General features: G+C 75.3%; 54 protein-coding genes, 1 pseudogene and 1 riboswitch (1 of these 56 only partly in view). Of the genes and pseudogenes, 6 read left to right on the plus strand and 49 right to left on the minus strand.

Annotated elements, in window-relative coordinates; all coding sequences use genetic code 11:
- Positions 1-632: 632 nt before the first annotated feature.
- The 21 genes from tyrS to IEY75_RS08480 form a co-directional block, all read right to left on the minus strand.
- The gene (tyrS, locus tag IEY75_RS08380) at positions 633-1,892 is read right to left on the minus strand and encodes a tyrosine--tRNA ligase (protein WP_229789461.1); all 1,260 of its coding nucleotides are present in this window, start codon (positions 1,890-1,892) and stop codon (positions 633-635) included.
- 97 nt (positions 1,893-1,989) lie between these two features.
- Positions 1,990-2,619, minus strand: coding sequence for a DNA-3-methyladenine glycosylase (locus tag IEY75_RS08385; protein ID WP_189113913.1), 630 nt, complete (start codon positions 2,617-2,619; stop codon positions 1,990-1,992).
- Positions 2,589-4,037: an argininosuccinate lyase gene (gene argH / locus IEY75_RS08390; RefSeq protein WP_373290242.1), complete on the minus strand. Its 1,449-nt coding sequence runs from the start codon at positions 4,035-4,037 to the stop codon at positions 2,589-2,591. The genes IEY75_RS08385 and argH overlap by 31 nt, the downstream gene beginning before the upstream one ends.
- 5 nt (positions 4,038-4,042) lie before the next feature.
- The gene (locus tag IEY75_RS08395) at positions 4,043-5,308 is read right to left on the minus strand and encodes an argininosuccinate synthase (protein WP_189113680.1); all 1,266 of its coding nucleotides are present in this window, start codon (positions 5,306-5,308) and stop codon (positions 4,043-4,045) included.
- A gap of 92 nt (positions 5,309-5,400) precedes the next feature.
- Positions 5,401-5,877 (minus strand): arginine repressor, encoded by a 477-nt coding sequence (locus tag IEY75_RS08400; RefSeq protein WP_373290234.1) that lies wholly within the window; start codon positions 5,875-5,877, stop codon positions 5,401-5,403.
- A gap of 121 nt (positions 5,878-5,998) precedes the next feature.
- Positions 5,999-8,509 carry a phenylalanine--tRNA ligase subunit beta gene (pheT, locus tag IEY75_RS08405; RefSeq protein WP_189113682.1) on the minus strand — a complete coding sequence of 837 codons (2,511 nt, stop codon included), beginning with the start codon at positions 8,507-8,509 and terminating at the stop codon, positions 5,999-6,001.
- A gap of 1 nt (position 8,510) precedes the next feature.
- The gene (gene pheS, locus IEY75_RS08410) at positions 8,511-9,623 is read right to left on the minus strand and encodes a phenylalanine--tRNA ligase subunit alpha (protein WP_189113683.1); all 1,113 of its coding nucleotides are present in this window, start codon (positions 9,621-9,623) and stop codon (positions 8,511-8,513) included.
- An 83-nt stretch (positions 9,624-9,706) separates the two neighbouring features.
- Entirely contained in the window at positions 9,707-10,249 is a 543-nt protein-coding gene (locus IEY75_RS08415) for a hypothetical protein (RefSeq protein ID WP_189113684.1), read from the minus strand.
- Between the two features lie 119 nt (positions 10,250-10,368).
- A complete protein-coding gene (locus IEY75_RS08420; RefSeq protein ID WP_189113685.1) occupies positions 10,369-11,181 on the minus strand; it encodes a TrmH family RNA methyltransferase in 813 nt (270 codons plus the stop codon).
- Positions 11,182-11,390: 209 nt separating this feature from the next.
- Positions 11,391-11,780: a 50S ribosomal protein L20 gene (gene rplT / locus IEY75_RS08425; protein ID WP_189113686.1), complete on the minus strand. Its 390-nt coding sequence runs from the start codon at positions 11,778-11,780 to the stop codon at positions 11,391-11,393.
- A gap of 35 nt (positions 11,781-11,815) precedes the next feature.
- Positions 11,816-12,010, minus strand: coding sequence for a 50S ribosomal protein L35 (gene rpmI, locus IEY75_RS08430; protein ID WP_189113687.1), 195 nt, complete (start codon positions 12,008-12,010; stop codon positions 11,816-11,818).
- Positions 12,011-12,027: 17 nt separating this feature from the next.
- Entirely contained in the window at positions 12,028-12,642 is a 615-nt protein-coding gene (gene infC, locus IEY75_RS08435) for a translation initiation factor IF-3 (protein ID WP_189113914.1), read from the minus strand.
- 365 nt (positions 12,643-13,007) lie between these two features.
- Positions 13,008-13,463 carry a PH domain-containing protein gene (locus IEY75_RS08440; RefSeq protein WP_189113915.1) on the minus strand — a complete coding sequence of 152 codons (456 nt, stop codon included), beginning with the start codon at positions 13,461-13,463 and terminating at the stop codon, positions 13,008-13,010.
- Positions 13,460-14,317 carry an ATP phosphoribosyltransferase gene (gene hisG / locus IEY75_RS08445; RefSeq protein WP_189113688.1) on the minus strand — a complete coding sequence of 286 codons (858 nt, stop codon included), beginning with the start codon at positions 14,315-14,317 and terminating at the stop codon, positions 13,460-13,462. The genes IEY75_RS08440 and hisG overlap by 4 nt, the downstream gene beginning before the upstream one ends.
- Before the next feature lie 42 nt (positions 14,318-14,359).
- Positions 14,360-14,623: a phosphoribosyl-ATP diphosphatase gene (locus tag IEY75_RS08450; RefSeq protein ID WP_189113689.1), complete on the minus strand. Its 264-nt coding sequence runs from the start codon at positions 14,621-14,623 to the stop codon at positions 14,360-14,362.
- Between the two features lie 87 nt (positions 14,624-14,710).
- Positions 14,711-15,184 carry a 6,7-dimethyl-8-ribityllumazine synthase gene (gene ribH / locus IEY75_RS08455; protein ID WP_189113690.1) on the minus strand — a complete coding sequence of 158 codons (474 nt, stop codon included), beginning with the start codon at positions 15,182-15,184 and terminating at the stop codon, positions 14,711-14,713.
- The gene (locus tag IEY75_RS08460; RefSeq protein WP_189113691.1) at positions 15,184-16,425 is read right to left on the minus strand and encodes a bifunctional 3,4-dihydroxy-2-butanone-4-phosphate synthase/GTP cyclohydrolase II; all 1,242 of its coding nucleotides are present in this window, start codon (positions 16,423-16,425) and stop codon (positions 15,184-15,186) included. Before IEY75_RS08460 ends, ribH begins: the two co-directional genes overlap by 1 nt.
- Positions 16,422-17,015 carry a riboflavin synthase gene (locus IEY75_RS08465; RefSeq protein ID WP_189113692.1) on the minus strand — a complete coding sequence of 198 codons (594 nt, stop codon included), beginning with the start codon at positions 17,013-17,015 and terminating at the stop codon, positions 16,422-16,424. The genes IEY75_RS08460 and IEY75_RS08465 overlap by 4 nt, the downstream gene beginning before the upstream one ends.
- Before the next feature lie 125 nt (positions 17,016-17,140).
- Positions 17,141-17,306, minus strand: a riboswitch (FMN riboswitch).
- An 80-nt stretch (positions 17,307-17,386) separates the two neighbouring features.
- On the minus strand, positions 17,387-18,343 hold the full coding sequence (locus IEY75_RS08470; protein ID WP_189113693.1) for a GGDEF domain-containing response regulator: 957 nt from the start codon (positions 18,341-18,343) through the stop codon (positions 17,387-17,389).
- Between the two features lie 24 nt (positions 18,344-18,367).
- The gene (gene rpe / locus IEY75_RS08475; protein ID WP_373290235.1) at positions 18,368-19,060 is read right to left on the minus strand and encodes a ribulose-phosphate 3-epimerase; all 693 of its coding nucleotides are present in this window, start codon (positions 19,058-19,060) and stop codon (positions 18,368-18,370) included.
- A gap of 25 nt (positions 19,061-19,085) precedes the next feature.
- Positions 19,086-19,712 (minus strand): YgjV family protein, encoded by a 627-nt coding sequence (locus IEY75_RS08480; protein WP_189113694.1) that lies wholly within the window; start codon positions 19,710-19,712, stop codon positions 19,086-19,088.
- Positions 19,713-19,890: 178 nt separating this feature from the next.
- Between IEY75_RS08480 and IEY75_RS08485 the strand changes: the two genes are divergently transcribed.
- Positions 19,891-20,931 carry a hypothetical protein gene (locus IEY75_RS08485; protein WP_189113695.1) on the plus strand — a complete coding sequence of 347 codons (1,041 nt, stop codon included), beginning with the start codon at positions 19,891-19,893 and terminating at the stop codon, positions 20,929-20,931.
- Between the two features lie 78 nt (positions 20,932-21,009).
- Here the strand turns inward: IEY75_RS08485 and IEY75_RS08490 are convergent, their stop codons facing one another.
- The 17 genes and pseudogenes from IEY75_RS08490 to pyrR all read right to left on the minus strand — a co-directional run bounded on the left by IEY75_RS08490 (position 21,010) and on the right by pyrR (position 40,804).
- Positions 21,010-22,389 carry an RsmB/NOP family class I SAM-dependent RNA methyltransferase gene (locus IEY75_RS08490; protein WP_189113696.1) on the minus strand — a complete coding sequence of 460 codons (1,380 nt, stop codon included), beginning with the start codon at positions 22,387-22,389 and terminating at the stop codon, positions 21,010-21,012.
- Positions 22,386-23,312, minus strand: a complete 927-nt coding sequence (gene fmt / locus IEY75_RS08495) for a methionyl-tRNA formyltransferase (protein ID WP_189113917.1) — start codon at positions 23,310-23,312, stop codon at positions 22,386-22,388. The genes IEY75_RS08490 and fmt overlap by 4 nt, the downstream gene beginning before the upstream one ends.
- Before the next feature lie 5 nt (positions 23,313-23,317).
- Complete coding sequence (gene def, locus IEY75_RS08500; RefSeq protein WP_189113697.1) at positions 23,318-23,893, minus strand: peptide deformylase; 576 nt, start codon at positions 23,891-23,893, stop codon at positions 23,318-23,320.
- A 92-nt stretch (positions 23,894-23,985) separates the two neighbouring features.
- A complete protein-coding gene (locus IEY75_RS08505) occupies positions 23,986-25,989 on the minus strand; it encodes a primosomal protein N' (RefSeq protein ID WP_229789487.1) in 2,004 nt (667 codons plus the stop codon).
- A 45-nt stretch (positions 25,990-26,034) separates the two neighbouring features.
- The gene (metK, locus tag IEY75_RS08510) at positions 26,035-27,225 is read right to left on the minus strand and encodes a methionine adenosyltransferase (RefSeq protein WP_189113698.1); all 1,191 of its coding nucleotides are present in this window, start codon (positions 27,223-27,225) and stop codon (positions 26,035-26,037) included.
- 171 nt (positions 27,226-27,396) lie between these two features.
- Positions 27,397-28,632: a bifunctional phosphopantothenoylcysteine decarboxylase/phosphopantothenate--cysteine ligase CoaBC gene (coaBC, locus tag IEY75_RS08515; RefSeq protein WP_189113699.1), complete on the minus strand. Its 1,236-nt coding sequence runs from the start codon at positions 28,630-28,632 to the stop codon at positions 27,397-27,399.
- A 19-nt stretch (positions 28,633-28,651) separates the two neighbouring features.
- Positions 28,652-28,918, minus strand: a complete 267-nt coding sequence (gene rpoZ, locus IEY75_RS08520; protein WP_189113700.1) for a DNA-directed RNA polymerase subunit omega — start codon at positions 28,916-28,918, stop codon at positions 28,652-28,654.
- A 166-nt stretch (positions 28,919-29,084) separates the two neighbouring features.
- Positions 29,085-29,663, minus strand: a pseudogene (gmk, locus tag IEY75_RS08525) (guanylate kinase); the annotation flags it as partial.
- Between the two features lie 27 nt (positions 29,664-29,690).
- Complete coding sequence (gene mihF / locus IEY75_RS08530; RefSeq protein ID WP_189113702.1) at positions 29,691-30,008, minus strand: integration host factor, actinobacterial type; 318 nt, start codon at positions 30,006-30,008, stop codon at positions 29,691-29,693.
- A gap of 179 nt (positions 30,009-30,187) precedes the next feature.
- A complete protein-coding gene (gene pyrF / locus IEY75_RS08535; RefSeq protein ID WP_189113703.1) occupies positions 30,188-31,021 on the minus strand; it encodes an orotidine-5'-phosphate decarboxylase in 834 nt (277 codons plus the stop codon).
- Between the two features lie 11 nt (positions 31,022-31,032).
- Entirely contained in the window at positions 31,033-32,262 is a 1,230-nt protein-coding gene (locus tag IEY75_RS08540; protein WP_373290243.1) for an adenosylmethionine--8-amino-7-oxononanoate transaminase, read from the minus strand.
- A 56-nt stretch (positions 32,263-32,318) separates the two neighbouring features.
- Positions 32,319-33,362 carry a quinone-dependent dihydroorotate dehydrogenase gene (locus tag IEY75_RS08545; RefSeq protein WP_189113705.1) on the minus strand — a complete coding sequence of 348 codons (1,044 nt, stop codon included), beginning with the start codon at positions 33,360-33,362 and terminating at the stop codon, positions 32,319-32,321.
- Between the two features lie 85 nt (positions 33,363-33,447).
- Positions 33,448-36,837, minus strand: a complete 3,390-nt coding sequence (gene carB / locus IEY75_RS08550; protein WP_189113706.1) for a carbamoyl-phosphate synthase large subunit — start codon at positions 36,835-36,837, stop codon at positions 33,448-33,450.
- On the minus strand, positions 36,830-37,966 hold the full coding sequence (carA, locus tag IEY75_RS08555) for a glutamine-hydrolyzing carbamoyl-phosphate synthase small subunit (protein WP_189113707.1): 1,137 nt from the start codon (positions 37,964-37,966) through the stop codon (positions 36,830-36,832). The genes carB and carA overlap by 8 nt, the downstream gene beginning before the upstream one ends.
- On the minus strand, positions 37,957-39,273 hold the full coding sequence (locus IEY75_RS08560; RefSeq protein ID WP_189113708.1) for a dihydroorotase: 1,317 nt from the start codon (positions 39,271-39,273) through the stop codon (positions 37,957-37,959). Before IEY75_RS08560 ends, carA begins: the two co-directional genes overlap by 10 nt.
- Complete coding sequence (locus IEY75_RS08565) at positions 39,270-40,214, minus strand: aspartate carbamoyltransferase catalytic subunit (protein WP_189113709.1); 945 nt, start codon at positions 40,212-40,214, stop codon at positions 39,270-39,272. The genes IEY75_RS08560 and IEY75_RS08565 overlap by 4 nt, the downstream gene beginning before the upstream one ends.
- Positions 40,211-40,804 (minus strand): bifunctional pyr operon transcriptional regulator/uracil phosphoribosyltransferase PyrR, encoded by a 594-nt coding sequence (gene pyrR / locus IEY75_RS08570; protein ID WP_268244338.1) that lies wholly within the window; start codon positions 40,802-40,804, stop codon positions 40,211-40,213. The genes IEY75_RS08565 and pyrR overlap by 4 nt, the downstream gene beginning before the upstream one ends.
- A gap of 379 nt (positions 40,805-41,183) precedes the next feature.
- On the opposite strand from pyrR, the gene bldD reads away from it, so the two are divergent.
- The gene (gene bldD, locus IEY75_RS08575; protein ID WP_189113711.1) at positions 41,184-41,672 is read left to right on the plus strand and encodes a transcriptional regulator BldD; all 489 of its coding nucleotides are present in this window, start codon (positions 41,184-41,186) and stop codon (positions 41,670-41,672) included.
- 75 nt (positions 41,673-41,747) lie between these two features.
- Here bldD and nusB read toward each other — a convergent pair whose 3' ends face one another.
- From nusB to aroB, 4 genes are all read right to left on the minus strand, one after another.
- Positions 41,748-42,158, minus strand: coding sequence for a transcription antitermination factor NusB (nusB, locus tag IEY75_RS08580; RefSeq protein WP_189113919.1), 411 nt, complete (start codon positions 42,156-42,158; stop codon positions 41,748-41,750).
- A gap of 23 nt (positions 42,159-42,181) precedes the next feature.
- Positions 42,182-42,739, minus strand: a complete 558-nt coding sequence (efp, locus tag IEY75_RS08585) for an elongation factor P (protein ID WP_189113712.1) — start codon at positions 42,737-42,739, stop codon at positions 42,182-42,184.
- Positions 42,740-42,860: 121 nt separating this feature from the next.
- A complete protein-coding gene (aroQ, locus tag IEY75_RS08590) occupies positions 42,861-43,292 on the minus strand; it encodes a type II 3-dehydroquinate dehydratase (RefSeq protein ID WP_189113920.1) in 432 nt (143 codons plus the stop codon).
- A gap of 119 nt (positions 43,293-43,411) precedes the next feature.
- Positions 43,412-44,482 (minus strand): 3-dehydroquinate synthase, encoded by a 1,071-nt coding sequence (gene aroB / locus IEY75_RS08595; protein ID WP_189113713.1) that lies wholly within the window; start codon positions 44,480-44,482, stop codon positions 43,412-43,414.
- An 84-nt stretch (positions 44,483-44,566) separates the two neighbouring features.
- On the opposite strand from aroB, the gene IEY75_RS08600 reads away from it, so the two are divergent.
- Complete coding sequence (locus tag IEY75_RS08600) at positions 44,567-45,307, plus strand: LamG-like jellyroll fold domain-containing protein (protein ID WP_189113714.1); 741 nt, start codon at positions 44,567-44,569, stop codon at positions 45,305-45,307.
- A 20-nt stretch (positions 45,308-45,327) separates the two neighbouring features.
- Complete coding sequence (locus IEY75_RS08605) at positions 45,328-46,107, plus strand: LamG-like jellyroll fold domain-containing protein (RefSeq protein ID WP_189113715.1); 780 nt, start codon at positions 45,328-45,330, stop codon at positions 46,105-46,107.
- Positions 46,108-46,129: 22 nt separating this feature from the next.
- Here IEY75_RS08605 and IEY75_RS21265 read toward each other — a convergent pair whose 3' ends face one another.
- Positions 46,130-46,990, minus strand: coding sequence for a TetR/AcrR family transcriptional regulator (locus tag IEY75_RS21265; RefSeq protein WP_189113716.1), 861 nt, complete (start codon positions 46,988-46,990; stop codon positions 46,130-46,132).
- A gap of 170 nt (positions 46,991-47,160) precedes the next feature.
- Here IEY75_RS21265 and IEY75_RS08615 point away from each other — a divergent pair, with 170 nt between their 5' ends.
- Both IEY75_RS08615 and IEY75_RS08620 read left to right on the plus strand, forming a co-directional pair.
- Complete coding sequence (locus IEY75_RS08615; RefSeq protein WP_189113717.1) at positions 47,161-49,422, plus strand: ATP-binding cassette domain-containing protein; 2,262 nt, start codon at positions 47,161-47,163, stop codon at positions 49,420-49,422.
- The gene (locus IEY75_RS08620; protein WP_189113718.1) at positions 49,419-50,237 is read left to right on the plus strand and encodes an NAD(P)H-binding protein; all 819 of its coding nucleotides are present in this window, start codon (positions 49,419-49,421) and stop codon (positions 50,235-50,237) included. The genes IEY75_RS08615 and IEY75_RS08620 overlap by 4 nt, the downstream gene beginning before the upstream one ends.
- A gap of 83 nt (positions 50,238-50,320) precedes the next feature.
- Here IEY75_RS08620 and IEY75_RS08625 read toward each other — a convergent pair whose 3' ends face one another.
- The 6 genes from IEY75_RS08625 to alaS all read right to left on the minus strand — a co-directional run.
- Entirely contained in the window at positions 50,321-50,827 is a 507-nt protein-coding gene (locus tag IEY75_RS08625; RefSeq protein ID WP_189113719.1) for a shikimate kinase, read from the minus strand.
- The gene (gene aroC, locus IEY75_RS08630; RefSeq protein WP_189113720.1) at positions 50,824-51,999 is read right to left on the minus strand and encodes a chorismate synthase; all 1,176 of its coding nucleotides are present in this window, start codon (positions 51,997-51,999) and stop codon (positions 50,824-50,826) included. The genes IEY75_RS08625 and aroC overlap by 4 nt, the downstream gene beginning before the upstream one ends.
- A gap of 111 nt (positions 52,000-52,110) precedes the next feature.
- Positions 52,111-52,980: a shikimate dehydrogenase gene (locus IEY75_RS08635; protein ID WP_189113721.1), complete on the minus strand. Its 870-nt coding sequence runs from the start codon at positions 52,978-52,980 to the stop codon at positions 52,111-52,113.
- Positions 52,977-54,152: an endolytic transglycosylase MltG gene (gene mltG / locus IEY75_RS08640; protein WP_189113722.1), complete on the minus strand. Its 1,176-nt coding sequence runs from the start codon at positions 54,150-54,152 to the stop codon at positions 52,977-52,979. Before mltG ends, IEY75_RS08635 begins: the two co-directional genes overlap by 4 nt.
- Positions 54,149-54,610, minus strand: coding sequence for a Holliday junction resolvase RuvX (ruvX, locus tag IEY75_RS08645; RefSeq protein ID WP_189113723.1), 462 nt, complete (start codon positions 54,608-54,610; stop codon positions 54,149-54,151). The genes mltG and ruvX overlap by 4 nt, the downstream gene beginning before the upstream one ends.
- Positions 54,611-54,617: 7 nt before the next feature.
- A protein-coding gene (gene alaS / locus IEY75_RS08650; protein WP_189113724.1) for an alanine--tRNA ligase crosses the window boundary here: on the minus strand, positions 54,618-56,940 show its 3' portion. The gene runs 359 nt beyond the window's last position; the window shows 2,323 of its 2,682 coding nt (coding positions 360-2,682); its start codon lies off the right edge, out of view; its stop codon occupies positions 54,618-54,620.

Consider the following 56,940-nt stretch of genomic DNA (forward strand, 5'->3'; position numbering starts at 1 on the left):
AAACTCTCCAACAAAACTTGGAAAATCATCCCGACAACATGATGTTGCCAAAGGAATCACACCATCAAAACACCCACACACAGTGAATGCCGACGGGGTAAAAAATAACTTGGCACTGGCATTACTTAAAGCACCCTGTTGAGTTCTCAAAGAACAAGCAGTCTCCGTGCGCCGCACCGGTATCTCGGTGCTTTACTCGGGGCTGTCCCGTTTCTAGCTTATCTTACCGCTTCTCCGTTGTCAACCGGTGCGTCCCGGCTTGACAAGTTTGTTGCGGTTCGACCAGGCTTACGTTAGCGCATCCCCGGTCGGGCCTTACTCGCGGGGTCGCCCGGTTCCGGTCGACTTGGCCGCGTCGGCACGGTCTCGAGTGGGCTTCTTGGGCCTACCCGCTCTCGCGCCGGTCGCAAACCTTACTCGGTCGGTTTCGCTGCGCCAAATCGGCCTCCTGTGCAAGGTGGCCGGGCGGCTCCGCCCGATCCGCGATACTGCCAAAGACCTGATGGTTTCCGGTAGCTACCACTGTGGGTAGGTCGTACCGGTCACCACCGCTTTGTCTGGATCCTCGCGGGGCACGGAGAAAATTACGCGCCCGGTCCACCCAACGTCAAATCGGGGTCGAGGGTGACGGGCTAGGAGCGGACCTCCACGCCGGCCACCGTGCGCTTGCCGCGACGCAGCACCAGGTAGCGGCCGTGCAGCAGGTCCGCGGCCGCCGGGACCGCCTCGGGGTCGGTCAGCCGCGTGTTGTTGAGGTAGGCGCCGCCGTCGGCGATGGCGCGCCGCGCCTCGTTCATGCTCCCGACCACGCCCGCCTGCCTGAGCAGCGCCGCGACCGGCGGCGGCGGTCCGTCCACGCCGGTCAGGCCGGCCTCCCCCAGGGCCGCCCGGAGGGTGTCCTCGTCCAGGTCCGCCAGCGCGCCCCGACCGAACAGCGCCTGACTCGCCGCCACCGCCTGGGCGCAGTCGCGGGCCGAGTGCACCAGCGTCGTCAGCTCCTGCGCGAGCGCCCGCTGCGCCGCGCGGGCGGCCGGCTGCTCCCGCACCCCGCGGGCCAGTTCGTCGATGTCGGCGGCGCTGCGGAAGCTGAAGTACCGCAGGTAGTCGACCACGTCCCGGTCGTCCGCCTGGATCCAGAACTGGTAGAAGGCGTACGGGCTGGTCATGGTCCGGTCGAGCCAGACCGCGCCGCCTTCGGACTTGCCGAACTTCGTCCCGTCGGACCTGGTCACCAGCGGCGTCGTGAACGCGTGCACCGGGCCGCCGCCGCGGCGGCGCACGTAGTCCACCCCGGCGGTGATGTTGCCCCACTGGTCGGATCCGCCGAACTGGAGGGTGCAGCCGCGCGCCCGGTGCAGGGCGAAGTAGTCGTGGGCCTGCAGGAGCTGGTAGCTGAACTCGGTGAAGCTGATGCCGCTCTCCAGCCGGGCCTTGACGACCTCGCGGGCCAGCATCCGGTTGACCGGGAAGTGCTTGCCGACGTCGCGGAGGAAGTCGACCGCCGTGAGGCGGGCCATCCAGTCGAGGTTGTTGACGACCGTGGCGCCCGCGGGGCCGTCGTAGCTGACGAACGGGCTGAGCTGCTGGCGGATCCGGTCCACCCAGTCGGCGACGGTGTCCCGTGACTGCAGGGACCGCTCGCCGGCCTCCTTGGGGTCGCCGATCTGGCCGGTTGCCCCGCCGACGAGCAGCAGCGGCCGGTGACCCGCCAGTTGGAGGCGGCGGGCCATCAGTACCTGCATGAGGTTGCCCACGTGCAGGCTCGGGGCGGTCGGGTCGAAGCCGACGTAGAAGGTCACCGGGCCGGCCGCGAGGTGGGCGCGCAGCGCGTCGGGGTCGGTCGAGTCCTGGAGCAGGCCGCGCCAGGTGAGGTCATCGAGGAGATCGGTCACGGGTCGATTCTCCACCAGGTCGGGGAGCCGGCGGGCGGCGCGGCGGCGGCACCGCGCCGGGATCGCGGAGCCCGCACGCGGCGCAGCGCGCGCGGGCTCACCGGGTGCGGGGGCGGCCGCCGCGGCGGTACGCGCTGACGGTCGGGGCGTCCGCGACCCAGAACCGCCACGGCACGTCCGCGCCGCTGCTCACCCCCACCCGCGGCCCGGTACGCACCTCCCCCGCAGGCGCGGGCGCGGGCGCCAGCCGGATCGGCGCGGCGGGGTCCAGCAGGTCGACGCCGTTGCCGGTGCCGTCCACCCCCAGGGCCGCGCACAGCCGGGCAGGACCGCGGGCGAGATCCCGGTCGGCGCGGGCCGCCGGGCGGCGGGCGCGGGCCAGCTCGACCCCGCCGACCACCTCGCCGGCGCGCAGCAGGACGGCGGCCGCCGTGCCGGTCGGGCCGGTGACTACGTTGAGGCACCAGTGCACTCCGTAGGTGAAGTACACGTAGGCGCGCCCGGCCCGCCCGAACATCACCGCGTTGCGGGCGGTGGGGCCGCGGTGGGCGTGCGAGGGCGGGTCGGTGCCCTCGCCGCCGTACGCCTCCACCTCGGTCAGCGCGACGGTGACGCCGTGCGCGGCGAGGCGCGCGCCGAGCAGGCCGCGGGCCGCCACCTCGGGCGGCCCGGCCAGCAGCGCGGCCAGGGCGGCGCTCAGCGGGGCACCACCGGCAGCGCCGCCCAGTCCCGCCAGTCGGTGAGCTTGTCGGCGACATCGCCCCACTGGTCGGCGACCGCCTTCGGGCCGGTCGAGCCCGGGGTGGTGCGGGCGGCGAGCGCCGAGCGCACCGACAGCACCTCGCGGACCTCGGGCTCCAGGTGGGGGCTGATGGCGCGCAGGTCGTCGTCGGAGACCTCGGACAGCCGGCAGTCACGGCTGGCGCAGAGCGCGACGAGCTGGCCGGTGGCGTCGTGGGCCTCGCGGAAGGGGACGCCGCGGCGGACGAGCCAGTCGGCGACCTCGGTGGCGAGGGTGTAGCCGACCGGGGCGGCGGCGGCGAGCCGGTCCACCCGGACCGTCATGGTGGAGATCATGCCGGCGAGGGCGGGCAGCACGACGTCGAGGGTGTCGACGGCATCGAAGGCCGGCTCCTTGTCCTCCTGCATGTCCCGGTCGTAGGCCAGCGGGAGCCCCTTGAGCATCGTCAGGACGGTGACCAGCGCGCCGATCAGCCGGCCGCTCTTGCCGCGGGCCAGTTCGGCGATGTCGGCGTTCTTCTTCTGCGGCATGATCGAGGACCCGGTGGCGAAGGAGTCGTCCAGCTCCACCCAGCCGAACTCCTGCGAGGTCCACAGCACCACCTCCTCGCCGAGGCGGGACAGGTGCACGCCGGTCATCGCGGCCGCGAACAGGAACTCGGCCACGAAGTCCCGGTCGCTGACGGCGTCGATCGAGTTGGGGGCGGCGGAGGCGAAGCCCAGCTCCCTGGCGACCCGGACCGGGTCCAGCGGCAGGGACGAGCCGGCCAGCGCGCCGGAGCCCAGCGGGCAGACGGCGGCGCGGGCGTCCCAGTCGCGCAGCCGGTCGAGGTCGCGCAGCAGCGGGTGGACGTGGGCGAGGAGCTGGTGGCCGAAGGTGACCGGCTGGGCGTGCTGGAGGTGGGTCATGCCGGGGGCCGGGGTGTCGAGGTGGCGTTCGGCCTGCTCGACGAGGGCGTCGGCCAGCTCGACGAGGCGGGCGGCGATGCCGCGGGCCCGGTCGCGCAGGTACAGCCGCAGGTCGGTGGCGACCTGGTCGTTGCGGGACCGGCCGGCGCGCAGTTTGCCGCCGAGCGCGCCGAGCCGCTCCAGCAGGCCGCGCTCCAGCGCCGTGTGCACGTCCTCGTCCTCGACGGTGGGCCGGAACAGCCCGGCCGCGCAGGCCGCCTCCAGGTCGTCGAGCGCGGCCAGGGTGCGGCCGAGCTCGTCGTTGGTGAACAGGCCGGCGCGGGCCAGGACGCGCGCGTGGGCGCGGGAGGCGGCCAGGTCGTAGGGCGCGAGCCGCCAGTCGAACTGGACGCTGACGGAGAGCCGGGCGAGCGCCTCGGCGGGGCCGCCGGCGAACCGGCCGCCCCACAGTCGCGCGCCGCCGGCGGACAAGGATTGAGGATCCACGGAGTCCATTCTGCTCATGCGGGGGCGGCGGCGCAGGCTTGGCCGCCGGCGTGCCGCGGGTCGGTACCGGCGAGCCGGGCGTCGCGGGCGGCGGCGAGGCTGGCCGGCAGCCCCCAGAGGCTGACGAAGCCGCGGGCCAGGCTCTGGTCGAAGGTGTCGCCGGAGTCGTAGGTGGCGAGCCCGAAGTCGTACAGGCTGGCGGCGGAGCGGCGGCCGGTGACCACGGCGGCGCCCGCGTGCAGCCGCAGCCGGACCTCCCCGCTGACGCAGGTCTGGGTGTCGGCGAGGAACGCGTCCAGGGCGCGGCGCAGCGGGGAGTGCCAGAGGCCGTCGTAGACCAGCTCGGCCCAGCGCTGCTCGACGCCGCGCTTGTACCGGGCCAGGTCCCGTTCGAGGGTGACGCTCTCCAGCTCCTGGTGGGCGGCGATGAGGGCGAGCGCGGCGGGCGCCTCGTACACCTCGCGGCTCTTGATGCCGACGAGCCGGTCCTCGACCATGTCGAGGCGGCCGACGCCCTGCGCGCCGGCCCGGGCGTTGAGCTGCCGGATCGCCTCGTACGGGGTGACCGCGGCGCCGTCGATCGCGACGGGGACGCCGGCCTCGAAGGCGAGGACGAGCTCGTCGGCGGGCCGCGGCGCGGCCGGGTCGGCGGTGTAGGCGTAGATGTCCTCGACGGGGGCGTTCCAGATGTCCTCCAGGACGCCGGTCTCGACGGCGCGGCCCCACAGGTTCTGGTCGATCGAGTAGGGCGAGCGGCGGGTGACGTCGACCGGGAGTGCGTTGGCCTCGGCGTAGGCGATGGCGGCGTCCCGGGTCCAGGCGAAGTCCCGCGCCGGGGCGATGATCTTCAGGTCGGGCGCGAGGGCCGCGAGGCTCACCTCGAACCGGACCTGGTCGTTGCCCTTGCCGGTGCAGCCGTGCGCGACCGCGGTACCGCCGTGGCGGCGCGCCGCGGCGACCAGGTGCTCGGCGATCAGCGGCCGGGACAGGGCGGAGACGAGCGGGTACCGGTCCATGTACCGGGCGTTGGCGCGCAGCGCCGGCAGGCAGTAGTCGGCGGCGAACTCGGCGCGGGCATCGACGACCTCGGCGGCGACCGCGCCGCAGTCCAGCGCGCGCTGGCGGATGGCGCCCAGGTCCTCGCCGTCCTGCCCGACGTCGATCGCCACGGCGACGACGTCGGCGCCGAGCTTGTCGGCGAGGTACGGGATGGCGACGGAGGTGTCCAGGCCGCCGGAGTAGGCGAGCACGACGCGCTCGCGGCTGTGGTCGGTGGGCACGGTGGTACTCCCTTCACCGGCCGGCGGGAGCCGGCGCGCGTGGACCGGCAGGCGGGTCCGCCGGCCGGGTGGTACAGGGGGTGGGGGAAGGGTCAGCCGTCGGCGGGTCGCCGCAGCAGCGCGACGACGCCCGCGCCGCCGACGTCGTCGCGGGCGACCACGAGGATGGTGTCGTCGCCGGCGATGGTGCCGAGGATCTCGGCGAGGCCGGCGCGGTCGATGGCGCTGGCCAGGAACTGGGCGGCGCCGGGCGGGGTGCGCAGGACCGCGATGGTGCCGCTGGCGTCGGCGCCGGTGAGCAGGTCGCGCAGCAGCCGGTGCAGGCGGGCGGGGGCGCTCTCGGCGGGGACGAGCGGGTCGCTGTTGTCCTCGGGGATGACGTAGGCGCCCGCGCCGCCGCCGCGCGCCTTGACGGCGCCCAGCTCCTCCAGGTCGCGGGACAGGGTCGCCTGGGTGACCTGGATGCCCTCGCCGTCGAGGAGCGCCGCCAGCTCCGCCTGGGACCGGACCGGCCGCTGCCGGACCAACGTCGTGATGCGCGCGTGCCGCGCCGCCTTGCCCAACTGCATAGTCACACGGTACCCCGCATAATCATGCGGCGCACCGGAAATGCGCGGGTGCCCCCGAACGGGCGACCGCGCCGGTCCCGACGGGCTGACCCGGGGACCGGCGCGGTCGTCGTCGACGCGCTCAGGCGCCGCGCAGGGTCGCCCCCGTCCGGGCCGCGGCCTCGGCGACGGCCGCGTCCCGCGCGGCGACCGCCTCCTCGGCGGTCAGCGTGCGGTCGGCGGCGCGGAACGTGAGCTTGTACGCCAGCGACTTGCGGCCGGCGCCGAGCTGGGCGTCGCCGCGGTACACGTCGAACAGCCGGATCGACTCCAGCAGCTTCCCCGCGCCAGCGGTCAGCGCCGCGTGCACCGCGCCCGCGGGGGTCTCCTCCGCCACGACGAGGGCGACGTCGATCAGCGCGGGCGGGAAGCCCGACAGCCGCGGCGCCAAGACGACCCCGGGCAGGGGCAGGCGGTCGAGGTTCAGCTCCGCCGCGCACGTGCGGGCCGGTACCTCCAGCGCCGCGCAGGCCGCCGGGTGCAGCTCCCCGGCGTGCCCGACCACCTCGCCGTCGACCAGCACCTCGGCGCACCGGCCGGGGTGCCACGGCGCGAACTCCGCCTGCCGCAGCGCGGTCCGCGCCGCCGGTACCCCCGCGGCGGCCAGCACCGTGCGGGCGGCGGCGGCGGCGTCCGCCCAGGACGCCGGCCGCCCGGCGCCCCACCAGCCGGCCGGCGCCACGTCCCCGGCGAGCACGACGGCGACGTGCTGCGGCTGCGCCGGCAGGAACCGGTCGGCGGCGGCCAGGTCCGCCGCCGCCGGCCGGTCGTCCACCCGCAGCGGCGGCGGCACCCCGGCGGCCGGCGGCGGGCCGAAGACCAGGCCCAGCTCGTACAGCGCCACATCGCGGTGCCCCCGGCCGACGTTGCGCCGCACCGCCGCCAGCAGGCCCGGCAGCAGCCGGGTCCGCAGCGCGGGCGCGACGTCCGACATCGGGTTGGCCAGCCGGAGCATCGCCCGCCGCGGGTCGTCGGCGGGCACGCCCAGGGCGTCCCACACCCCCGGGTCGAGGAACGGGAACGACAGGGTCTCACTCGCGCCGCCCTCGGCCAACGCGCGCGCCACGTCCCGGCGCCGCCGCTGCGCGTCGGTGAGGCCGCGGCCCGGCGGCGCGATCGGCAGCACGCTCGGGATGCGGTCGTACCCGTCCAGCCGCGCCACCTCCTCGACCAGGTCGGCCGGGTCCCGCAGGTCGGGGCGCCAGGCCGGCGGCAGGACCTCCCACCGGGCGTCCGGCCCGGATTCCGGCCCGGCGGCCGGGGCGACCGCGCAGCCGACCAGGGTCAGCAGCGCACGCACCCGGTCGGCGGGGTAGGGCACGCCCGTCGTCCGCGCCGGCAGGTCGACCGGCAGGAGCACCGGCTCCCGCGGCGGCACCGTGTCGATGTCCAGGACGTCGGCGCCGACCGCGCCGCCGCCGTGGGCGGCCAGCAGCTCGCCCGCCCGGCGCAGCGCCACGCCCGGCAGCGTCGGGTCCACCCCGCGCTCGTACCGGCGGCTCGCCTCGCTCGGCAGCTTGTGCCGCCGGGCGGTGCGGGCGACCGTCACCGGGTCCCAGTGGGCCGCCTCCAGCAGCAGGTCGGTCGTGGTGCCGGAGACCTCGGTACTCGCGCCGCCCATCACCGCCGCCAGCGAGACGACACCCGAGTCGTCGGCGATGACGACGTCCTCGGGGTGCAGCCCGCGCACGGCGCCGTCCAGGGTGGTCAGCTTCTCCCCCGGGTCGGCCCGCCGGATCACCAGCCCGCCGCGCAGCGCCGCCAGGTCGAACGCGTGCATCGGCTGGCCCAGCTCCAGCATCACGTAGTTGGTCACGTCGACGGGCAGACAGATGGGGCGCATCCCGGCCTGGGTCAGCCGCCGGGCCAGCCACGCCGGGCTCGGCGCCGCCGGGTCCAGCCCGCGGACGGCGACCGCCGCGAACCGGTCGCAGGCGCTCGGGTCCGCCACCCGCGCCGGGTACGCCGGGGTGGGCGTACCCGTCAGCGCGGCGGCTGCCGCCGGGTCGCGGAACGGCAGCCCGAGCGACGCGGCCAGCTCCCGGGCGATGCCGCGCACCGAGAAGCAGTACCCCCGGTCCGGCGTGACGTTGACCTCGACGACCACCTCGTCCAGCCCGACCAGGCCGCGCGCGTCGGCGCCCGGCTCCCCCGCCCCCGGCGGCAGCACCATGATGCCGTCGTGGTCGTCGCTGATCCCCAGCTCCCGGCCGGAGCAGATCATGCCGCGCGACATCCGCCCGTACGTGCGGCGCTCGCCGATACCGAACCCGCCGGGCAGCTCGCCGCCGGGCAGGATCACCACGACGAGGTCGCCCTCGCCGAAGTTGCGCGCCCCGCAGACGATCTCCTGCGGCGCGCCCGTGCCGTTGGCCCGGCCGACGTCGACCAGGCAGTACCGGATCGGCTTCTTGAACCCGGTCAGCTCCTCGACGGCGCTGACCCGGCCGACCACGAGCGACCCGGTGACCGCCGACCCCAGGTCGACGATCTCCTCGACCTCCAGGCCGACGCGCACCAGGGCGCGCTCCAGCTCGGCGGGGTCGGTCGGCGCGTCGACGTACTCGCGCAGCCACGAAACCGGCAGCCGCATCTCAGACTCCCATCCCGAAGGCGCCGCTGAACCGCACGTCGCCCTCCACCAGGTCCCGCAGGTCGGTCACCCCGTGCCGGAACATCAGCGCCCGGTCGATGCCCATGCCGAAGGCGAAGCCGGAGTACTCGTCGGGGTCCACGCCGCAGGCGCGCAGCACCCGCGGGTTGACCATCCCGCAGCCGCCCCACTCCACCCAGCGGGGGCCGTCGCGGTGCTCGGGGAACCACAGGTCCAGCTCCGCCGACGGCTCCGTGAACGGGAAGTACGACGGGCGCAGCCGCGTCTTCGCCGCCGGTCCGAACATGCTGGTGACGAAGTGGTCCAGCGTGCCCTTGAGGTGGGCCATGGTGATGCCGCGGTCCACGACCAGGCCCTCGATCTGGTGGAACACCGGCAGGTGCGTGGCGTCCAGCTCGTCGGTCCGGTAGACCCGGCCGGTGCACACCACGTGCACGGGCAGCTTCCGGGAGAGCAGCGCCCGCACCTGGACCGGGGACGTGTGGGTGCGCAGGACGAGCCCCGACGCGCCGGTGCCGGCGTGGTCGCCGGCCGTGCGCCCGGCAGCCGCATCGGCCGCCGCGAGGTAGAAGGTGTCCATCATGGTGCGGGCCGGGTGGTCGGGCACGAAGTTGAGGGCGTCGAAGTTGTACCACTCCAACTCCGCCTCGGGACCCTCGGCGACCTCGTAGCCCATCGCCACGAACAGGTCGGCCGCCCGCTCCATCAGCGCGCTGACCGGGTGCCGGGCGCCGCGCGGGCGCCGGTCGGTCGGCAGGGTGACGTCGACGCGCTCCTCGGCGAGCATCCGCGCGGCGGCCTCGGCCTCCAGGACCGCCGCCCGCGCCGCGTACGCGGCGTCGACGGCCTGGCGGGCCACGTTCACCCGCTTGCCGGCGTCGGACTTCGCCGCCGGCGGCAGCGCCCCGATCTCCCGCCGGGCCAGCGACACCGGAGCGCGGTCACCCAGGTGGGCCGGCTTCAGCGCCGTCAACTCCCGCAGGTCGGCCGCCGCGGCGAAGGCGCGGACCGCCGCGGCGACCGCCTCCTCCAGCGCGGCCGGGTCGAGCAGCGCGACCTGCTTGGGATCGTACGGATCGTTTCTGTAGGACATGGTCCCCCTCACACCGGACAGCCACGGGGCAGTTTACGGGCGCGCGTCCCGGCCGCGGCCCGCCGGTGCGGGGAGGCGGCCGGTCAGCAGCCGCCGCAGTTGAAGTACGTGACGTCCCAGTGGTCGCGCTCGCGGTAGTAGACGTTGCCCGACGCCGACCGCCACTGCATCCCGCCGACGTAGGCGTAGGAGCGCTGGACGTAGCGGTTCAGGCAGGTCGAGGGGTCGTAGTCGAGCTTGTAGCCGTTCCAGTGGGTGTACCGGTACGGGTAGGGCAGTTCGTGGCCGACCTCGGTACCGCCGGTGACGGTCAGCGGACAGCCGGAGGCGCGGCGCAGCATCCGGGCGCCGAGGACGGTGACCCGGTTGACCTGGGCCAGCGACGTGCACGTCGGCCGGTTGCGGCGGGCGCAGCCGCCGGTGGAGACGACGCGGATGCCGGCGGCGCGCAGCAGCACGTACGCCTGGTAGTGGGTCAGCTTGGCCGGGGCGGCCAGCGGCGTGCCGGCCGCCGGCCGGAACACCGGTTCGGCCCGCGGCGCCGCCGCCGCGGTGCCGGCCGTCGCGGCCAGCAGTATCGCCACGCCCGCCAGGGCCGCCCACCAGGATCTGATGCGACACGTCATCGGTCGTCCTCCCCGCCCGCGAGGATCGCGGCCGGGCCAGGCCCCGACGCTTCTGAACAATCTTCGCGATTTGCCCGAAGCTAACAAGCACCCGCGCGGCGGTCCGAGGTATGACGAATTTACCGGGGAACAGGCGCGTGCCGGGCCGCCGCCGAGGCGTACAGGCACACCGCCGCCGCGGCCGCCAGGTTCAGGCTCTCCGCCGCCCCGTACAGCGGGACCCGCACCCGCTCGTCGGCGGCCGCCAGCAGGTCCGCGGGCAGGCCGTGGGCCTCACTGCCGAAGACCCACGCCGTGGGCCGGGCCAGGGCGCCGCCCAGCCGGTGCAGGTCGGTGTCGCCGCGGCCGGTCGCCGCGCGGATCACCAGGCCGGCCGCCCGCAGGTCGGCGACGGCCGCCGCCGGGTCGGCGGCCCGCGCGAGGGCGCCGTGGAACAGGCTGCCCGCGCTCGCCCGGACGCACTTGCCGTTGTAGGGGTCGACGGCCGCGCCCGCGAACACGACCGCGTCGGCCCCGGCCGCGTCGGCGGTGCGCAGGATGGTGCCCGCGTTGCCGGGGTCGCGGACGTCCACCAGGACCGCCACGAGCGCCGGCCGGGCGGCGAGCACGTCGGCCAGCGGCGCGTCCACCCGGGCGCAGACCGCGACGACGCCCTGCGGCCGGACCGTCTCCGCCAGTCCGGCCAGCGCCTCGTCGGTGACCGGGGACACCGGCACCGCCGCCGCCGCGGCCGCGGCGGCCAGGTCGGCGTGCCGCCGCAGCCCGTCCGCGGTACCGAACAGTTCGAGGACCGTGCCGGGGCGGCGCAGCGCCTCGCGGACCGCCTGCGGGCCCTCCGCCAGGAACTGGCCGGACCGGTCCCGGTCCCGGCGGCGGTGCAGCTTGCCGGCGGCGACGACCCGCGGCGTGCGCGGGGTGAACAGCGACGTCATCGACGCCCTCCAGGCGACGGCGCCGGACCGGCGCGGCGGACGGCGGGTGGACCCACGCCGGGGCGGCGCGGCGCGCCCACGCCCGGGAGCGCGGGCCACCTACGCCGGAGGCGGCGCGGGGACCTACGCCGGGGCGGGGCATCCGCGCCGGAAACGGCCTGCGCCCCGCCCGCGGGAGCGGGCGGGGCGCAGGGCGGGGTGCGAAGCGGTCAGGCGGCCTTGGGAACGCCGCCGATGCCCTCGGCCTCCACGGCCTTGCGGGCCAGCTCGACCAGCGTGCCGAACGCCGCCGCGTCGACGACCGCGAGGTCCGCGAGGATCTTGCGGTCGACCTCGATGCCGGCCAGGCGCAGGCCCTGGATGAACCGGTTGTAGGTCATTCCGTTGGCCCGGGCGCCCGCGTTGATCCGGGTGATCCAGAGCTGCCGGAAGTCGCCCTTGCGGTCGCGGCGGTCCCGGTAGGCGTACTGCATCGAGTGCAGCACCTGCTCCTTGGCCTTGCGGTACAGCCGGGAGCGCTGACCCCGGTAGCCGCTGGCGGTCTCCAGGATCTCGCGGCGCTTCTTCTGCGCGTTCACTGCGCGCTTGACGCGTGCCATGTCAGTAACCCCTTACGTCAGTGAGATGGCGCGCGTCAGCGGCCGAGCATTTTGTTGATGCGCTTGGTGTCGGCCTTGGCGACCTCGACCGTGCCGGTCAGCCGGCGGGTCCGGGTGGAGGACTTGCCCTCCAGCAGGTGGCGCTTGCCGGCCTGCTCGGTGCGCAGCTTGCCGCGCCCGGTGACCCGCACCCGCTTGCCCATACCCGTGTGGCTCTTCATCTTCGGCATGTGAACGCTCTCCCCTGTTACTCGCCCGCGGCGGCGGTCGGCTCGGGCTCGGCCGGCACGTCCGCCGGTGCGCCCTCGCCGTGGGCGCCCTTGGCGCCCGCGGCCACTGCGGTGGCCTTGACGGCGCGGTGCGGCGCCAAAACCATGATCATGTTACGGCCGTCCTGCTTCGGTGCCGCCTCGACGTAGCCCAGCTCGGCGATCTCCTCCTCAAGCCGGCGCAGCAGCCGGTACCCGAGTTCGGGGCGGCTCTGCTCACGACCGCGGAACATGATCGTGACCTTGACCTTGTCGCCGCCCTTGAGGAACCGCATGACGTGACCCTTCTTGGTCGCGTAGTCATGCGGGTCGATCTTCGGTCGGAGCTTCATCTCCTTGATGACCGTCTGCTGCTGGTTACGCCGGGCCTCGCGGGCCTTCAGTGCGCTCTCGTACTTGAACTTGCCGAAGTCCATGAGCTTGCACACCGGCGGCCGCGCCATGGGCGCAACCTCGACCAGGTCGAGGTCGACGTCGGCGGCCAACTGTAGGGCCCGCTCCACGGGAACGATCCCTACCTGCTCACCTTCCGGGCCGACCAGCCGGACCTCGCGGGCCCGGATCTGATCGTTGACGCGTGGTTCGACGCTGATGAGGCCTCCTCGGGTGGTATCCGTCCGCCGTCGATCTCCGGGACCACCCACCGGAGGTGGGCCGGAGAAGCAGAAAGCCCCGGCACATGCCGGGGCCCACTCGACCGGTCAGACGCACGCGAGGTGCGAGCCCAGCCACGACACCGCCGCGACGGGGACCGGAACCTGGCCGCCGGACGGGCGACGCAGGTGGGAGCGGGCGCTCCGCTTCGAGACCGCGCGCAGGCGCAGTCTGGTCGACCTCGGCAGCTTAGCAGAGTGGTCGCGCCCGGCACGTCGCGCCCCACCCGGCGCAGGAACCGCCTTGAGCGGACCTTTCGACGGTGGCGGCCGAACGCGAAGCCGGGGCGGGAGAAGGCCGCGGGTCAGCGGGCGGTCGTGGCGGTCTCGTGCAGGGTCCGCAGGCGGCGCAGCCCGTCGACCGCGTACTGCTTGTCCACCGCCTGGATCGCCATCATCGGCACCAGGTCGTCGTCGTGCAGCTCCAGGCTGGCCCACGGCGCCCCGGCCCGGAACCGGACCGCGCGGACCACCGACCACGACAGGGTGTACCCGCCCACGAGATTGCGCACCCGGATGCCCGCGCCGTCGGCGACGACACGCGGCCGGGTCAGGCCGAGAATCGCCGCGGCACCGAGTGCCCCCAGCAGCACCATCGCCACCTGGTCGGCCACGCCGAACGTGGCCGGGCCCTCGTTGACCGGGGTACGCAGGACCGTGGCCACCCCCGCGAACACCGCGAAGACGGCGGCGGCGAGCAGCCGGCACACCAGGCGGGCGCGCTGGGGTCGCAGCCGCACCTGCTCCGGCGGCGCCGTCACAGCCGGCACGCGTGGATGTCGGTGACGAGGATGGCCCGGGCGCCCAGGTCGTACAGCTCGTCCATCACCCGGTGCATGGCCGCGCGCTGCACCATCGACTGGACCGCCACCCAGCCCTCGCGGTGCAACTGGGAGACCGTCGGCGACTCGATGCCGGGGGTGAGCGCGCTGGCCCGGTCGAGCAGTTCGACGGGCACGTCGTAGACGACCATGACGTAGCGGCGGGCCACCAGCACCCCCTGCAACCGGTGCAGGAGCTGGGCCGCGGCCGGCTCCGCCGCGGGGTCGCCGCGGCCGATCAGCACCGCCGTCGACCGCAGGATCGGCTCGCCGACGGTCACCAGGCCGGCCTGCCGCAGCGTCGTGCCGGTCTGCACGACGTCGGCGATCACGTCGGCGACGCCGAGGCGCACGGCGTTCTCCACCGCGCCGTCAAGGCGGACCACCTCGGCGGTCAGCCCGCGCTCGGCCAGGTAGGCGCCCACGACACCGGCGTACGAGGTGGCGATGCGCCGGCCGGCGACGTCGCGCTCGTCGACCAACACGCCCGGCCGGGCGGCGAACCGGAAGGTCGCCGGGGCGAAGCCCAGGTCCAGCACCTCGGTGGCCGGGCTGCCCGAGTCGACCAGCAGGTCGCGGCCGGTGACGCCGAGGTCCAGGTCGCCGGAGCCGACGTAGGTGGCGATGTCGCGGGGGCGCAGGTAGAAGAAGTCGACGCTGTTGGCCTGGTCGTGGCAGACCAGGTCCTTGGGGTCGGCGCGCTGGCGGTAGCCGGCCTCGGTGAGCATCTGGGCGGCGGCGGCGGCCAGGCTGCCCTTGTTCGGTACGGCGATGCGGAGTTTCGCGGGTTCCATGACGGGCGTGATCCTGTCGCTAGGCGGGCGGGCGGGGTCACGTCACAGATGTCGGTAGACGTCCTTCAGCTCCAGGCCGCTGGCGATCATGAGGACCTGCGCCTGGTACAGCAGTTGGGCGATCTCCTCGGCGGTGCGCTGCGGCCCCTCGTGCTCGGCGGCCATCCACGACTCGGCGGCCTCCTCGACCACCTTCTTGCCGATGAAGTGGACGCCGCGCTCCAGGGCGGCGACCGTACCCGAGCCGGGTGTCCGCGCCGCGGCCTTGGCCGTCAGTTCGGCGAACAGCTCCTCGAACGTCTTCACGGCGATGATTGTGCCAGCGCCCGGCCCGCCGCGTACACCTGCCCCTGTCGGGGCAGGTTCGGGCGCCCGGCCGGCGGCCGCGGCGGGTCAGCCGGCCAGCGCGCGCAGGGTGACGGCGGCGTCCAGGGCGGCCACGGTGGCGGCGAAGCCCTTGTCCTCGACGGACTCGGGCCCGCCGGCCCGGTCCCGGGCCTGGCCCAGCGACTCGACGGTCAGGATGCCGTTGCCGACCGGCCGGCCGGCGTCCAGGGCGATCCGGGTGACCCCGGCGGTCACGGCGTCGCACACGTGGTCGAAGTGCGTCGTCTCGCCGCGGATGACCACGCCGAGCACGACGACGGCGTCGTAGGTGCGCAGCAGGGCCTGGGCGACGACGGGCAGCTCCAGCGACCCGGCGACGCGGTGGACGGCGACATCCTGCACGTGGCACTCCTTGGCCGCCACGAGCGCCCGGGAGATCATCGCCTCGACCAGGTGGTTGTGCCAGCGCGAGCCGACCACGGCCAGGCGCAGGCCGCTGGCGTTGACGGCTGTCAGGTGCGGATCTCCGAAACCGGCCATCAGGCGAGCCCTTCCACTACCTCGTCCAGTTCTTCGAGAAGATGTCCCATACGATCCCGTTTGGTGCGCAGATAGCGCACATTCTCTGGATGGGGCCTAATCGGCAGTGGCTCGCGTCCGACCACGGTCAGACCATACCCCTCCAGACCCGCGCGCTTGGCCGGGTTGTTGGTCAGCAGCCGCATGGAGCGGACGCCGAGGTCGTAGAGGATCTGCGCGCCGGTGCCGTAGTCGCGGGCGTCGGCGGGCAGGCCCAGTTCGAGGTTGGCCTCGACGGTGTCCCGGCCGAGGTCCTGGAGCTGGTACGCCTGGAGCTTGTGCAGCAGGCCGATCCCGCGCCCCTCGTGCCCGCGGACGTACAGCACGACCCCGCGGCCGGCCCGGGCGACGGCGGCCAGGGCGGCGTCGAGCTGGGGGCCGCAGTCGCAGCGCAGCGAGGCGAAGACGTCGCCGGTGAGGCACTCGGAGTGGACCCGGACCAGGACGTCGGCGCCGTCGCCCAGGTCGCCGTGGACGAGGGCGATGTGCTCGGCGCTGTCGTAGGTGGCGCGGTAGCCGACGGCGCGGAACTCGCCGTGCGCGGTCGGGATCCGGGCGTCGGCCACCCGCTGCACGTGCTTCTCGGTGCGCCGCCGGTACGCGACGAGGTCGGCGATGGAGATCAGCGCGAGGTCGTGCGCGGCGGCGAACCGGCGCAGGTCGGGCAGCCGCTGCATGGTGCCGTCGTCGTTGACCAGTTCGCACAGCGCGCCGGCCGGGTGCAGGCCGGCGAGGACCGCCAGGTCGACAGCCGCCTCGGTGTGGCCGGGCCGGCGCAGGACCCCGCCGGGCTTGGCCCGCAGGGGCAGGACGTGGCCGGGGCGGGTGAACTCCGTCGGGGCGGTGTCCGGGTCGCCGAGCAGGCGGATGGTGCGGGCCCGGTCGGCGGCGGAGATGCCGGTGCTGACGCCCTCGCGCGCGTCGACGGTGACGGTGTAGGCGGTACCGGTCCAGTCCTGGTTCTGCTGGACCATCTGCGGCAGGTGCAGCCGGTCGCAGTCCGCCTCGGTCAGCGGCGCGCAGATGTAGCCCGAGGTGTAGCGGATCATGAACGCCAGCAGCTCCGGCGTCGCCTTCTCCGCCGCGAAGATCAGGTCGCCCTCGTTCTCGCGGTCGGCGTCGTCGACCACGACGACCGCCCGGCCGGCGGCGATGTCGGCCACCGCCCGGTCGATCGTGGCGAATTGTCCGGTATCACTCATGCCCGCTCCCCCACCAGCTTCTCGACGTACTTGGCGATGATGTCCACCTCGATGTTGACCGCGTCCCCAGCCTGGCGGGCGCCCAGCGTGGTCAGCGCGAGCGTGGTCGGGATGAGGCTCACGGTGCAGACGTCGCCGGCCACCGCCGCGACCGTCAGCGACACCCCGTCGACCGTCAGCGAGCCCTTCTCGACCAGGTACCGGCCCAGGCCCAGCGGCACGGCAACGTCGATCTCGGTCCAGTGCGCCGCCGGGCGGCGCGCGGCGACCGTGCCGACGGCGTCCACGTGGCCCTGCACCAGGTGGCCGCCCAGGCGGGTGCCGAGCGTGGCGGCGCGCTCCAGGTTGACCGGGGCGCCGGGCGCCAGGGCGCCCAGCGTCGACCGGCGCAGCGTCTCGGCCATCACGTCGGCGGTGAAGACGTCGCCCTCGACGGCGACGACCGTGAGGCAGACCCCGTTGACGGCGACGGAGTCGCCGTGCCGGGCGTCGGCGGTGACGACCGCGCCGCGCAGCGACAGCACGGTGGAGTCGGACTGCGGACGCACGGCGACGACCTCGCCGCGCTCCTCCACGATTCCGGTGAACACGCCAGTCCTCTCGCTCGGCACGCCGGCAGGGCGGTCGAGGGGACGGCGGCGCCGACCCGGTGCGGCGCCGCCCGCGGGCGCCCGACGGCGCTCCCGGGACGCCGGCAGGGCCGTGCGTCCGACCGTCGCGCCGACTCCCATCCGGACTGTCTGGCGTCGCGTCGCCGCGTCGCCAACCGTCGGCCCCGGACTCGCACCAGGTCCACCGGCCGGGGCCGGGTCACGGGCTTACCGGGAAAGATCGCCCGGATCACCGTCGGTTCGGAGTTACACCGAGTCCCGCCAGCGCGTGGTGGGTACCGGTGCAGTCTTGCACGTCGCGGGCGTCGGCGACCAACCGGCGACGCAGGTCACCGGCCGGGCGCCCGGGCTCAGTCGGCGCTCCGGCGCCGGTCGATGGCGATGTACGAGCCGGGCTGGCCCTTGGCCACGCTCTTCATCTCCGAGGCCACGGCGATGACCTGGCGGGCGTCCTGGTACCGCCCCGGGGCGGAGACCGCCACGCCGATGGAGAGCGTGGCCAGCGCCGCCCGGTGCCGCTGCCCCCGCCGGTCAGTCAGCTCCACGAACCCGCGGCGGGAGTCCCGCTCGTCGTAGAGGGCGTCCGCGGCGGCCTCGAAGTCGATGACGGCCTGGCGGAGCAGGGGCAGCACCTGGCCGGGGGTACAGATGATGACGAAGTCGTCGCCGCCGATGTGGCCGAGGAACGGCATCGGCGGCGCCGCCGCGGTCGCCGCCTCGTACACGGTGCGGGCGAGCGCCGAGATGAACTCGTCGCCGCGGACGAACCCGTAGCTGTCGTTGACGCTCTTGAACCGGTCGATGTCGATGTACCCGACGGCGAAGTCGTCCCCGGCCCGGAAGCGGTCGGCGACCTCCCGCTGGATCCGGTTGTTGCCGGGCAGCCCGGTGAGCGGCGAGACCTCGCGGAACTCCTGGTTGCGCCGCAGCGTGGAGCGCACGCGGGCGATGAGTTCGGAGGTGTCGAAGGGCTTGACCAGGTAGTCGTCGGCGCCGGCGGTGAGCCCGACGACCTTGTCGACCGTCATGCCCTTGGCGGTCAGCATGATGATCGGCAGCGCGGTGGTCAGCGGGTTGGCCCGCAGCCGGCGGGTCAGCTCCAGGCCGTCGAGGCGGGGCATCATGACGTCGACCAGCGCGAGGTCGGGGCGGTGCGCCTCGATCAGTTCGAGCGCCTCCTCGCCGTCGCGGGCCAGCAGCGCGGCGAAGCCGTGCAGGCGGAGGTTCACCTCGACGAACCGGGCGATGTCCACGTCGTCGTCCACGACGAGGATCAGCTCCGGCCGCGGGGCCGCCCCGGCGCTCACGCCCGGTGTCCCCTCACCCCGGCGTCATCGCCGGGCCAGGGCGCGCAGCCGGTCGACCGCCGCGGCCGGGTCGGCGGCGCCGTAGACCGCGGTGCCGGCGACGAACGCGTCCGCGCCGGCCTCCGCGGCCTGGGCGATGGTGTCCGCGGCGATGCCGCCGTCGACCTCGATGCGGATGCTCAGGGCCTGGGCGTCGGCCCGGGCCCGCGCGGCGCGCACCTTGGCCAGCAGCTCCGGCATGAACGCCTGGCCGCCGAAGCCGGCCTTGATGGTCATGACCAGCAGGGTGTCCAGGTGCGGCAGGAGATCCAGGTACGGCTCGATCGGCGTGTCCCGGTCGATCGCCAGGCCGGCGCGGCTGCCGGCGGCGCGCAGGTCCTTGGCCAGGGCCACCGGGTCCGCGCAGGCCTCGGCGTGGAAGGTGACGTTGTACACGCCCAGCTCGGCGTAGGCCGGCGCCCAGCGGGCCGGGTCCTCGATCATCAGGTGCACGTCGAACGGGATCGGGGTCGCCCGGGCGAGGCTGGCCACCACGGGCAGGCCGATGGTCAGGTTGGGCACGAAGTGGTTGTCCATGACGTCCACGTGCAGCCAGTCCGCGCTGCCCTCGACGGCGCGGGCGGCGTCGGCGAGGTGGGCGAAGTCCGCCGCCAGGATGCTCGGCGCGATCGCCGTCGGCGGCGGGGCGGGTGCGGCGGTACCGCGGTCGTCAGTCACGCCGCCAGTGTACGAAGCCGGCCGGTCAGCCGGCGCCGGGGAGGTCGAGGGCGTACGCCCCGTCCTGGCGGGTGAAGCCGAGGCCGGCGTAGTAGGGCGCGACCATGCCGGGCGGGGTCACCACGCGGCGGAAGCCCCGGTCGGTGAGCGCGCCGCTGCGCCGGAACACGAAGTAGCCGGGGGTGAAGTCGCGGTACCGCGGGGTCACGTAGTCGAGTTCGACCTGCGCGACCCGGTCGGGCAGCGCCCGGACGAGCACGATGCCGACGACCTCGTCGGCGCGCAGCACGAGGAAGGCGGTCCGGTCGGCGGCGTCGTACGGCCAGCGGAACCCGGGGTTGAACCGCGCGACGTCCGCCCCGTGCACGGTGAGCAGGTGCCGCAGGAACGGGTCGGCCACCGGCAGCTCCACCACGGCGTAGGCGCTCGTGTCGCGCCGGGTCCGCAGCAGGCGCCCGAGGTGGGCGACGTTGATCACGGTGAGGACGACGTTCAGCCCGACCATCGGCCAGACGCCCACGGCGGCGTTGTAGGCCACCAGGAGCACGCTGCCCAGCAGGTTCCAGCCCCGCAGCCGCAGGATCCGGGTCTGGAGCAGGGACCAGACGAGGACCGCGGAGCCGGTCCAACCGAGCATTTCCAGCCAGTTCACCCCGCGAGCGTAGGCCGTGCCGGGTTCCGCTGGCGGCACCGTCGTCCGGTCGGCGGGCGGGAGCGCCGGACGGCCCGCCAGGTCCGCCAAAAAAGATGAATCTGTCTCTGTTTCAGAGCCGTACGCGCCGCCCTACCGTGGTTACGAACGTTGACCGCCGACACAGTGGGGAGCACGCGTGGGGGTAGGCAGGACCTGGCCGGTCGTCGTGGCGGCCGCTCTCCTGGCGGCGGCGGCACCCGCGCCGGCCGAGGCCGCCGCTCTCCGGGCCGGCGACCGGGTGCGCGTCACCGGCGCGCCCGGGACGCTGCGGGCCGGCGACGACGCGCGACTGACCAGCACCGTCCGGCAGCCCGGCGGGCTCAGCCTGGGGCGGCTGTTCTGCCAGCGGGTCCGGTGGGCGGTCCAGGCGACCGCCACCGGCGGGCTCGCCATCGACGACCTGCGCCTGACCCGGGACGAGAACGGCCGGGCGGTACCCGTGGACGAGACCCGCGACGGCAGGACGCTGAGCGTGGTCGACCGCCGCGACGACGAGGGGCGGCTGTGCCGCGGCGACCGCGTCACCACCCGGTACCGCCTGGCCGCGGACCGGGGCGCCGGCAGCGGCCGGGTGGCCCTCACCGTCACCGCGCTGGACGGCGGCGGGCGGCGCCTCGGCGACGCCAGCGTGACCGTGCGGGTCGCGGGCGCCGCGGCGCCGACACCCGCCCCGGACCCCGGCGACTCCGCACCACCCGACGCGGACGACACCGGCGGGGACGACTCCGGAACGGGCGACACCGGCGCGGACGACGGCGGCGCGGACGACACCGGCGCCGCGGATCCCGGCGCGGACGGCTCCGGCGCGGACGACGGCGCCACGATCACCCTGCCCTCCGGCCAGACCGTACCGGCCAGCAGCAACACCGACCTGCCCGTCAGCGGGTTCGCGTTCGGCACGTTGATGCTGCTGGGCGGCGGCGGGTTCCTGCTCAACATGTACTACCGCCGGCAGTACGGACCCGAGGGCGTCCGCGGGCGGCACGGGCGGCTGCCCCCACTGGTCGGTGCGGCGGCCCGGCTGCCCGCGCTGGCCCTCGCCGCCGGGCGGGACCGGCGCGCGCTGGCCGCGGAGCTGCGGTCGCGCTGGGTCGACCTGCGCGCCGAGGCGGCGTGGCGGTGGGCCGGCCTGCGCGCACGGCTGCGCCGCGCCTCCGTGCGCCGCGGGCGCCGGTAGTCCGACGGCCGCCGCCGCCCGCGCCGGCGCGCGCGGCGCCCGGCGTCAGTCGTTGCGGCGTTCGCGCGGCGCCCGGCGTCAGTCGTTGCGGCGCAGGACCGCCAGGTACATGGCGTCGGTCCCGTGCCGGTGCGGCCACAGCTGCACGCCCGGGCCGGTGCCCAGCCCGGGCATCCCCGGCGGCAGCAGCGGCCGGGCGTCCACCAGCTCGACCGGCACCTTCGCCCGCCGGGCGCTCTCGCTGACCGTCACCTGGGTCTCGACCACGTGCGGCGAGCAGGTCACGTAGGCCACCACGCCGCCCGGGCGGACCGCCCGCAGCCCGGCGTCCAGGAGCTGCCGCTGCAACTTCGTCAACGCGGGCAGGTCCGAGGGCTGCCGCCGCCAGCGCGACTCCGGCCGGCGGCGCAGCGCGCCCAGGCCCGAGCACGGCGCGTCGACCAGCACCCGGTCGAACCAGCCCTCGCGCAGGTCGCTGCCCGCCCCCACGTCCCGGCCGTCGGCCTGGCGCACCTCGACCGGCAGGCCGCGGACCGCGTACTCCACCAGCTCCGCCCGGTGCGGTGTCGGCTCGACGGCCGTGACGTGCGCGCCCCGCAGCGCCGCCAGCGCCCCCAGCAGGCTCGCCTTGCCGCCGGGGCCCGCGCACAGGTCCAGCCAGCGGGCGTCGGTACCGTCGACCGGGGCGTCGGCGAGCGCCGCCGCGACGAGCTGCGAGCCCTCGTCCTGCACGTGCGCCCGGCGGTCGTGGACCGCCCGCAGCGCGCCGGGGTCGCCGCCGGTCAGGTAGACCGCGTACGGCGAGAACGCGCCGGGCGACCCGCCCACCTCGTCGGCCAGCTCCGCGGCGTCGGCCAGGCCCGGCCGGGCGCACAGGTGGACCGGCGGCCGCTCGTTGTCCTCGGCCAGCAGCCGCTCGGTCTCGTCCAGGTCGCCGCCGAGCGCGTCGGCGAACGCGCGGACCACCCACTCCGGGTGGCTGCGGGCCACCGCGAGGTGGCCGACCCGGTCGGCCTCGGCGGCGGGCGCGACGAGCGCCAGCCACGTGTCGAGGTCCTTCTCGGACACCTGGCGCATCACGGCGTTGGCGAAGCCGGTGGCGCCGGGCGCGACGTCGCGGACCAGGTCCACGGTCGCGGAGACGGCGGCGTGCGCGGGCACCCGGGTGTAGAGGACCTGGTAGGCGCCGATCCGCAGGGCGTCGCGGGCCTGCGGGTCGAACTGCGCCAGGGTCCGCTGGGAGGCCGAGGCCAGCACGGCGTCGACGGCGCCGCGCGCGCGCAGCGTGCCGTAGGTCAGCTCGGTGGCGAAGGCGGCGTCGCGGCCGTGCAGGTCGAAGTCGCGCTGGATCCGGGGCAGGACCAGGTTGGCGTACGCGTCGTCGCGGTGTACCGCGGCCACCGCCTCGTACGCCACGCGGCGGGCCAGGTCGACGGGCGGCCGGCGGTAGGTGTTCATGACAGGTGCTCTCCCAGCTTGATCCGGCTGCCCCGGGCCCACTCCACGGCGGGCATGGCCCGCTTTCCGGCGGCCCGGACCTCGCCGAGCGCCACCGGCGCGGTGCCGGTGCCGACCAGCACCCGGGACTTCTCGGCGACCAGGTCGCCCGGCCGCAGCCGCGGACCGTCCGGCACGACGGCCACCGGTCCGAGCTTGACCCGATCCTCCCGGAAGCTCGCCCAGGCCCCGGGGGCGGGGGTGCAGGCGCGGATCCGCCGGTCGACGGCGAAGGCCGGTTCCGCCCAGCGCACCCGGGCGTCCTCGACGGTCACCTTCGGGGCGTGGCTGACCCCGTCGGCCGGCTGCGGTACCGCCCGGGCGGTGCCGTCGGCTAGCGCGTCCAGCACGGCCACCAGCAGCCCGGCGCCGCTGCCGGCGAGGCGTTCCAGCAGGTCGCCGGCGGTGTCGGCCGGCCCGATCGCGTCGGTCAGGGTGCCGTAGACCGGGCCGGTGTCCAGGCCGGCCTCCAGCGCGAAGACACTCGCGCCGGTGACCTCGTCGCCGTGCAGCACGGCGTACTGCACGGGGGCGGCGCCGCGCCAGGCCGGCAGGAGGGAGAAGTGCAGGTTCAGCCAGCCGAGCCGCGGGATCGCCAGCGCGGCCGGCGGTACCAGCGCCCCGTACGCCACCACCGGTACGCAGTCCGGCGCCAGCGTGGCCAGCCGGGCCTGGAACTGCGGCTCGGCCGGGCGGCGGGGGGTGAGGACCTCGATGCCGCGCGCGTCGGCCCAGGCGGCCGCGGGTGACCGGACCAGGCGCCGGCCCCGGCCGGCGGGCGCGTCGGGCCGGGTGACGACGGCGACGATCTCGTGCGCCGACGCGGCGATCGCGTCCAGGGCCGGCAGGGCGACGGCGGGGGTACCGGCGAAGGCCAGCCGCAGCCCGGTCACCGGCCCAGGCCGAACGGGTCCGCGGCGAGGAAGCCGCCCGCGGCGTGCGGGCTGACCTTCACCGTCGGCGGGGCGGCCGGGTCGTACCACGGGGCCTGCCGGATCGCCTTCATCGCCTCCCGCCGGGCGGCCGGGTCGAGCCGGTCGACGAACAGCACGCCGTCGAGGTGGTCGGTCTCGTGCTGGAGGCAGCGGGCCATCAGGCCGGCGCCGACCACCTGCACCGGGTCGCCGTACCCGTTGAAGCCGCGGGCCACCACGTTCATCCGGCGCCGGGTGTCGAAGTACAGGCCCGGCATCGACAGGCAGCCCTCCGGACCCTCCTGCTCCTGCGCGTCGCCGAAGTCCAGCACCGGGTTGACGATGTGGCCGTCGACCCCATCGACGTCGAAGGCGAAGACCCGCAGGCCCACCCCGAGCTGCGGGGCCGCGAGGCCGGCGCCGCCGGCCTCGCGCATGGTGTCGGTGAGGTTGGCGACGAGCGCGCGCAGCTCCCGGTCGTAGGTGACGACGGGGTCGGCGGCGGTCCGCAGCACGGGGTCGCCGAACAGGCGGATGGACTGGACGGACACGCGCGCTCCCGGGCCGGGCGAGGAGGACAGGGTGGACGCACCAGTCTACGACCGGTGCCGGCGCGCCGGCCGGGTACCGCCGCCGGCCCGGCTCACAGCAGCTCCAGCGCGTCGACCTGGACGCGGACCGGGTGTGGCGCCTTGTGCGCGCTGCGCACCCCGGCGGCGGCGTGCAGGGCGGCCGCCAGCGCCGGGCCCTCCGCGCGCCGGACCCGCACCAGCATCCGCTCGGCGGCACCGGCCGGCACCGGCCCGAGCAGCTCGGCGCTGCCGGGCAGCCGCGCCTGCGCCAGGAACTCCGCCAGCCCGGCCGGCGTGCCGGTGAGGCTGACCATCCGGGCGGCCGGGGGGAAGCCCAGCTCGCGGCGGTCGGCCAGCTCCCGGGCCGCGTAGCCGCCGGGGTCCCACCGGACGAGCGCCTGGACCGGGGGGACCTGCGCGTCGGCCACGACCACCACCTGGCCGCCGTCGCGCGCCGGCCGCGCCAGCGCGGCGGCGGCCATCCAGCGCCGGACGGCCTCCTCCGCGGCGCGCAGGTCGGCCCGGGTCAGCATCGCCCAGGTGTCCAGCAGCAGCACGGCGCCGTACCCGCCGGGCGCGGCCGGCTCCGCGCCCGGGGTCGCCACCACCAGCGCCGCCCCCGGGTCGACCGCGCCCAGGATCTCGTCGCGGCCGGAGGTCCGGACCGGGACGTCGGGGAACGCCCGGCCCAGCTCCTCGGCCGTCCGCCGCGCGCCGACGACGGCCGCGCGCAGCCGGCGGCTGCCGCAGGCGGGGCAGGCGTAGCCGGCCGCGACGCGGGCGCACCACCGGCACGCGGTGTGCCCGCCGGCCGCGGGCAGGCCCAGCGGCCCCTGGCAGTGCGGGCACCGGGCGGGGGTCCGGCAGTCCTGGCAGGACACCGAGGGCAGGTACCCGCGCCGCGGCACCTGGACCAGCACCGGCGCGTCGGCGCGCAGGGCCGCCCGGGCGGCGTCCCAGGCGAGGCTGGGCAGCCGGGCCGTCGCCGCGGCGGGGTCGCGGGCCAGTTGCGGGTCGGCGCCGATCGCCTCGACGCGGGGCGCCCGCCGGCGCAGCGTCGCCCGGTCGGCTACCAGTTCGCGGGCCCAGCCGGTCTCGACCAGTAGCTGCGCCTCGGCACTGCGGGCGTACCCGCCGACCAGGGCGGCGCAGTCGGCGAGCTGGGCGCGGGTGAGCAGGACCTCGCGGGCGTGCGGGTACGGCGCCCGCTGCTCGGCGTGCAGGTCGTCGCCGTCGTCCCAGACGGCCACGAGACCCGGGTCGGCGACCGGCGCGAAGGCGGCCGCACGGGTGCCGATCGCCACCCGCACCGCGCCGCGGCGCAGGGCGAGGAACCGGCGGTACCGCTCGGCGGGTCCCAGAGCGGCGGTCAGGGCGACGTGGCGGCCGGGGCCCAGGGCGGCGGCGCAGGCGGCGTCCAGCAGGTCCAGGTCCCGGGCGTCGGGGACCACGAGGACGACGCCGCGGCCCGCGTCGGCGGTCGCGGCCGCGGCCTCGGCCAGGCGGTCCGGCCAGGACTCGCCGGGCAGCGCGGACCACACCGCCCGCGGCGCCCGGCCGTCGGCCAGCGCGCGCAGCAGCGCCGGCCCGGCCGGGTACGCCGACCAGCCCCCGTCCGGATCGGTGGGCCGCGGACCGCCGCGCGCGGCGGCGGCCGGCGCCGACCCGGGCTCCGGCGCGGCGCCGGCACCGCCCGGGGTCGCGGGGGCGGCACCGCCCGGGGTCGCGGCGGCCTCCTTCTCCACCCGCGCGTGGCGGGGCGGGACCGCCAGCCGGAGCACGTCGGCGAGGGTGCCGGCGTACCGGTCGGCGACCGCCCGGGCCAGCGCCCGCACCGCCGGGTCCAGGACCGGCTCGGGCGAGACGAGCCGGTCCAGGTACGCCAGTCGGCCCGGGTGGGCGGAGGAGGCGACCCGGTCGAGCAGCCAACCGTCCACGAGCTGGCCGGCGAAGCGCACCTTCACCCGCGTCCCGGGCACGGCCGTGTCGGCCCAGGCGGCCGGCACCAGGTAGTCGAACGGGCGGTCCAGGTGGGCCAGCGGCAGGTCGACGCAGACCCGCGCGACGGGCAGCACGTCCGCCGGCTGCCGGCGCGCGGGTTCAGCGGTGCGGGCCACCCACTAGGCGGCGGCGGACTTCAGGTCCGCGACGCGGTCCGTGCGCTCCCAGGTCAGCTCGGGCAGCTCGCGGCCGAAGTGCCCGTACGCGGCGGTCTGCCGGTAGATCGGGCGCAGCAGGTCCAGGTCGCGGATGATCGCGGCCGGGCGCAAATCGAACACGTCGCCGACGGCCCGCTCGATCCGCTCCGGGGCGACGGTGGCGGTACCGAACGTCTCGACGAACAGGCTCACCGGGGCGGCCCGGCCGATGGCGTACGCCACCTGCACCTCGCACCGCTCGGCGAGGCCCGCCGCCACGACGTTCTTGGCGACCCAGCGCGTCGCGTACGCGGCGGAGCGGTCGACCTTGGACGGGTCCTTGCCCGAGAAGGCGCCGCCGCCGTGCCGGGCGTACCCGCCGTACGTGTCGACGATGATCTTGCGTCCGGTGAGGCCGGCGTCGCCCATCGGGCCGCCGATCTCGAACCGGCCGGTGGGGTTGACCAGCAGCCGGTAGCCGGCCGTGTCCAGTCCCAGGCCGTCGAGTTCGGGCAGGAGCACGTGCTCGCGCACGTCCGGCGTCAGCAGCGTCTCCAGCGAGATGTCGGCGGCGTGCTGGCTGGAGACCACGACGGTGTCGAGCCGCACCGGGCGTAGGCCGTCGTACTCGATCGTGACCTGGGTCTTGCCGTCCGGGCGCAGGTACGGCACGGTGCCGTCCTTGCGGACCGCGGCCAGCCGGCGGGCCAGCCGGTGCGCCAGCGCGATCGGCAGCGGCATCAGCTCGGGGGTCTCGGTGCAGGCGAAGCCGAACATCATGCCCTGGTCGCCGGCGCCCTGGTTGTCGAGCGTGTCGTCGGCGGCGCCGCTGCGGTACTCGATGGCGGCGTCGACGCCCTGGGCGATGTCGGGCGACTGGTTGCCGATGGAGACGCTGACGCCGCACGAGGCGCCGTCGAAGCCCTTCTTGGACGAGTCGTACCCGATCCCGAGGATCGTCTCCCGGACGATGGTGGGGATGTCGGCGTAGGCCTGGGTGGTGACCTCGCCGGCCACGTGCACCTGGCCGGTGGTGATCATCGTCTCCACGGCGACCCGGCTGCGGGGATCGGCACCCAGCAGGGCGTCGAGGATCCCGTCGCTGATCTGGTCAGCGATCTTGTCCGGGTGACCTTCCGTCACCGACTCCGAGGTAAAGACGCGGCGTGCCACGAGTGCTCCCTAGACAGGTCCGGGTCCGCCGGCCCGGCGGCGATCGGCCGTGTTCGGCGGCGCCGCGCCCGGACAGGTGGGCCACCGTGCGGCCCGTGTCCGAATACGCGGCATTGTTCCGCGGAGTCTACGGCCCGCGGTCGATCGGACCGAGCGTACGCGGCCGGCAGGTCATCCGGTAAGGCCCGTGCCGGGTAGCCTTGCGCGGATCACATCCCACACGGCGTCGGCCATGGCGCGCTTGGGCTGCTCCGGCAGGTCGCGCACCACGCCGTCGGCGTCCAGCACGGCGGCGGCGTTGACGTCGGCCCCGAAGCCCCGGTCGACGCCGACCTCGTTGACCACCACCAGGTCGGCGCCCTTGGCCCTGAGCTTGCGGCGGGCGTGGGCATGGGCGTCGCGGGTCTCGGCCGCGAAGACGACGAGGAGCTGGCCGGGGCGCTTGCCGGCGCCCAGCTCGGCGGCGATGTCGGGGTTGGCGACCAGCGCGATCGTCGGCGTGTCCCCGACATCCGCTTTCTTGATCTTGTCGGTGGCCACCTCGGCGGGCCGGAAGTCGGCCGGGGCGGCCGCCATCACCACCACGTCGGCCTCGGCCGCGGCGGCCAGGGTCGCCGCGCGCAGCTCCGCGGTGGTGGAGACCGGCAGGACGCGGACGCCGGCCGGCGGCGGCAGCGCGACGTTCGCGGCCACGACGGTGACCGACGCGCCCCGGTCGACGGCGGCCGCGGCGAAGGCATAGCCCTGCTTGCCGGAGCTGCGGTTGCCCAGGTACCGGACCGGGTCCAGCGGTTCGCGGGTGCCGCCGGCCGTCACCAGGACCCGGCGCCCGGCGAGGTCGCGCGGGCGTTCCGCCGCCGCGTCCGCGCCGTCGGTGGCGGCGAGCAGGGCGAGCGCGCGGGCGTGGATCGCGGCCGGGTCGGGCAGCCGGCCCTTGCCGGTGTCGGCACCGGTCAGCCGGCCGGTGGCCGGTTCGAGGACGTGGACGCCGCGGGCGCGCAGCGTGGCGACGTTGTGCCGGGTCGCGGGGTGCTCCCACATCTCGGTGTGCATCGCGGGGGCGAGCAGGACCGGGCAGCGCGCGGTCAGCAGGGTACTGGTCAGCAGGTCGTCGGCCAGGCCGTGCGCCGCGCGGGCGAGCAGGTCGGCGGTCGCCGGGGCGACGACCACGAGGTCGGCGGACTGCCCGAGCCGCACGTGCGGGACCTCGTGGACGTCGTCCCAGACGTCCGGGCTGACCGGGTGGCCCGACAGCGCCGCCCAGGTGGGGGCGCCGACGAACCGCAGGGCCGCGGCGGTCGGGACGACGCGGACGTCGTACCCGCCCTCGGTGAACAGCCGCAGCAGCTCACACGCCTTGTAGGCGGCGATGCCGCCGCCTACGCCGAGGATCACCCGGTCGGCCATCGGTACGGCGCGGCGTCGCTCAGGCGCCCTCGGGCGTGGGCTCGGAGGTCAGCAGGCCGCCGTTGATCTCGCGGAGCGCGATGGAGAGCGGCTTCTCCTGGGGGGTGGTCTCGACCAGCGGGCCGACGTACTCCAGCAGGCCCTCGCCGAGCTGGCTGTAGTAGGCGTTGACCTGGCGCGCGCGCTTGGCGGCGAAGATGACCAGCGCGTACTTGGAGGTGGTCTTCTCCAGCAGTTCGTCGATCGGCGGGAAGGTGATGCCTTCGGGGTTGGCGACAGTGGCCACGAGGCGGTCCTCAGCTCTGAAGTCGTACGGACGAAGTACGCAGGCCCGCCCGTCAGGACGCCGGCCGGTGGACAGCAGCCCCACCGGTGTGCGCCGCCCCGGCTTGCCGATCGACGGCCCCGGGCCGCCTGTCCTCGACCCTGTGGTCGTCAACCGTGGCGGCCGGCGGGTCGACCGCGGGCGAACCAAGCAATCCTAGCAGTTCGTCCGCGGCCCGCTCGACGTAGTCGTTGACGACGGTCTGGTCGAACTCCTTCTCGGCGGCCAGTTCGTCGTCGGCGTGGGCCAGGCGCCGGGCGATGGTCTCGGCGTCGTCGGTGCCGCGGCCGACCAGCCGGCGCTTGAGCTCCTCGACGCTGGGCGGGGCCAGGAAGACGAGCCGCGCCTGCGGCATCGAGGCCCGGACCTGGCGGGCGCCCTGGAGGTCGATCTTCAGCAGGGTGGGGATGCCGGCGGCCAGGTTCCCCTCGACCTGCGCGCGGGGGGTGCCGTAGAGGTTGCCGGCGAACTCGGCCCACTCCAGGAGCTGGTCGCCGGAGACCAGCCGGGCGAACTCGGCGCGGTCGACGAAGTGGTAGTGCACGCCGTCGACCTCGTAGTCGCGCATCCGGCGGGTGGTGACCGAGACCGACAGGGCCACCCACGGCGCACGCGCCCGGATCAGCTCGATCACGCTGTCCTTGCCGACCCCCGAGGGGCCGGAGAGAACGGTGAGTCGGGCTGCCGGGCGCGCGTCGCGATGCATGGAACGTTTATACGTGACCCGCCGCGGTCAGTTCGCAGCGAACTCCCCCAGCAGCGCGCGGCGCTGCTGGTCGCCCAGACCCCGCAGCCGGCGGCTGTCAGCGATCTTGAGCTTCTCCATGATCTGGGTGGCACGGATCTTGCCGATGCCCGGCAGTGCCTGCAGCACGGCCGAGACCTTCAACTTGCCGACCACGTCGTCGGCCTCGGCCCGGGAGAGCACGTCGGCCAGGGTGGTCTTGCCCTGCTTGAGCTGTTCCTTCAGCTCGGCACGGGCCTTGCGGATCTCCGCGGCCTTCTCCAGCGCGGCAGCGCGCTGCTCGGGGCTCAGTGACGGGAGCGGCACCAGTTCTCCTCAGGTCCCTAGCGCTCCGGCACGAGCCGGAACGAGGTCGGTTCGAAGGGTTGCGCGGGAACGCGTGGTGCTGGTGGTTCCCGGCGGGACGGAAAACTAGCGGTCAGCGGCGTTTTCGGCAACGTCGCGACGTCAAGATCACAGCCACATGGACGCAGCTCAACCCCTCGTCAGCCCCGCAGGACCGCAGCGCAGTCGTCCCGGACGGACTCCGCGGCGGCGCGCAGCGCCGCCACCGAGGGGCCCGCGCCGAGCACCTGGCGGGAGTACGAAGGGAGCACCGCGGGCAGTGCGTCGCCGAACACCGCGCGCAGCCCGGCGGCCGTCCCGCCCTGCGCGCCCATCCCGGGCGCCAGGAGCGGGCCATTGACATTAGTCAATGTATGACCGGTGTCCCCAATGGTGGCGCCGATCACCAGGCCGACGTCCCCCAAAGGCGTGGCCCCGGCATTGCGGCGGGCGGCGTCGTCGATCACGGCCTGGGCGACGGTACGGCCGTCGGCGGTCCGGGCGTGCTGCACCGAGGCACCCTCCGGGTTGGACGTCAGGGCCAGGACGAACACGCCCGCACTGTGGGCGTGAGCTGCGGCGAAGACCGGTTCGAGGGCGCCGGTGCCGAGGTACGGGGCGACCGTCAGCGCGTCGGCGGCCAGCGGCCGGGCCGGGTCCAGGTAGGCCGCCGCGTACGCCCGCACGGTCGAGCCGATATCACCCCGCTTGACATCGAGTAACACCAATGATCCGGCGGCCCGGCACTGCGCGACCGTCGACTCCAGGATTGCAATTCCCCGCGACCCGTACTGCTCGTAGAACGCCGACTGCGGCTTGACCACCGCGACCCGGCCGGCCAGCGCGGCCACCACCGTCTCGCTGAACGAGGCCAGGCCCTCGACGCTGTCGGGCAGCCCCCAGGCGGCCAGCAGCCCGGGGTGCGGGTCGACGCCCACACACAGCGGACCGAGGCGGTCTGTGGCGGCGCGCAGCCGAGTGCCGAATGACTCCACTGTGTTCCTCCTCACTGGTAAACCGACGCCTCCACCGCGGCGCCGACGCCGCGGCAGAGACGCGCGATGTCCGAATCATCGGTGATGTACGGCGGCATGACATAGATCAGATCGCGGAACGGACGCAGCCAGACACCCTCCGCAATGGCCGCCGCGGCGGCGCGGTCGACCGGCACCGGCCCGGCCGTCTGGACCACGCCGATCGCGCCGAGGACCCGGACGTCGGCGACGCCCGGGACCGCGCGCAGGGGCGCCAGGCCGGCCGCCAGGCCGGCGGAGATCCGGGCGACGTCGGCCCGCCAGGCGCCCGTGTCGAGCAGGTCCAGCGACGCGTTGGCCACGGCGCAGGCGAGCGGATTGCCCATGAAGGTCGGTCCGTGCGCGAGGACCGGCACAGCCCCCCGGGAGATGCCGCGGGCCACCCGCGGAGTGCACAGGGCGGCGGCCAGGGACAGGTACCCGCCGGTGAGCGCCTTGCCCACGCAGAGCACGTCCGGGGCGACCCCGGCGTGCGCCGCGGCGAAGAATTCACCCGTACGGCCGAAGCCCGTGGCGATCTCGTCGAAGATCAGCAGGATGTCGTGGGCGTCGCAGAGCTCGCGCAGGGCGCGCAGGTACCCGGGGTGGTGGAACCGCATCCCGCCCGCCCCCTGGACCACCGGCTCCACGATCACGGCCGCCAGCTCGGGGGCGTGGGCGGCGAGCGTGGTCTCCAGCGCGGCGACGTAGCCGGGGTCGACGGGGGCGTCCGCCCCGCCCGGCGGCGGCGGGGCGAAGACCTGCGCCGGCAGGACGCCGCGCCAGAGCTGGTGCATCCCGCCCTCGGGGTCGCAGACGCTCATCGGGTGGAAGGTGTCGCCGTGGTACCCGCCCCGCCAGGTCGCCAGGCGGCGCTTGGCGGACCGGCCGGCGGAGCGCCAGTACTGGAGGGCCATCTTGACGGCCACCTCGACGGCCACCGAGCCGGAGTCGCAGAGGAACACGTGCGCCAGCTCCCCCGGCGCCGCCTCGACGAGCCGCCGGGCCAGCGTGACGGCCGGGGCGTGGGTCAGCCCGCCGAACATGACGTGGCTCATCCGGCCGAGCTGGTCGGTGACGGCCGCGTCCAGGACCGGGTGCCGGTAGCCGTGGACCGCCGCCCACCAGGACGCCATCCCGTCGACCAGCTCCCGCCCGTCGGCCAGCCGCAGGCGCACGCCGGCCGCGGACTCCACGACGTAGGGGTCGGCGGTGCCGGGCATCGGGCCGTACGGGTGCCACACGTGCGCCCGGTCGAGCCGGAGCAGCTCCTGCGCGTTCACCGCCGGTCCCGGGCCGCCCGCGCGACCGCGCGCACCAGCGGCGGGCCGTGGAAGATGAACCCGGAGTAGAGCTGGACCAGGGACGCGCCCGCGTCGAACAGCCGGGCGGCGTCGTCGGCCCCAGTGATGCCGCCGACCCCGACCACGGGCAGGCCGCCCCCGGTCTCGCGGTGGATGAACGCGACGACCGCCCGGGTCCGGTCGGCCAGCGGGCGCCCGGACAGCCCGCCGGCCTCGGCGGCGCGGGCCTGGTCGGCGGGGGCCAGGTGGGCGCGGCCGAGGGTGGTGTTGGTGGCGATGACGCCCGCGGCCCCGCCGCGGACGCACACGTCGAGGGCCTCGGCGACCGCGCTGTCGGCGAGGTCCGGAGCGATCTTCACCAGGACCGGCGGGGGCGGCCCGGACCGGCCGGGCGCTGGCCGGCCGGCCAGCGCCGCCACCAGCTCCTCCAGGCTCGCCCGGTCCTGCAGCGCCCGCAGCCCGGGGGTGTTCGGCGAGGAGACGTTGACCGCCACGTAGTCGGCGTACCGGGCCAGCGCGTCGTAGGAGTACAGGTAGTCCCCGACTGCCTCGGCCAGCGGGGTGGTCTTGGACTTGCCCAGCGAGATGCCCAGCGGCACCCCCAGCGGGCGGGGCCGGGCGGCGAGCCGGGCGGCGAGCGCGTCGGCCCCGGCGTTGTTGAAGCCCATCCGGTTGATCACGCCCTCGCTGGCGGGCAGGCGGAACAGGCGCGGGCGGGGGTTGCCGGGCTGGGCGTGCCGGGTGACGGTACCGACCTCGACGAAGCCGAAGCCCAGCGCCGGCCAGGCCGGCAGGGCGGCGCCGTCCTTGTCCATCCCGGCGGCCAGGCCCACCGGGTTCGGGAAGTCGATGCCGCACACCGTCCGCGGCGCGCGCACGGCGTACCGCGCGGCGAGCGCCCGCAGCAGCGCCGGTCGGCCGGCCAGGCCGGCCAGCCGGGCCAGCGTCCACTCGTGGGCGCGCTCGGCGTCCCCGCCGCCGATGCGGAACAGCACCGGCCGCACGACCCGCTCGAACACCGCGCCCCGCCCCGGAGCCGGACCGCGGCCGCCCGCCGTCACCGGGTCGCCCGCCCGGCCGTAACCCGGCCGCCCGTCCGGGCCGTCACGGGGTCGCCCGCAGGCTGGCGTGCAGGTCCTGGAGCGGGCGGACGGTCAGGTCGCCGCGGATCAGCGCCTCAATGCCCATGACCGCCGCCGCCACGCCGGGCACCGTGGTGATGCACGGGATGTCCGCGGTCACGGCCGCACTGCGGATCTCGTTGCCGTCGCTGCGCGCCGCCGCCCCGGAGCCCTGCGGCGTGTTGATCACCAGGCAGACCGCGCCCGAGCCGATCAGCGTCACCGCGTCCAGGCCGGAGCCGCCCTCGTAGTGCTTGCGGACGACCTCGCAGTCAATGCCGTGCCGGCGCAGGACCTCGCCGGTGCCGGAGGTGGCCACGATCTCGAAGCCGAGGTCCGCGAGCCGCTTGATCGGGAACAGCATCCCGCGCTTGTCCCGGTTGGCGATCGACACGAAGATCTTGCCGGCGGTGGCCATCGAGCCGTACGCCGCGGACTGGCTCTTGGCGAACGCGTGCCCGAACTCGGTGTCGATGCCCATCACCTCGCCCGTGGACTTCATCTCCGGCCCGAGCAGCGAGTCCACGCCCTTGCCGGCGCGGGTGCGGAACCGCTTGAACGGCAGCACCGCCTGCTTGACCGCGACCGGCGCCGACTCCGGCAGGTCGCCGCCGTCGGGTCCGCTGCGCTCGCCGTACGCGGGCGCGGCGGGCAGCAGCATCTCCTCGGCGCGGAGCTGGGCGATGGTCGCCCCGAGCATGATCCGGGCGGCGGCCTTGGCCAGCGGCACCGCCGTGGCCTTGGAGACGAACGGGACGGTGCGGGAAGCCCGCGGGTTGGCCTCCAGGACGTAGAGCTGGTCGTCCTTGAGGGCGTACTGGACGTTGAGCAGGCCGCGCACGCCGATGCCGCGGGCGATCTCCTCGGTGTACAGGCGCACCTGCTTGAGGTGGCTGGCGCCCAGCGTGATCGGCGGCAGCGCGCAGGAGGAGTCGCCGGAGTGCACGCCGGCCTCCTCGATGTGCTCCATCACCCCGCCCAGGTACACCTCGCCGGTGGCGTCGCACAGCGCGTCGACGTCGATCTCGATCGCGTCGTCGAGGAACCGGTCCACCAGCACCGGGTGCTCGCCGGAGACCTCGGTGGCCCGACGGATGTAGTCGGCGAGGGTGCGCTCGTCGTACACGATCTCCATGCCGCGCCCGCCGAGCACGTAGGAGGGCCGGACCAGCACCGGGTAGCCGATCTCGTCGGCGATGGCCTTGGCCTGGTCGAAGCTGGTCGCGGTCCCGTGCGCCGGGGCGCGCAGGCCGGCGCGGGCCAGCAGGGCGCCGAACGCGCCGCGCTCCTCGGCGAGGTGGATCGACTCCGGCGAGGTGCCGACGATCGGCACCCCGGCGTCCTTGAGCCGCTGCGCCAGGCCCAGCGGCGTCTGCCCGCCGAGCTGCACGATCACCCCGACGACGCCGGGGCCGCCCGCGGCGCGCCCGGAGGAGTCCTCGGCGTGCCACACCTCCAGGACGTCCTCGAAGGTCAGCGGCTCGAAGTACAGCCGGTCGGCGGTGTCGTAGTCGGTCGAGACGGTCTCCGGGTTGCAGTTGACCATGACCGTCTCGTACCCGCCGCCGGGCCGCAGCCCGGCCGCCTCGCGCAGCGCCATCACGGCGTGCACGCACGAGTAGTCGAACTCGATGCCCTGCCCGATCCGGTTCGGCCCCGACCCGAGGATCAGCACCTTCGGCCGGGCCGAGGGCGCCACCTCCGTCTCGGCGTCGTACGAGGAGTAGTGGTACGGGGTGTCCGCGGCGAACTCGGCGGCGCAGGTGTCGACGGTCTTGTACACCGGCCGCAGGCCCAGCCGCAGCCGCAGCCGGCGCACGCCGTCCTCCCCGGCGAACTCCGGCCGCAGCGCCGCTACCTGCCGGTCGGACAGGCCGGAGCGCTTGGACCGGCGCAGCAGCGGCAGGTCCAGCACCGGCGCCGCGACGATCTCCTCGCGCAGCGCGATGAGCCCGGCGATCTGGTCGAGGAACCACGGGTCGATCCCGCCGCTGGCCTCGGCCACCTGGTCGACGGTCGCGCCCAGGCGCAGCGCGCGCTCCACCGTGTACAGCCGCCCGTCGTGCGGCACCCGCAGCGCGTCGAGGGTGTTGCCGACGGTGGCGTCGGCCGGGTCCGGGACCGTCCAGAAGCCGGCCGCCTTCGTCTCCATCGAGCGCATGGCCTTGTTGAGCGCCTCGGCGAAGTTGCGGCCCAGGCTCATCGCCTCGCCGACGGACTTCATCGTCGTGGTCAGCTCGGCGTCGGCGTTCGGGAACTTCTCGAAGGCGAACCGCGGGATCTTCACCACGACGTAGTCCAGCGCCGGCTCGAACGCCGCCGGGGTCCTGCGGGTGATGTCGTTGGGGATCTCGTCGAGGGTGTACCCGATGGCCAGCTTCGCCGCGATCTTGGCGATGGGGAAGCCGGTGGCCTTCGAGGCCAGCGCCGAGGAGCGGGAGACCCGCGGGTTCATCTCGATGACGACCAGCCGGCCGTCGCGCGGGTGCACCGCGAACTGGATGTTGCAGCCGCCGGTGTCCACGCCGACCTCGCGGAGCACGGCGATGCCCAGGTCGCGCAGCGACTGGTACTCCCGGTCGGTCAGCGTCATCGCCGGGGCGACCGTCACCGAGTCGCCGGTGTGCACGCCCATCGGGTCGACGTTCTCGATCGCGCAGACGACGACGACGTTGTCGCGCCGGTCGCGCATCAGCTCCAGCTCGTACTCCTTCCAGCCGAGCACGCTCTCCTCGATGAGCACCTCGTGCACCGGGGAGGCGGCCAGGCCGGAGCCGGCGATCCGGTCCAGCTCCTCGGCCGTGTGCGCCATCCCGGAGCCCAGCCCGCCCATCGTGAACGAGGGCCGGACCACCACCGGCAGGCCCAGCTCGGCGACGGTCGACCGGACCTCGTCCATCGAGTGGCAGACCCGGCTGCGCGGCACCAGTGCCCCGGTCAGTCCGACCCGCTCCCCGGCGGCCCGGACGACGTCCTTGAACAACTGCCGGTCCTCGCCGCGGCGGATCGCGTCGATGTTGGCGCCGATCAGCTCGACGCCGTACTTGTCCAGGACGCCGGCCTCGTGCAGCGCGACCGCGGTGTTCAGGGCGGTCTGGCCGCCGAGCGTGGCCAGGATCGCGTCCGGCCGCTCGCGGGCGATGACCTTCTCCACGAACTCCGGGGTGATCGGCTCGACGTAGGTGGCGTCGGCGAACTCCGGGTCCGTCATGATCGTGGCCGGGTTCGAGTTGACCAGCGACACGCGCAGGCCCTCGGCCCGCAGCACCCGGCACGCCTGGGTGCCGGAGTAGTCGAACTCGCAGGCCTGTCCGATCACGATCGGGCCGGAGCCGATCACCAGGATGTGGTGCAGGTCGGCGCGCTTAGGCATTCCCGGCCCCCTTCGTACCCGCGCCCTCGATGAGGTCGCGGAAGCGGTCGAACAGGTAGTCGGCGTCGCGCGGACCAGCCGCGGCCTCCGGGTGGTACTGGACGGTGAAGGCCGGGGCGTCCAGCGCCCGCAGGCCCTCCACCACGCCGTCGTTGAGGCAGACGTGGCTCACCTCGACCCGGCCGAACGCGGTGTCGGCGGCGGCGTCGGTCGGCGCGTCGACGGCGAAGCCGTGGTTGTGCGAGGTGACCTCCACCTTGCCGGTGGTGCGGTCCAGCACCGGCTGGTTGACGCCGCGGTGGCCGTACCCCAGCTTGTAGGTGCCGAACCCCAGCGCGCGGCCCAGGATCTGGCTGCCGAAGCAGATGCCGAACAGCGGGATCCCCCGCCGCAGCACCTCGGTGGCGAGCGCGACCGGGCCGTCGGCGGTCGCCGGGTCGCCCGGGCCGGGCGAGAGGAACACGGCGTCCGCGCCGACGGCCAGCAGGCCGTCCAGCGTGGACGAGGCCGGCAGCACGTGGGTGGTGACGCCGCGGGCGGCCAGCCGCCGGGTCACGTTGCGCTTGATCCCCAGGTCCAGGGCCGCGACCGTGTACCGGTGGGTGCCCTGCGCGGCGACCGTGTAGGCCGCGGCGGTGCTCACCTCGGCCGACAGGTCCGCGCCGGCCATCGGCGCCGCGGCCAGCACCCGCTCGCGCAGCGACGCGGCGTCGGTGCCGTTGCTGGCCACCCCGGCCCGCATCGCGCCGCGCTCGCGCAGGTGCCGGGTGAGCGCCCGGGTGTCGATGCCGGAGATCCCGACCACGCCCTCGGCGGCCAGCCGGTCGCCCAGCTCGCCGGTGGACCGCCAGTTGGCGGCCCGCGGGCTGGGGTCGCGCACGACGTACCCGGCCACCCAGAACTGGTCGGACTCGTCGTCCTCGCCGTTGACCCCGGTGTTGCCCACGTGCGGCGCGGTCTGGACCACCACCTGGCGGTGGTACGAGGGGTCGGTCAGGGTCTCCTGGTAGCCGGTCATCGCCGTGGTGAAGACCGCCTCGCCGACGGTCTCCCCCACCGCGCCGTACGCCTCGCCGACGAAGGTGCGTCCGTCCTCCAGGACCAGGATCGCTTCGTGGGTCACTGACATGCCTTTCCGTCGAGGACCGTCGCGGTGCCGTGCAGGAACGTCGCGACCACCCGGCCGGGCAGCTCCAGTCCGGCGTAGGGGGTGTTGCGGCTGCGGCTGGCCAGCCCGCCCGCGTCGACCGTGCGGGTCGCGGCCGGGTCCACCAGCGTCAGGTTGGCCGGGCTGCCCGGCGCCGGGTCGTGGCCGTGGGCGTCGAGCCCGGCGATCCGGGCCGGCGTGCGCGACATCCGCCGGGCCACCAGCTCCCACACCGTCGCCTCGGGCAGGTCGGCCTCGCGCAGCACCTTGACCACGATGGACAGGGCCGTCTCCAGGCCGAGCATCCCCGGCCGGGCGTACGCCCACTCGCACTCCTTGTCGTGCCCGGCGTGCGGCGCGTGGTCGGTGGCGACCACGTCCACGACGCCCTCGACCAGCGCGGCCCGCAGGGCGGCGACGTCCTCGGCCGTCCGCAGCGGCGGGTTGACCTTGTAGACCGGGTCGTACCCGGCCGCCAGCTCGTGGGTGAGCAGCAGGTGGTGCGGGCACACCTCCGCCGTCAGCCGGGGCACCGGGCCGCGGTCGACCCACGGCCGCCGCTTGGCGTGCCGCAGGATCTCCACCGAACCGGCCGTCGAGACGTGGCAGACGTGCAGCCGCGAGTCGACGTGCTCGGCGAGCAGGACGTCCCGCGCGATGATCGCCTCCTCGGCGACCGCCGGCCAGCCGGCCAGGCCGATCCGGGCGGCGACCTCGCCCTCGTGCATCTGGGCGCCCTCGGTCAGCCGCGGCTCCTCGGCGTGCTGGGCGACGACCCCGTCGAACGCCTTCACGTACTCCAGCGCCCGCCGCATCAACCGCGGGTCGTGCACGCAGATCCCGTCGTCGGAGAAGATCCGCACCCGGGCCGCCGAGTCGGCCATGTCGCCGAGGGCGGCCAGGCGCTCGCCGGCCAGCCCGACGGTGACCGCCCCGACGGGCTGGACGTCCACCAGCCCGACCGCGCGGCCCCGGCGCCACACCTGCTCCACCAGGGCGGGGGTGTCGGCGACCGGGTCGGTGTTGGCCATCGCGCAGACGGCCGTGTACCCGCCGAGCGCCGCGGCCCGGGAGCCGGACTCGATGGTCTCGGCGTCCTCCCGGCCCGGCTCGCGCAGGTGGGTGTGCAGGTCCACCAGGCCGGGCAGGGCGACGAGGCCCTCGGCGTCGACGACCGCGGCGTCGGGCGCGGACAGGCCGGTGCCGACCTGCGCCACCGCGCCGTCGCGCAGCAGCAGGTCCGCGCACTCGCCGCCGACCAGCCGGGCTCCCCTGATCAGGTACTTCACTGACTCCGCCTCTCCGCACGGGTGCCGTTCTCCGCAAGGGTGCCGTCCAGCAGCAGGTGCAGGACGGCCATCCGGGTCCAGACGCCGTTGCTGACCTGGTCGACGATGGTGGACCGGGCCGAGTCGGCGACGCCGCCGTCGATCTCGACGCCGCGGTTCATCGGCCCGGGGTGCATCACGATCGCGTGCGGGGCCAGCCGCCCGGCCCGGTCGTCGTGCAGGCCGTACCGCCGCGCGTACTCCCGGATCGACGGGAAGAACGAGGACGTCATCCGCTCGTGCTGGACCCGCAGCATCATCACCACGTCGACCTCGGGCAGGACCGCGTCCAGGTCGTAGCCGACCTCGACGCCGGCGCCGTAGACGTGGCCGGAGCGGGGTACCAGGGTCGGCGGGCCGACCAGGGTCACCTTGGCCCCGAGCGTGGTGAGCAGGATCGCGTTGGACCGGGCCACCCGCGAGTGCCGGACGTCGCCGACGATGGCCACCCGCAGGCCGGCGACGCGGCCGGTCCGCTGGCGGATCGTGTACGCGTCCAGCAGCGCCTGCGTCGGGTGCTCGTGGGTGCCGTCACCGGCGTTGACCACCGGCACGTCGACCCAGCCGGCCAGGCGGTGCGGCGCGCCGGAGGCCGGGTGCCGGATCACGACCGCGTCGGCGCCCATCGCCCGCAGGGTCAGCGCGGTGTCCTTGAGCGACTCGCCCTTGGCGACGCTGGAGCCCTTGACGGCGAAGGCGACCACGCCGGCCCCCAGGCGCCGGGCGGCGGAGTCGAAGGAGAACCGGGTGCGGGTGGAGTCCTCGTAGAACAGGTTCACCACCGTCCGGCCGGCCAGCGGGCGGTCCGGCCCGGTGCCGGCGGCGAACGCGGCGGCGCGGTCCAGCAGCGCGGTCGCCGCGGCGGCGTCCAGGTCGGCGGCGGACAGCAGATGGGTGGTCACTGTTCTCCTCCCTGCGGGGTATCCCCGTGCAGGCGGACCTCGTCGCGCGGGTCCACCTCCACCAGCGACACGCGCACGGTCTCGCGCAGCGCGGTCGGGATGTTCTTGCCGACGTAGTCGGCGCGGATGGGCAGCTCGCGGTGGCCGCGGTCGACCAGGACGGCCAACTGCACCGAGGCGGGGCGGCCGAGCTGGGCGAGCGCGTCGAGCGCGGCGCGGGCGGTCCGGCCGGAGCAGAGCACGTCGTCGACGAGGATCAGCCGCCGGCCGTCGACCCCGCCCGGGGGCAGGTCCGTCGGCAGCGCGCTGGTGGCCGCCCGCAGGCCGCGGTCGTCGCGGCAGGCGGTGACGTCGAGGACCCCGACCGGCACCCGCACGCCCTCGAAGGCGTGGATGCGGCCGGCGAGCCGGCGGGCCAGCGGCACCCCGCGGGTGGGGATGCCGAGCAGGACGGTGTCGCGGGCCCCGGCCGTCTTCTCCAGGATCTGGTGGGCGAGCCGGTCGACCACGCGCTGGATCTCCGGGGCGGCGAGGATGACCTTGCCGGCGCCGCGGGCGGCGGGGTCGCGGGCGAGTTCGGGGTACGCCAAGGCGGACCTCCTTCCCCGCCTCACGGGACGGGTCGTTAAAGGATGTCGGTATGTCACCCCCGCGTACGCCCCGGGCGCGGTGCCCGGGTGTACGCGCGGTGACGCGGCGGCCGGCCCGGCGCCGGCCCGCCGACCGGGCACCTCCCCCGGGGGCGCCGGTGGCGGGTCGCGGTCGAAGCCGGGCACACGGTAGCAGCAGGCGATCATGGTCCCCGAACGGGCCTCCCCATGCCGGCCGGACGGCGGAGGCGGGGACGCGCGTCACGCGATATTGCATTGATCTGGCTCGCGCACTTGACCTCCTGTGCTCCGGCCCGTACCGTCACGCTCCGTAGTGATTAGCCGGGGTCCCACCCCGGGCAGCACTGGGAGTGACTCGATGCCCTCTGAGTACGCCAAGTCCCTCGGCGCCCGACTGCGCTCGATCCGCCAGCAGCAGGGGTTGTCCCTGCAAGGCGTCGAGGAGAAGTCGAACGGGCGCTGGAAGGCCGTCGTCGTCGGCTCGTACGAGCGTGGCGACCGTGCGGTCACCGTCTCCCGCCTGGCCGAACTGGCCGACTTCTACCGGGTTCCGGTGGCGGAGCTGCTGCCCGACGGCAGCGGCGTCCGGCAGGAGGCCACCAACAAGATCGTGCTCGACCTGGAGAAGCTGTACGACCAGGCCTCCGACGACCTCGGCTACGTCGCGCGGTACGCCCGCGCGATCCAGCAGCAGCGGGGCGACTACAACGGCCGGGTCCTGTCGATCCGCGCCGACGACCTGCGCGCGCTGGCGATCGTGTACGACATCTCGCCGTCGGGTCTGATCGAGCGGCTGAGCGAGCAGGGCGTGCTGGTCGCCGATCCGCGGGCGTTCTTCGGTTCCTGACGCCGCCCGGCATCGCCAGAACGGCCCGCACCGGCAAGCCGGTGCGGGCCGTTCTGCTGTGCCGCCCTCGGGCCGTCAGCGGGTGGCGTACTCGGCGATCCGGCCGAGGACGCCGTTGAGGAAGCGCGGCGAGTCGTCGGTGGACATCTGCCGGGCCAGCTCGACGGCCTCGGTGATCGCCACGGCGTCGTCGATCTCGTCGACGTAGAGCAGCTCGTAGGTGGCGATCCGGGCCAGGTTGCGGTCGACCACCGGCATCCGCTCCAGCGTCCACCCCTCGGCGTAGGTGGAGATCACCTCGTCGATCCGGTCGATCCGCTCCGCCACGCCCTCGACCAGCGCGGTCGCGTAGCCCAGGTGCTCCGGCAGCGGGCGCTCCAGCCGGGCGACGTAGTCGCCGAGGACGTCGGGGACCGGCTGGTCGCGCAGGTCCGCCTGGTAGAGCACGTCGAGCGCCCGCTTGCGCGCCTTGCGGCGGGCGGGCATCTGGACCCGGGGACCCTCGGCCATCAGGAGCGGCCGAGGTAACGGCCGTCGCGGGTGTCCACCTTGACCTTCTCGCCGGTGGTGATGAACAGCGGCACCTGGATCTCGGCGCCGGTCTCCACCGTGGCCGGCTTGGTGCCGCCCGTCGAGCGGTCGCCCTGCAGGCCCGGCTCGGTGTAGGTGACCTCCAGCATGACGGAGGTGGGCAGCTCGACGTACAGCACGACGCCCTCGTGGGTGGCCACCGTGGCGTTGGCCTCCGGGAGCAGGTAGTTGCGCGCGTCGGCGACCGTGGCGCCCGGGATGTGGATCTGGTCGAAGGTGTCCAGGTCCATGAACACGAAGTCGTCGCCGTCGGCGTACAGGTACTGCATGGTCCGCTTGTCGACCGTCGCGGTCTCGACCTTGGTGCCGGCGTTGAACGTCTTGTCGACGACCTTGCCGCTCAGCACGTGCTTGAGCGTGGTGCGCACGAACGCGGGGCCCTTGCCCGGCTTGACGTGCTGGAACTCGACGACGGACCACAGCTCCTTGTCGAGGTTGAGCACCATGCCGTTCTTGAGGTCGTTGGTCGAAGCCATGTCTGTGTGGGCCGTCCTGCTCGTGTGGGATGGGACCGGAGTCGTCGCTGGCCACGGTCTGACGCTGCCCGTGAACGGCCCAAATTCTAGCCCCGCGGCGGCCGTCGCGCCGCACCGGCCTTCAGGCGTCGGCGAGCCGGTTGGCCAGGTGGGTGAGGGCCAGGACGTACCCGTCGGTGCCCAGCCCGCAGATGACCCCGGCGGCGACGGCCGAAACCACCGAGTGGTGCCGGAACGCCTCACGCGCATGGATGTTGGACAGGTGTACCTCGACCAGCGGCGCGGTCAGCATCGCGCAGGCGTCCCGGACGGCGACCGAGTAGTGCGACCAGGCGGCCGGGTTGAGCACCACCGGGACGGCGGCGTCGGCGGCCTCGTGCAGCCAGCCGACCAGCTCGTGCTCGGCGTCGGTCTGCCGCACCCGGACGGCCAGGCCGCGCGCGCGGCCGGCGGCCTCGCACAGCGCCGCCAGTTCGGCGTACGAGGTGAGGCCGTAGATGTCGGTCTGCCGCGTCCCCAGCCGCCCGAGGTTGACCCCGTTGAGTACCCACACCTCGCGCACCGCGTCCACCCTTCGCCAGCCGGTCGCACCAGTACACCACCGCCGCACCCGCGCCCGCCCGCCCCGGCGCGCGGCGGGTCGCGGCGGGCGCCGGCCGAGCGGTCGCCGGCTCAGCCGGCGACAGCGGCGTAGGCCGCCGCCAGCGTCGACTCGGGCGGGGCGGTGAGGATCGTCGGCGCCGCCAGCGCGTCGAGGACGACGAAGCGCAGCGCCCCGGCGCGGGCCTTCTTGTCGACCGCCATGACCTGCCGCAGCCGCGGCCAGGCGTCGGCGGCGTACGTCGTCGGCAGGTCCAGCAGGCGCAGGGTCCGGGCGTGCCGCGCGGCTGTTTCGGCGTCGAGCCTGCCGGCCAGGTGGCCGAGGGCGGCGGCGAAGACCAGGCCGACGGCGACGGCGTCGCCGTGCCGCCAGCGGTACCCCTGCACCTGCTCGATCGCGTGCGCGAGCGTGTGCCCGTAGTTGAGGATCTCCCGCCGCCCGGACTCGCGCAGGTCGCCGGCCACCACCTCGGCCTTGACCCGGACCGCCCGGACCACCAGCTCGTGCAGCGCCGCCGAGCGCGGGTCGACGGCGGCGGCCGGGTCGGCCTCCACCAGGTCCAGGATGGCCGGGTCGGCGATGAAGCCGCACTTGACGACCTCGGCCAGGCCGGCGCGCAGGTCCGCGGGCGGCAGCGTGTCCAGCAGGTCCACGTCGGCCAGGACCCCGGCCGGCGGGTGGAACGCGCCGACGAGGTTCTTGCCGGCGGCGGTGTTCACGCCCGTCTTGCCGCCGACCGCGGCGTCCACCATGCCCAGCAGGCTGGCCGACACCGGCACCCACCGCACGCCGCGCAGCCAGCTCGCCGCCGCGTACCCCGCCAGGTCCGTCACCGCGCCCCCGCCGACGCCGACGACGACGTCGGTCCGGGTGAAGGCGGCCGCGCCGAGGGCGTCCCACACGTCGGCCGCCACCGCGACCGTCTTGCCCGCCTCGGCGTCGGGCACCTCGACCGGCAGCGGGCGCACGCCCGCCGCCCGCAGCCCGTCGGCCACCTCGGCCGCGCGCGCGGCCAGCGGCGCGGCGTACACCACCGCGGCCTGCGCCGCCCCCGGCACCAGCCCCGCGACGTCGGCCAGCAGGCCCCGGCCGACCACCACGTCGTACGGGCGCTCGCCGCCCACCTCGATCACGCTTCGCACCGGTCCAGCCAACCATGCGGCCGGTCGGGCGATGCGGGCCGGGGCGACCGGTTTCGCCGGCCGGGACGGGGATATGCCGTGGAGATGAGACCACTACGGGGGCGGGCGCCGGCCGGCGCCGCGCTGGCGGGGGCGGTTCTGGCGGGGACGGTCCTGGCGGGCGTGGCCGGCGGCGGTCCCGCGGCGGCGGCCGGGGCGCTGCGGGCGAGCTGGTCGTTCGACACGCCGGTGGGCGGCGGGTACCGCGACTCCTCCGGGGGCGGCCACGGCCTGCGCGCGGTCGCCCGGTACGGCGGCCGGGTCGCGGCGGTGAGCCGCCCGCCGGGTCGCGCCGTGGCGTTCCCCGCGCGCTGCCCCGGCGCCTGCGCCCGGGCGATTCTGCAGACCCCGCACGCGGCGTCCCTCAACCCCGGCACCGCGCGGATCCGCTGGGGCGGCCTCGTGCGGCTGGCCCGCGGCCAGGCCGGCGGGGGGCAGAACCTCGTCCAGAAGGGGTACGCCGACCGCGGCGGCCAGTACAAGCTCCAGGTCGACGGCGCCGCGGGCCGGCCGAGCTGCGCGGTCGTCGGCACCGGGGCGGGCCGGACCCACCTGGCGCTGGCGGCGGTGTCGGTGGCCGACGGCGCGTGGCACGGGGTGCAGTGCGGCCGCTCGGGGACGGCGCTGGTGATCTGGGTCGACGGCGTGCCGCGGGGCCGGGCGCGGGTGCCGGCGGGGCTGGCCATCCGCCCCACCGCCCCCGTGCGCCTCGGCGGCAAGGGCGTGTCGCTCGGCAACGACCAGTTCCACGGCGCGCTCGACCACGTCTGGATCCGCATCGGCTGACGGGCGCGCACAATGTGCCTATGCGTACATTCCAGACAGGCAAGGTGCTGACCCCGGGCGCTGCTTCGTCCCGCCGCGGTCGCGGCGCGGCCGCCGCCCTGCTGGCGTCCGCTCTCGCGGCCGTCGGCGTGCTGCCGGCCGGGCCCGCCCAGGCGGCGCCGCGCCAGGTGGCCCGCTGGTCGTTCGACTCCGCGGCCGCCCCGATGACCTACCGCGACTCCACGGGCAACGGCCACACCCTGCGCCCGCTGACCCGCCACGGCGGCCGCGCCGTGCCGGTGCTGCACGCGCCGGGCCGGGCGCTGCTCTTCCCGTGGCCGTGCGCCGGGGCCGGCGTCGAGTGCCCGAAGGCGGCGCTGACCACCGCCGGGACCGCGGACCTCAACCCGGGGACGGCCGCGATCCGGTACAGCGCGCTGGTCAAGCTGCCGCTGTACCGGCGCGGTACGCCGCAGGTGGTGCTCACCAAGGGCTACGGCAACGCCGGCGGCTCGTACAAGATGCAGCTCGACCCCCGGGGGATCCCGGGCTGCATCCTGTTCCGCACCGGGACCGGCGAGGTCTACGGCGCGGGCGCCGGCCCGACCGTCGCCGACTCCGTCTGGCACCGGATCGAGTGCCTGCGGGACCGCACGGCGCTGGTGCTGCTCGTCGACGGGGTGCAGCGGCAGCGGTCGCCGATCCCGCGGGCGCTGTCGGTCGCCAACGCGGCGCCGCTGGTCGTCGGGGCGCGCAACACCCACGACCGCAACGACCAGTTCAACGGCTACCTGGACGACGTGCGGATCACGATCGGCTGACCGTCGGCGCCCAGGCGGCGGCTCACGGGGCGGCGGACCCCTGGGCGGCGGATTCCGCGGCGGGGGGTACCGCGGGGACGGACCCCGGGCCGGCGGCGCCCCGGGCGGCGATGAACGCGGCCATCCCGTCCAGCACGACCGCCAGGCCCTCGGTGAAGGTGTCGCGGGCCTGCTGTTCGAGGTACGGGGCGTCGGGGTCGGGGACGTCGTGGGCGGTCGGCTCGAAGCTGGTGATGGTCGGGTACCGGGCCCGGTACTCGGGGCTGGTGACCATGGACTCCAGGTAGCCGGCGCGGGTCGTCCACCAGTCGGTCTCGCTGATCCCGGTGACCCGCTCGGCGGCCCGCGCCTCGGCCATCGACGCGGCGGCGCCGCGGACGAACGTGTGCAGGGTGCCCACCAGCCGGGTGATGTCCAGGCCCGACAGGCCCAGCCCGGCGAAGACCCGCGACTGGGCCTCGTACGAGTCCAGCTCGTGCGGCCCGAGCACCGACCGGGTGGCCGAGATCTGGAGCAGCCACGGGTGCCGGACGTGGAACTCCCACGAGGCGTGCGCGCCGGCCGTCGCGGCGGCCCGCCAGCCCTGCGCGTAGGGCAGGTCGCGGTCGGCGTCGGCGAGCACCCGGTCGACCATGAGGTCCAGCAGCTCCTCCTTGCCGGGGACGTACGTGTAGAGGGCCATCGCCGTGCGGCCGAACCGGGCGGCGACGGCCCGCATCGACACCTCGGCCAGCCCCTCGGCGTCGGCGATGTCGATGGCCGCCCGGACGATCTCCTCCAGCGACAGCCCGGGCCGGGGGCCGCGGCGCGGCGGGGCCGGCGCGCTCCCCCACAGCAGCGCCATCGTCCGGGCCGGATCGCCCTGGCCGACGTAGGTGACCATGCGGACCTCCCCTCTCCCGGCGGCCCACCGCGACCGCCCGCGCCCGGCCGCGTGCCGGGTGACCCGAGCTTTCCACACCGCGGGCACCGGCCGCGCCAGAGAACTCTTTACAGCGTAAAGTAACGTGCTAACATATTACAGCGTAAACAGTTTCCGGCGGAAGGTGCCCCGTGTCCACAGCGTCCCCGTACGGTCACATCGAGGTCCGCGGCGCCCGCGAGAACAACCTGCGCGGCGTCGACGTCGACATCCCCAAGCGCGCCCTCACCGTCTTCACCGGCGTGTCGGGCTCCGGCAAGTCCAGCCTCGTCTTCGGCACCATCGCCGCCGAGTCCCAGCGCCTGATCAACGAGACGTACACCGCGTTCATCCAGTCCTTCATGCCCCGGCAGGCCCGGCCCGAGGTCGACTCGCTGCGCCACCTGGGCGCCGCCATCGTCGTGGACCAGGAGCGGATGGGCGCCAACTCCCGCAGTACCGTCGGCACCGCCACCGACGCCTACGCGCTGCTCCGGCTCGTGTTCAGCCGGGCCGGCGAGCCGCACCTGGGCGGCGCGCACCTGTTCTCGTTCAACGACCCGCAGGGCATGTGCCCGCGCTGCGCGGGCGGCGGGCAGGTGTCCGACGTCGACGTCGACGCGCTGGTCGACCGGCGGCTGTCGCTGAACGAGGGCGCCATCACCTACCCGGGCTTCGGCGTCGACTCGTGGTACTGGAAAATCTTCGCCGAGTCCGGCTACTTCGACCCCGACACCAGGCTGGACGACTACACCGGGGACCAGTGGGAGCGGCTGCTGCGCGGCCCGGAGACCAAGCTCAGGATCGGCACGATGAACCTCACCTACGAGGGCCTCATCCCGAAGATCAGCCGGCTGCACCTGGGCAGGGACGTCGAGACCCTCCAGCCGCACATCCGCGCCGCCGTCGCGCGGGCGGCCACGTTCGCCGCCTGCCCGGACTGCGCCGGCACCCGCCTGCACGCCGCCGCCCGGTCCTGCCGGATCGCCGGCCGCTCCATCGCCGACTGCGCCGCGATGCAGGTCAGCGACCTGGCGCAGTGGCTCGGCACGCTCTCCGACGCGCGGGTCGCGCCGCTGGTCGCCGCCCTGCGGGCCAGCCTGGACAACCTGACGGAGATCGGCCTGGGCTACCTGTCCCTGGACCGGCCCGCCGGCACGCTGTCCGGCGGCGAGGCGCAGCGGGTCAAGATGGTCCGCCACCTCGGCTCGCCCCTGACCGACGTCACGTACGTCTTCGACGAGCCGACCGTCGGCCTGCACCCGCACGACATCGACCGGATGAACGGCCTGCTGCGCCAGCTCCGGGACAAGGGCAACACGGTGCTCGTGGTCGAGCACAAGCCCGAGGTGATCGCCATCGCCGACCACATCGTGGACCTCGGCCCCGGCGCGGGCGCCGCGGGCGGGCGCGTCGTCTACGCGGGAGACGCCGCGGGGCTGCGCGCGGCCGGCACCCGCACCGGCGACCACCTCGAACGGCACACCGAGGTGAAGGCGGCCGTCCGCCGGCCCACCGGCGCGGTCACCATCACCGGCGCGCGCCGGCACAACCTGCGCGACGTCACCGTGGACGTGCCCACCGGCGTCCTGACCGCCGTCACCGGCGTCGCCGGGTCCGGCAAGAGCACCCTCGTCCACACCTACCTGCCCCGGGCCGCCGACGTCACCGTCGTGGACCAGTCGGCGATCCGCGGCTCCCGCCGGTCCAACCCGGCCACGTACACCGGACTGCTCGACGGCGTGCGCAAGGCGTTCGCCAAGGCCAACGGCGTACCGGCGGCCCTGTTCAGCGCCAACTCCGCCGGCGCCTGCCCCGAGTGCAAGGGCCTCGGGGTGATCTACACCGACCTGGCGTTCATGACCGGCGTGGCCAGCGTGTGCGAGGGGTGCGAGGGCCGGCGGTTCACCGCCGAGGTACTCGGCTACCCGCTGCGCGGGGCGACGATCACCGACGTCCTGGCCATGCCCGTGGCCGCCGCCCGGGACTTCTTCACCGAGCGGCCGGTCCGGGCGGCGCTGGACCGGCTCGTCGACGCCGGCCTGCCCTACCTGACCCTCGGACAGCCGCTGCACACGCTGTCCGGCGGCGAGCGCCAGCGGCTCAAGCTCGCGGTCCACCTGGCCGGCACCGCCGACACGTTCGTCCTGGACGAGCCCACCTCCGGCCTGCACATGGCCGACGTGGCCCAGCTCGTCGCGCTGCTGGACCGGATCGTCGACGGCGGCCGGACCGTGGTGGTCATCGAGCACCACCTCGACGTCGTCGCGCGCGCGGACTGGGTGATCGACCTCGGCCCCGGCGCCGGGCACGACGGCGGGTCGGTGGTGTTCGCCGGTACGCCCGCCGACCTCGCCGACGCCGACACCCCGACCGGCCGGCACCTGCGCAAGCGGCTCGGGGCGCGGGCATGACCGTCCTGGTGACCGGCGCCACCGGCAGCGTCGGCCGGCTGGTGGTGGACGCCCTGCGCGCCCTCGGCGCCCCGGTGCGGGCGCTGACCCGGGACCCGGCCGCGGCGGCCCTGCCGCCGGAGGTCGAGGTGCTCCGCGGCCGGGTGACCGAGCCGGCGACACTGGGCCGGGCGCTGTCCGGCGTGGACGCGATGTACCTGGCGCCGCAGTCCGCCACGGCCGCGGCCACGGTGGCGGCGGCGCGCGCGGCCGGTGTCCGGCACGTGGTGGACCTGTCCGGCGAGCCCGGCAGCGAGTGGCACCCGGTGGCGCGGGCGGTCGAGGCCGGCGGCGGGTCCTGGACGCACCTGTGGCCGGGCGAGTTCATCGAGAACGTGGCGATGTGGGCGCCGCAGCTCCGCGGCGGGGACACGGTCCGCGACGCGCACCCCGAGGCCGTCAACTCCCCGGTCGCCATGGCCGACATTGCGGCGGTGGCCGCGCGGGTGCTCACCGAGCCGGGCCACGCCGGCCGGTCCCTGCTGCTGACCGGGCCGGCCGCGCTCAGCCGCCGGGACCGCCTGCGGGAGCTGGCCGGGGCGCTGGGCCGCCCGCTGGAGTACCGCGAGGTCGCCCCCGCCGAGGCGGCCGAGGTCCTGCGTCCGGTCATGGGACCCTACGCCGGCTGGTACGTGGCGACCGTGGGCAGCCTGGTCGCGCATCCGCAGCCGGTGTCGCCGGTACTGGGCACGCTGGTGCCCGCGCCGACGACCCTGGCGGACTGGGCGCGGGCCCACGCGGCGGTCTTCGCCCGCGCGCCGGCCTCGGCGCGCTGACCGCCGCCGCGCACGCCGCCGGCCACGGGGCGGCGGTCTGCGCGGCGGCGGCACGCACCTGCTTTCTCCGGCCGCTGGCGGGCTCAGCGGCCGAGGTGGGCGCGGACCTCCGCCACGATCTGCTCGGGCGTGCGGCCGTCGGTGCGGACCGTGTGCGCGGCCACCTCGGCGTACAGCGGCCGGCGCAGCTCCAGCAGGTGCCGCAGCGTGGCGCGCGGGTTGACGGCGAGCAGCGGGCGGCCCGACCCGAGGCCGATGCGGGACATCGCGTCGGGCAGGTCCACCGACAGGTACACGACCGGGTGGCCGGCCAGCGCGGCCCGGGTCCGCGCGTCCAGCACCGCGCCGCCGCCCAGCGACAGGACTCCCGCGTGCCCGGCCAGCGCCGCGGCCACCGCCGCCCGCTCCCGCTCCCGGAAGTACGCCTCGCCGTCGTCGACGAAGACCTCCGGGATCGGGCGGCCCTCGGCGGCCTCGACGTCGGCGTCGGTGTCCCGGTAGGGCAGTCCCAGCGCCGCGGCCAGCGCCGCCCCGACCGTCGACTTCCCGGCGCCGGGCGGCCCGACGAGCACGCAGACCGGGCCGCTCACGCGATGACCAGGTTCGCCCGGTACGCCGCCAGGTTGCGGCTGATCTCGGCCACCGAGTCGCCGCCGAACTTCTCCGTCGCCGCCTCCGCCAGGACCAGCGCCACCATCGACTCGGCGACCACCGCCGCGGCCGGTACCGCGCACACGTCCGAGCGCTGGTGGATGGCCGCGGCCGGCGCGCCCGTGGCGATGTCCACGGTGGCCAGAGCCCGGCTCAGCGAGGAGATCGGCTTCATCGCCGCCCGGACCCGCAGCCGCTGGCCCGTCGTCATCCCGCCCTCCAGCCCCCCGGCGCGGTCGGTGCGCCGCCGGACGCCCGCGGGCGAGGGCTCCATCTCGTCGTGCGCGGCCGACCCCCGGGACCGGGCCTGGGTGAACGCGTCGCCGATCTCCACGCCCTTGATCGCCTGGATGGACATCAGCGCCATCGCCAGCCGCGCGTCCAGCTTGCGGTCCCACTGGACGTGGCTGCCCAGACCCGGCGGCACCCCGTACGCCAGGACCTCCACGACGCCGCCGAGGGTGTCGGCGTCCTCCTTGGCGGCGTCGACCTCGGCGACCATGGCGGCGCTGGCCGCCGGGTCGGCGCAGCGCAGCGGGTCGGCGTCGACGCGCGCCCGGTCGCCGGGGCCGGGGGCCGCGCCGTCGGGGACGGCGACCGCGCCGAGCGCCACCACGTGCGACACGATCTCGACGCCGAGCGCCTGGCGGAGCAGCGCCTTGGCGACGGTGCCGACGGCGACGCGCGCGGCGGTCTCGCGGGCGCTCGCCCGCTCCAGGATCGGCCGGGCGTCCGCGTGGCCGTACTTCTGCATCCCCGCCAGGTCGGCGTGGCCGGGGCGGGGGCGGGTCAGGGGCGCGTTGCGGGCGAGGCCGGCGAGGATCTCCGGGTCGACGGGGTCGGCCGCCATGACCGTCTCCCACTTCGGCCACTCGGAGTTGGCCACCCGGACGGCGACGGGGCTGCCCATGGTGCGCCCGTGCCGGACGCCGCCGACCATCTCGACGACGTCGCGCTCGAAGCTCATCCGCGAACCCCGGCCGTACCCGAGCCGGCGCCGGGCCAGCTCGTCGGCGATCTCGGTGCTGGTGATCTGCACCCCGGCCGGTACGGCGTCCAGGATCGCCACCAGCGCCGGTCCGTGCGACTCACCCGCGGTCATCCAACGCATGTCCCACCCCTTTCCCCCCAAGTCTCCCAGGCCACCCCGCGCCCGTGAGCCACCCCCCACCGCCTCCGCGCGGCAGCCGCCGCGGGCGCGCCGGCCCGGCGGCGTTCGAGGTCAGGAAGTGGCGGGCCAGGCGGGGCGGGCGGCGTGCAGGGCCGCGCGCATCGCGGCGGCCGGGGCCGGCAGGCCGGTGAAGTGGGCGAACTGGTCGAGAGCCTGGGCGTAGAGCAGGTCCAGGCCGGAGAGCACCGCCAGCCCGGCGGCCGCCGCCGCGGCGGCCAGCGGCGTCGGCCACGGCGCGTACAGCGCGTCGAGGTACGCCGCGCCCGGCCGCCACCGGGCGGCCGCGGCCAGCCCGTCGGCGGTACCGGCGGGGACCGTCGACACGACGACGTCGGCGCCGAGGTGGTCCGCGCCCTCGCCCCAGGCCACCGCCCGCAGCCGTACGCCCACGGCCTCGGCGACCGGCACCAGCGCCCGCACCGCCGCGGCGCGGCGGGCCACCACGGCGACCTCGCCGACCCCCGCCCGGCCCAGCGCCACCAGCGCCGCCCGCGCCGTACCCCCCGCGCCCAGCACGGTGCCCGTCACCACCCCGGACCCGGCCACCGCCGGCCGCCCCCGCGGGGTCGACGCCGGGGCACCGGCGCCCAGCAGCGCCGTCATCCCCGTCACGTCGGTGTTGTCGGCGTACCAGCCCGCCCCCCGCCGGACCAGCGTGTTGGCCACCCCGGCCAGCCGGGCCGTCGCGCTGGCGCCGTCGGCGCAGGCCAGCGCCTCCTCCTTCAGCGGCATCGTCACCGAGAAGCCGGCCCACTCGCCGCCGCAGCGCCCGAGCAGGGCGGCCAGGCCGCCGGCGGGGCAGTCGACGGCGTCGTACGTCCAGCCGTCGAGCCCCGCCGCGGCGAACCCGGCACGGTGCAGCACCGGCGACAGCGAGTGGCCGACCGGATGGCCGAGCACCGCCGCGCGGCGCGCGGTCACAGGACGCCGTTGGCGCGCGCCGTCGCCTGGTTCTTCTCGTGCTCGGCCAGGGTCGTGGCGAACGCCGAGTTGCCCTTCTTGTCGATGGCGACGAAGTACAGCCAGTCGCCCACGGGCGGGGACATCGCCGCCTGCAGCGCCGCGGCCCCCGGGTTGTCGATCGGGCTCGGCGGCAGGCCGCGCAGCTTCCGGTTGTACGGGTTGCGCGGGTCGTCGAGTTCGGCGACGGTCATGTCCTTGGACGCCTTGGTCGGCTTGCCGTTGAGTTCGAGCCAGTAGTTGACCGTGACGTCCATCTCCAGGCAGCCGCACGGGAACGACCCGCCGTACGCCCGGTTGTAGGCGACCCGGGCGACCTTGCCCAGGTCTCCAGGCACGCCGGCCTCGACCTGGGCGAGCGAGGCGACGACCAGCGCCTCGTACGGGCTGATGCCCCCGCGCTCCTTCTCCACCGTCGTGACGAAGTCGATCGCCTCGGCCTCCTGGAGGAACTGGGCCACCATCGCCCGCAGGATGCTCTCGGCGGTGGCGTTGGGCGGGAACTCGTAGGTCTTCGGGAACAGGAAGCCCTCCAGCGAGGGCCGGGCCTTGGTCTTGTCTGTCCGGGTGAACCAGAAGTCCGGGACGCCGAGCTTCTTCGGGTCCTTGCCGGCGGCCTGGAACTTGGCCACCGGGATGCCGGTCGCCTTCGACAGCACCTGGTAGGTCTGCACGACCGACAGGCCCTCCCGGACCGCGACGCCCTTGACCACGCGGTTGTCCAGGTTGACGAGCAGGGCCACGGCGTCCTTGGCGCGCATCTGGCGGCGCAGCGTGTAGAAGCCGGGCTGGATGTTCTCGCTGCGGGCGTTGTCCTCGGCCGCCTCGACGAACGCCTCGTCGCTCTTGACCACGTCGGCCTTGACCAGGGTGACGCCGATCTGCCGTAGGGTGTCGCCGTCCCGGACCTCGACGACCACCTCGTCGGCGCCTCCGCCGGCGTAGTCGGGCGCGGAGAAGAAGCCGAGGGCGCGGTCCAGCCCCCAGTACGCCGCGCCGCCCAGGCCGGCCAGCAGCAGGACCGCCACGACCGCGGCGATCACCGTGCGCCCCCGGCGGCGCGGCGACTCCGCCGAGCGCCGGTGCCGGCCCCGGTCGCCGTCCTCGTACGCCAGTCCGAGTTCGTCGATCATCGTGTCCGCCTCCGCTGGTTGTCGAGCCAGCCTTGCAGAATCTCCACCGCCGCGGCCTGGTCGACCACCGCGCGCTGCCGCCTGCCCCGCACGCCCCGCTCGGCCAGCCTACGAGTAGCGACGACGGTTGACATCCTCTCGTCGGACATGCGGACCTCCACGGGAGAGATCACCTCAGCCAACCGGTGGGCGTACGCGGTGACCTCGTTCGCCGCCTGCCCGGGCCGCCCCGACAGGGCCACGGGCAGCCCGACGATCACGGCGACGGCCTCGTACTCCGCGACCAGGCACCCGATTTCCACCATATCGGCAGGCACTTTGTCCGGTGGCGGGGCGGTCTCCCGGGCGACCGTGCGCACGGGCGTGGCCAGGATGCCGTCCGGGTCGCACGCGGCGACCCCGATCCGCACCCGGCCGACGTCCACGCCCAACCGGACTCCGCGCGATAAGCCAGACATCGAGGAATCAGGCCCCGGCGAGTGCCTTCTCGACCGCGGACACCAGCGCGGTGGCCTCGGCCGCGGGCACCCCGCCGCCCTGGGCGAGGTCGGCGCTGCCGCCGCCGCGGCCCGACAGCACGGCCTTCACCAGGTCCGCCGCCGAGACGCCGCGGGACCGGGCGGCGGCGTTGACCGCCACGACCAGGGACGCCTTCTCGCCCGCGCGGGCGACCACGGCGACCGTCGCGGGGCGCGACGCGTCGATCCGGCCGCGGATCTCCTGGGCCAGGGTCCGCACCTCGTTGGCCGCGGTGCCCTCGGGCGCCTCGGTGCCGACGAACGCCACCCCGTTGACGTCGCGGGCACCGGCGGCCACCGACGCCGCCGCGCCCAGCAGCTCCCGCGCGCGCAGCTCGGCCAGTTCCTTCTCGACCTGCTTCATCCGGGCCACCATGGCGGCGATCCGGTCCGGCAGCTCCTCGCGGGGGGCCCGGAGCTGCTCGGCGATCCGCGCGACCAGGTCCCGCTCGCGGGCCAGGTACCGGTACGCCTCGATCCCGACGACCGCCTCGACCCGGCGCTGGCCGGCGCCGACCGACGCCTCGCCGGTGACCGCCAGCGGGCCGATCTGGGCGGCGTGCTGCACGTGGGTGCCGCCGCACAGCTCCCGCGACCACTCGCCGCCGATCTCCACCACGCGCACGGTCTCGTCGTACGTCTCGCCGAACAGCGCCAGCGCACCCAGTTCACGGGCCTCCGGCAGCGTCATGTACTTCACGGCCACCGGCAGGTCCCGCCGCACCGCGGCGTTGGCCGCCTCCTCCACCTCGGAGCGGGTCGCCTCCGACAGCGCGCCGCGCCAGGAGAAGTCCAGGCGCAGGTAGCCGGGCCGGTTGTACGAGCCGGACTGCAGCGCCGCGGGGCCCAGCACGTGGCGCAGCGCCGCGTGCACGACGTGGGTGCCCGAGTGGGCCTGCCGCGCGCCGAGCCGCCACTCCGGGTCGACGCGCGCGTGCACCCGGTCGTCCAGCGCCAGCGTGCCGTCGAGGACCCGCACCTGGTGCACCACCAGGCCCTTGATGGGGCGCTGCACGTCGAGCACCTCGGCGCGCACGCCCGGGCCGGTCAGCTCCCCGGCGTCGGACTCCTGGCCGCCGGACTCGGCGTAGAACGGGCTGCGGTCCAGCGCCACCGACACGAGGTCGCCGGCCCGGGCAGCCGCCGCCGGCTGGCCGTCGGCCCACAGCGCGAGGATCCGCGACTCGGTCTCCAGGTCGGTGTAGGCCACCCAGTCGGTGGGGCCGTGCGCGTCCAGCGCCGCGCGGAACACCGACAGGTCGGCGTGCCCGGTCTTGCGCGCCTTCGCGTCCGCCTTCGCCCGCGCCCGCTGGTCGGCCATGAGCGCCCGGAAGCCCTCCTGGTCGACGCTCAGGCCCTGCTCGGCCGCGATCTCCAGGGTCAGGTCGATCGGGAAGCCGTAGGTGTCGTGTAGCTGGAACGCCTTCTGGCCCGGCAGCGCCGTACCGCCCGCGGCCCTGGTCTCGCCCAGCGCGACGTCCAGGATCGTGGTGCCGGCGCGCAGCGTGGACAGGAACGCATCCTCCTCGGCGTACGCGTAGCTGCTGATCCGGTCGAAGTCGCTGCGCAGCTCCGGGTAGGACGGCGCCATGCAGTCGCGGGCCAGCGGCAGCAGCTCCGGCAGCGCGCGGTCCTGCCAGCCCAGCAGCCGCATCGACCGGATCGCCCGGCGCATGATCCGGCGCAGGACGTAGCCGCGGCCCTCGTTGCCGGGGGTCACGCCGTCGCCGATCAGCATCAGCGCGGTCCGCACGTGGTCGGCGATCACCCGCAGCCGCACGTCGTCGGGGTGGGACTCGTGCGCCGCCTGCCCCGAGCGGGTGCCGTAGCTGCGGCCGGTCAGCTCCGCGGCGCGGGCCAGGACCGGCCTGACCTCGTCGATCTCGTACATGTTGTCGACCCCCTGCAGGATCGACGCCATGCGCTCCAGGCCCATGCCGGTGTCGATGTTCTTCGCCGGCAGGTCGCCGAGGATGTCGAACGTCTCCTTGCTGGCGACGTTGGCGATCTCGACCTGCATGAAGACCAGGTTCCAGAACTCCAGGAACCGGTCCTCGTCGACCTCCGGGCCGCCGTCGGGGCCGTAGGCGGGGCCGCGGTCGTAGTACAGCTCCGAGCACGGGCCGGCCGGGCCGGGGATGCCCATGTGCCAGTAGTTGTCCTTCTTGCCCCGGCGCACGATCCGCTCCCGCGGCAGGCCGGTGGCGAGCCAGATGTCGACGGCCTCGTCGTCGTCGAGGTACACCGTCGCCCAGATCCGCTCCGGGTCC

The organism is Pilimelia terevasa (assembly GCF_014647915.1).
Lineage (GTDB): Bacteria > Actinomycetota > Actinomycetes > Mycobacteriales > Micromonosporaceae > Pilimelia > Pilimelia terevasa.

Coding starts and splice junctions, on each gene's coding strand:
- argH (WP_373290242.1), bottom strand. CDS start 4,037: ATGGACTCCGTGGATCCTCAATCCTTGTCCGCCGGCGGCGCGCGACTG.
- IEY75_RS08400 (WP_373290234.1), bottom strand. CDS start 5,877: ATGCAGTTGGGCAAGGCGGCGCGGCACGCGCGCATCACGACGTTGGTC.
- pheT (WP_189113682.1), bottom strand. CDS start 8,509: ATGCGGCTGCCGGTTTCGTGGCTGCGCGAGTACGTCGACGCGCCGACC.
- pheS (WP_189113683.1), bottom strand. CDS start 9,623: ATGTCCTACAGAAACGATCCGTACGATCCCAAGCAGGTCGCGCTGCTC.
- IEY75_RS08415 (WP_189113684.1), bottom strand. CDS start 10,249: ATGACGTGTCGCATCAGATCCTGGTGGGCGGCCCTGGCGGGCGTGGCG.
- IEY75_RS08420 (WP_189113685.1), bottom strand. CDS start 11,181: ATGACGTCGCTGTTCACCCCGCGCACGCCGCGGGTCGTCGCCGCCGGC.
- rplT (WP_189113686.1), bottom strand. CDS start 11,780: ATGGCACGCGTCAAGCGCGCAGTGAACGCGCAGAAGAAGCGCCGCGAG.
- rpmI (WP_189113687.1), bottom strand. CDS start 12,010: ATGCCGAAGATGAAGAGCCACACGGGTATGGGCAAGCGGGTGCGGGTC.
- hisG (WP_189113688.1), bottom strand. CDS start 14,317: ATGGAACCCGCGAAACTCCGCATCGCCGTACCGAACAAGGGCAGCCTG.
- ribH (WP_189113690.1), bottom strand. CDS start 15,184: ATGGCCGGTTTCGGAGATCCGCACCTGACAGCCGTCAACGCCAGCGGC.
- IEY75_RS08460 (WP_189113691.1), bottom strand. CDS start 16,425: ATGAGTGATACCGGACAATTCGCCACGATCGACCGGGCGGTGGCCGAC.
- IEY75_RS08490 (WP_189113696.1), bottom strand. CDS start 22,389: ATGAACACCTACCGCCGGCCGCCCGTCGACCTGGCCCGCCGCGTGGCG.
- coaBC (WP_189113699.1), bottom strand. CDS start 28,632: ATGGCCGACCGGGTGATCCTCGGCGTAGGCGGCGGCATCGCCGCCTAC.
- IEY75_RS08540 (WP_373290243.1), bottom strand. CDS start 32,262: ATGCCCGGCACCGCCGACCCCTACGTCGTGGAGTCCGCGGCCGGCGTG.
- carB (WP_189113706.1), bottom strand. CDS start 36,837: ATGCCTAAGCGCGCCGACCTGCACCACATCCTGGTGATCGGCTCCGGC.
- carA (WP_189113707.1), bottom strand. CDS start 37,966: ATGTCAGTGACCCACGAAGCGATCCTGGTCCTGGAGGACGGACGCACC.
- bldD (WP_189113711.1), top strand. CDS start 41,184: ATGCCCTCTGAGTACGCCAAGTCCCTCGGCGCCCGACTGCGCTCGATC.
- nusB (WP_189113919.1), bottom strand. CDS start 42,158: ATGCCCGCCCGCCGCAAGGCGCGCAAGCGGGCGCTCGACGTGCTCTAC.
- efp (WP_189113712.1), bottom strand. CDS start 42,739: ATGGCTTCGACCAACGACCTCAAGAACGGCATGGTGCTCAACCTCGAC.
- IEY75_RS08600 (WP_189113714.1), top strand. CDS start 44,567: ATGAGACCACTACGGGGGCGGGCGCCGGCCGGCGCCGCGCTGGCGGGG.
- IEY75_RS08605 (WP_189113715.1), top strand. CDS start 45,328: ATGCGTACATTCCAGACAGGCAAGGTGCTGACCCCGGGCGCTGCTTCG.
- IEY75_RS21265 (WP_189113716.1), bottom strand. CDS start 46,990: ATGGTCACCTACGTCGGCCAGGGCGATCCGGCCCGGACGATGGCGCTG.
- IEY75_RS08620 (WP_189113718.1), top strand. CDS start 49,419: ATGACCGTCCTGGTGACCGGCGCCACCGGCAGCGTCGGCCGGCTGGTG.
- aroC (WP_189113720.1), bottom strand. CDS start 51,999: ATGCGTTGGATGACCGCGGGTGAGTCGCACGGACCGGCGCTGGTGGCG.
- mltG (WP_189113722.1), bottom strand. CDS start 54,152: ATGATCGACGAACTCGGACTGGCGTACGAGGACGGCGACCGGGGCCGG.
- ruvX (WP_189113723.1), bottom strand. CDS start 54,610: ATGTCTGGCTTATCGCGCGGAGTCCGGTTGGGCGTGGACGTCGGCCGG.